This is a genomic window from Streptomyces sp. NPDC058000 (assembly GCF_042886435.1).
In the GTDB taxonomy this organism is placed as follows: Bacteria; Actinomycetota; Actinomycetes; order Streptomycetales; family Streptomycetaceae; genus Streptomyces.
Genome location: NZ_JBHVQS010000021.1, coordinates 1 through 57,671, shown reverse-complemented (window position 1 = coordinate 57,671; position 57,671 = coordinate 1). Strand labels below are relative to the sequence as shown.

The following is a 57,671-nucleotide window of genomic DNA, read 5'->3' as shown; positions in this document are numbered from 1 at the left end:
GGGGTGCACCGGAACGGTGACCGCCTCGCCCGGCCGAAGCAGCAGCGGAGGCGGGTGGCCACAGCTGGTCATCCGGGTGATGGAGTCCTCGTCGGGGACCTCCAGCAGCAGCGTGGTGGCAAAGCGTTCTCCGGCCTCCTCGGCCGGCTCGAAGTCGGCCAGGTAGCGGCCCACGCTCGTCTCCAGGCCGGCGGCCAGCGCCGGAAGAGTGGTGTGCTGATGGGCGGCCTCACGGAAGGCGCCGAGCAACAGAGCGGCCTCACCGATGGCGGACAAGCCCTTGCCTCGCACGTCCCCGATCATCACCCGGGTCCCGTGCTCGGTGCGGGTGGCCGCGTAGAGGTCACCGCCGATCTGGGCCTCGTCCTCGGCGGCCAGGTACAGACAGGCGACCTGCAGCGGGCCGATCCGGTCCGGCAGCGGCCACAGCAGGACGTGCTGTGCTGCCTCGGCGACCGAACGCACCTGGGCCAGCTCCCGCCGGTGCCGCTCGCGTATCACGCAGAAGATCGCGATGAGGGTCGACAGGACCGCCAGGGCGATGATCTGCACGATTATGTTCCGGGAGAGCAGTGCGCCGCGGTGCCAGCCGATGTATACCTGGGCTCCCACCGCGAGGACCCCGGCCGCCGCGGTGAGCCGGGGACCGGTGAAGTATGCGGTGATCGCGGGAGCGATGACCAGCAGCGGACCGAGATGGACGTCGGCCGGCACCAGCAGGTCGACAACCGTGATCACTGCGATGATCCCGACCGGGATCACCAGCAGCGCATGGCGCAAGGTCCATGGCTGCCGCAGGCCGGCGAAGCGCTGTCGGACGGCCATGTCTCCACCCTGCACCATTCCGGCGTAGCTGACGAGCGCGGATCAAGGCCGCAGGCCGGCACCGCACCGATCGTGCTCAGCACCGATGCGGGCGAAGCCCTGGACGCCGGGCCCGTGACTCCTTCCGGCAGATCACTGACACCTGCGTGGCAGACGACAGCATCTGGCTGGGGTTCAGGGTTGGTTCCCTGTCACCGCGGCATACCCACGGCACCACGGCGATACCAACCTGACCAAGCCCTACGAGCCCTGTTACGCGCAGAAACCCCGCCGGAACACCTTGAGTTCTAGTGGTCGTCGCACGCGCTCTCACCCAGGTCTCACCGACTGGATGGACTCCCCCGTCGCCAGGTTCCTCACCCACCGCCCGGGCGAGAAAGCCAGGGGCCGTACCTGGTACGAGACGAAGCCGATCCCCCGCATCGGCCCGTTCGCCCTGTACGGACTGCTGTTCATGATCGTGGTGCTGTTCGCCCTCCAGGGCGAGGCCATCACTTCCAAGCCCTGGGACGTCGCCCGGATCGCGCTGCCGCTGCTGGTGTACTTCGCCGTAACGTGGGCCGGGTCCATGGCCGCTGGCCGCGCGGTGGGGCTCAACTACCCGAAGACCACCACGCTGGCGTTCACCGCCGCGGGCAACAACTTCGAGCTGGCCATCTCGGTCGCCACCGCCACCTTCGGTGCCACCTCCGGCCAGGCCCTCGCGGGAGTCGTCGGCCCGCTCATCGAGGTCCCCGTCCTCATCGGCCTGGTCTACGTCGCCCTGGCCGCCCGCCGCTTCTTCCCTCAGCCTGCTGGTGGGTGGGGACATCCGTGCGCGGGGTGAGGGTGAAATGGTGGGGGAGCCGCGCGGCGCAGAGCGTACGGGCCGCCCACGACATGCTGCCCAACCCAGCCAACAGCATCGAGACGATCGCCAGGCTCCTTGGCGTCTCCATCGGTACCCTCTGCAACCACATCCCCGGGCTGAAGGAGCTGCGCGGTTCCCGCGTCCCCGCCCTGCTCGAAGCCGCCCCGTAAGGCGACCTCATCCGGGCGGACAACGTCAGGCGTGGGCGTGGTGGTGGGCCAGGGGCGCGTGCGGGTCCACGTCGCCGTGGCCGGTGGCCGGGTCGGCGTGGACCAAGGCAGCGGTCAGCCGGGGAACGGCATGCAAGAGGGCGTGCTCGGCGTCGACGGCGACCCGGTGCGCGTCGCGCACACTCAGGTCGTCGGCCACCACAATGGCGACCTCGGCGCGCAACTGGTGCCCGATCCACCGCATCCGCAGTTCTCCGACCCCGACCACGCCTTCGACATGGCGCAGTGTGTGCTCGGCGGTGTCGACGAGGGCGGGGTCGACGGCGTCCATCAGGCGGCGGAAGACTTCCCGCACGGCACCCTTGAGGACGGCCAGGATCGCGATGGTGATGAGCAGGCCGACAATCGGGTCGGCCAGCGGCCAGCCGAGCGCGGCACCGCCGGCGCCCAGCAGGACGGCGAGGGAGGTGAAGCCGTCGGTGCGGGCGTGCAGGCCGTCGGCGACCAGGGCCGCCGAGCCGATCCGCTTGCCGGTGGTGATGCGGTAGCGGGCCACCCACTCGTTGCCGATGAAGCCGATCAGCGCGGCGGCGGCGACCGCGGGCAGGTAGCTGATCTCCTGCGGGTTCAGCAGACGGTCGATCGCGGTCCAGGCGGCCAGTGCGGAGGAGGCGGCGATCGTGAGCACGATGAAGATGCCGGCCAGGTCTTCGGCGCGGCCGAAGCCGTAGGTGAACCGGCGGGTCGCCGCCCGGCGCCCCAGGATGAAGGCGACTCCGAGAGGGAGCGCTGTCAGTGCGTCGGCGGCGTTATGGATGGTGTCGCCCAGCAGGGCGACCGAGCCGGACAGCACCACCACGGCGGCCTGCAAGGCGGCGGTGAGCCCCAAGACGCCGAGGGATATCCACAGCGTCCGCATGCCCTCGGCGGAGGTTTCCATCGCCGAGTCGACCTTGTCCGCGGCCTCATGGCTGTGCGGCTTGACCAGGTGCATGACCTGGTGCGTGACTTGCGACCACCGGCCCGAGCCATGACCGTGCTCGTGACCGTCGTGTTCGTGGTCGTGCCGGTGGCCATGCTCTGCATGCCCGTGGTCACCGTGGTCGTGGCGGTGCGGCTCGTGGGGGGTGCTCTGGTCGCTCACGACAGCTCACGCCTTCCGGATCAGGGGTCGACAGGGCAGGCCGGCTGGACACCGGCCGCCCACCCCTCCATTATGTGCGTATGAGTGCACGCATGCACCTATCAGGTGCGCAAGGACCGCAACAGCGAGCTGAAGGCGGGCAGGCAGAACGGTATGCCGTGGCCGCGGAGTTCCTGGGACTGCTGGCCGACCGCACCCGTCTGGCACTCCTGGAACATCTCGCCGAGGGCGAGGCGGATGTGACGACCCTCACCGAAGCGTGCGGAGTCGCCCGGCCCTCGGTCAGCCAGCACCTGGCCCGCCTCCGCCTGGCTGGCCTGGTCGCGACCCGCAAAGAAGGCCGCCGGGTGATCTACGCCCTGCGGCACGGACACATCAAGCGCCTGGTCGACGAGGCCCTCCGGTCCGCCGACCACCAACTCGGCGACCTCCCGCCCCACGACTGACCCTCCTCGTGGCAGAACGGCTGCCCCCGCGCCTGCTTCCCGTCACCCGCCACCGCGGTCGGGGTCTGTACAGCGGGACGCGCGATCCTGGAGACATGGATATCGAGATCCTGGTCGTGCCGGAGTGCCCCAACGAGACGCCCACCGCCGAGCAGCTGCGGCGCGCGCTCGACGACACCGGACTGAACGATGCCGCGTTCACCACCCGGACCGTCGCCGACCAGGCCGAAGCCGAACGAATCGGCTTCGCCGGCTCCCCGACCATCCTCATCAACGGCCACGACCCCTTCGCCGAACCCGGACGCCCCGCCGGCCTGACCTGCCGGGTTTACGCAACCCCGAACGGCCTCTCCGGTGTACCCGGGCTCGACCGGCTCCGAGAAGCCCTCACCGACGCGGCGAACGCGGAGTCGGGCCACTGACACTTCTCATGTCGGAACGACTGACACTGCCGTGTCGGACAACATCGGCTTCTCCGGGGTGGAGCGGGGCGCCCATGAGAGGCGGCACGGCGCTGCCGGCGATCGCGCTGATCCGCCGGTGGCAGGTCCGGCCCTTGCGGCGGCCACGTCCATCCGGAACTGGTCCGAGTGCAGGATCAGGTCCGGATAGGTGTAGCGACGCGGTTCAACAGCGGACGGTGGCCTGCTTTTCGGCAGTCGGCTTCCTCGGGATGGAGGCGGACGCGTACCTTCGCCGCCATCACGACGTGGAAGCCGATGCCCGCGCGCCTGCTGGCCAGACGGGCATCGAAGCGGACGAGGCCCTTACGGAGCTCCTTGCGCATCCGGCGGTGCACTCTCTTGTCCGCGACCACCGTCACGGCTCCAAGGGCTGGTGGTTACCGGTACGGGCGGTCAGCTGAGTGGCATAGCGCAGGGACTTGCGCAGGTCGATGACGGCTTCGCCTTAGCTAAGGTGATCTGAGCCGACTGAGCCCTTCGACAGCCGGCAGACAGACGCCGGCCCCGGGGCATCGTCCGTCTGTGCAACCGCGCACTCACCGGAGGCGGCCCCCTTCGTCAGGGCGCGTCAGTTGCCCGGTGCGATACCCAATGACCGCAGGAGCGCGGAGAGTTCCTCTTGGAAGAGCTTGTCCGGGCTGGTGGTCTGGGTGTGCAGGTGCCCGTAGATCTCCAGTGACACCAGGCCGTGCAGGCGGCCCCAGATGCGCAGGGCGAGCGCCACTGCGGCTGGGGGCAGGTCGGGGAAGGTCGGGCGGACCTTGTCGACGAGGCCGGGGGCGAAGTCGGGCCAGTCGAAGTCGCTGTCTGCGTAGAGGTGTTCGGCGTGCGGCCAGGCGGCGTTCGCGAGTCCGGCGAGGCCGGTGCAGACCCGGCGTGCGGCATCCGGGGCGGCGCCGCCTTCGGGCGCGCGGTAGCCGGGGACGGGGTCGCCGTAGATCAGTCGGAAGCCCTCTGGGTGAGCAAGGGCCCAGTTGCGGAAGGCGTGCGCCCACGCCTGGATCCGCTCGGTTGGATTGTTGGCCGGGGCGGTGTCCCAGGAGGCGTCCACGGCGTCGGCCAGCGCGGTGTACACGTCGTTGATGAGCGTGGTGACCAGGTCATCGCGGGTGGCGAAGTAGCCGTAGATGGCGTTGGCGGTCATGCCCATCTCGCGAGCGATGGCCCGCAGGGTGATGGCGTCGGGCCCGCCCGACGCCATCAACTCCAGCGCCACGCGCTTGATTTCGGCTGTCGTCTCGGCCCGCAGCCGCTCCCGGCGTCCTGTCGTGTTGCTCCTAGCCGCGCTCTCCACGGTGGCCACTGTACAGCGCCCCGGAATTGATTGCCGTATCTAAACTTCACGCCGTATAGTTTCTGTACGTTGTCACGACGAAGGGGAGAGTCATGCACATCGGAATCATCGGAGCCACCGGCACCATCGGCAGCCGCGTAGTCGCCGAAGCTCTCGGGCGAGGGCACCACGTCACGGCGTTCACCCGCGACATCACGCAGATCCACGAGGACCGGGACCACATCACCTGGAAGAGCCTCGACGTCGTCAATGCCGCCGACATCGCCACCGCCCTTCCCGGACTGGACGTGTTGATCAGCGGATTCCAGCCCGGTAACGCGGCCAACGACTTCGCTGACACCGTGGAGCGATCGGTCGCCGACCCCACGGTCTTCGCCACCGCCGCCCGGGCGCTGCTGAAGGCGCTGGAGAGTCACCCTCGTACCCGCCTGATCGTGATCGGCGGCGCAGGCAGTCTGGAGGTCGAGCCCGGCCTGGTTCACGCCGACTCCGACGAGCATCTGCACGCCAGCCTCGACCAACTCGGGCTGCCTCGAACGTACGCCGCGGCAGTACGCGGTCATCGGGACGCCCTGAACGTCCTGCGCACGTCCAACCGCTCGTGGACCTACTTCAGCCCGGCGGAGGAGATCACCCCCGGGGAGCGCACGGGGCGGTTCCGGATCGGCGGCGACCAGCCGGTCCTGGACGCCCACGGACGCAGTCGCATCTCAGTGGAGGACGCTGCCGTCGCACTCGTCGACGAGGCGGAACTGCCCCGCTTCGTGCAGCGGCGTTTCACGATCGGCTACTGAACACAAGCCATGGAAGTCAACGGTGGGTCAGCCCTACAGCACACGCCTATCGCGGTAGGGCTGGCCCATCCCAACGCGACCAACCCCAGGATGCCCGGAAGCGCGACACCGCTCTGCCCGCCGTCCGATTACCCGGCGATTGGTACGCCACCGAGGTATCCGGGTAAGGAGGCGTACCAGTTCCGGGTGGAGGAATAGTCAAATCCCGTGAATCATGAGGCAGTTCATGCTGCGTGAGATTCCGGGCGTTCGACGAGTTCGCCGTGTTCGAAGCGGGCTCCGGCGCGGACGAGGGCGACGAGGTGGGGTGCGTTCACGGCTCGCCAGCGGGCTTGGGCGGGCTCGACGAGCTTGAAGACCATCGCCAGGGCGGCGGCCCGGGATCCGGCACCTTTGGTGGCCTTGGTCCACAGGCGGACGGTCGCGAAGGTCGATTCAATGGGGTTCGTGGTCCGCAGGTGGATCCAGCGCTCGGCGGGGAAGTCGTAGAACGCCAGCAGCTCGTGCTCGCCATAGACGATCTTCTTGACGCCCTTGGGGAACTTCGCGCCGTACGGCTTGGTGAACGCCTTGACCGCGGCGGCCGCGTGCTCCTTGTCCTCGGAGTTGTAGATGTCCTGGATCGCCTTCTTCGCCGCGGGCTGGGCTGACTTCGGGAGACTGTCGAGGCAGTTGGGTATGTTGCGAATTCGCCTGCTGCCGGAGTGGTTTGGGAGAATCGACGGGTGGCCATGGGATTCCGCGTCGTTGACCGCGATCAGCAGTTTCTGCTCCCTCCCGACGTGCGGGAGTGGCTGCCGCAGGAGCATCTTGCCTGGTTCGTTGTGGATGCTGTGGCCGCGCTCTCGGATGGTTGCGGGGAGAGGTTGCGCTCGTCGTACAGGTTGGGCGGTTCTGGACGGCAGGCGTACGACCCGGAGATGTTGCTGGCCTTGCTGAATCTACGCCTATGCAAACGGAGTGCGCTCGTCGCGAAAGATGGAGCGGTTGTGCGCCACCGATGTCGCCTTCAAGGTGATCTGTGGGCTGCACGGGCCGGATCACACCACCATCGCCCGGATCCGCGCCGATCGGCTTGGACTGGTGGAAGAGCTGTTCGGTGAAGTACTGCAGCTGTGCGCACGGGCCGGGCTCGGACGGCTGGGCGAAGTGGCGCTGGACGGCACGAAGATCGCGGCGAACGCTTCACTGCAGGCCACCCACGGGCGCGAGTGGTTCGCCAAGCAGGCACGGGAGTTGCTGGAGGAGGCCGAACGGGCCGATGCCGAGGAAGACGCGCAGTTCGGGTCGGCCAGGGGCGATGAACTGCCCGCCGGGCTGGGACGGCGGGTCGAACGGCTGGCCCGGCTGCGACGTGGGATCGCGGAGATCGAGGCGGAGGAAGCCACTCGCGCCGAGGCTACGCGGCAGGTCGGCGAACGCACCGAGGAACTTTTGCGTGGCGGCCGGTTGGCGGGGCGGGCGGCGCTTCGGGAACGCCGGAACATGGACCGCCGGATCTGGCTTGAGGTGCGGCTGGAGGCGATCGGAGCACAGATCGACGATCGCGAAGCCGGACAAGTTCGTCACGCAATGCGCGTCGGGCATGACCAACTCCTGCTCCGCGCTGGCACTGTGGGTTTCGGTGATGCTGATGGACGCCGGCTACCTCAGCTCGGAGAACCTCACTCTGCCCGGGCCGAACCGGCTTATCGCCACAGGCAAACTCCGCTCACTCCAGCAACGCGCCGCCGCCGAGCCAGCCCAAGGTCCGCCCCCGCCCGACGCCGACCCAATCCGCGCCATGGACCACCGGCTGCGTACCGCAGCAGGGCAGCCCAGGACGCCGACGATTCGCGGTAGCCGTCCGCCATCGCGATCAGCTCCTTGGTGCCAGCCGCGCGCACACTCATGACGACCAGTTCAGTGCCGTTTTGACACTCGGAGCCCCCGGCCGCTGCGCACGCCGCACCTGCGGATGGCCTTCTCAGACGCTACGTCCTCGAATGGAACTCATTGGTTTTCTGATCAATAGTTGGTGGAGAAGGGCACACTGGGTCGCGACCGGACCACGGTCACGGAACCCGGGGAGGGACCCATGGACGCTGACTGGGCGCATGAACTCGGCGACCAACTGGACTGGCACTGGCGGGAACGACTGCGTCCCCGGCTGGTGGGGCTGACCGACGAGGAGTACTTCTGGGAGCCGGTTTCCGGCTGCTGGACCGTGCGCCCGCGCCGTACCGAAAACGAGATGGGCGGCGGACAGTTCACCGTCGACTACGCCTTCCCCGCCCCCGCCGCTGCACCGGTCACCACTATCGCCTGGCGTTTGGCACACCTCACCGTCCACGTCCTGGCCAAGCGCGCCGAAATGTATTTCGGCGGGCCGTCGATCGATTACGACAGCTATGTCTACGCCGGCACTGCCGCGGCCGCACTGGATCAACTCGACCGGGCCTACGACGACTGGTCGGCTGGTATGCGTGCGGCCACGGCGGCAGAACTCGGGCGTCCGCTCGGACCGAACGCGGGCCCGTTCACCGGCCGCCCGCTGGCGGCGATCGTCCTTCACGTCAATCGCGAGGTGATTCACCACGGAGCCGAGATCGCGGTGCTGCGCGACCTGTACTCAGGTTGAACTCGTGGAGTCCGGCGATGTGGACGCGTTGTAGCCCGTGATCAGGCCAGTCGGCGGGAGGCAGCCGTCGAGCAGGTGCGGCCGGTACGGGATCTTCTTTAACGTGTGCTTGATGGCTCGGGTCAGGTGCCGACCGTGGAGAACTGCTGGCGTTTCGGACCAATACGAGGGTCCACACGCAGTCGACCGCCGAGGCGTAATCGATGTCGTCACTCCACTCGTGTTCCGTCATCGTGCCGCTTCAGGCCGCACGCTACCGAGTTGGTGGCGTGGAGGGAGTTTGCGGTCTGACCCTCGGGGTGAGTGAAGGGGGCCCATGCGCCGGTTCGCGGATCGAGCTGGTTCCTGGCCTGCCCGCAACAGCCAGATCTGAGTCCCCGCCCCGAACTCATTCCACCACCGGCACGTTCGCGTCCCGCGGCGCCTACATGGTCATGCGCCGCCAGTACTCCGACCGCCGCTATCGCAGAAGCAGCGCGGCGAGATCCATGTCTGCGCGGATCCCCGCGTCTTTCAATGGACGCTCATCGCCATCCGAACCAAGATTATTCTTCGCCCACAGAGTGCCGATGTCATTCAGTACGCGGCCCGCCTTACGATCAATCAAGACCCAGTGCGTACCGTAAGTGTACGGCTCCACAAAATCCCGGAGCGTAGTCCAAAGCCTGTCGAGGAAATCAGAGACCGTTGCCCCCTCAGGCAGAGGGAACTGTGCCTGCAGAATGGACTCGTCCACCGCGCTGAGGTCGACAGTCAACACGCGGCTCGCAATACCATCATGGGCACTCGCAATGGCTTCACTCACCAGCTGCACCGTCTCTGCCGGAGTCGCCTTATCGGAGAGAAACGAAGGCAATACAGACTCCAACGTTTCACGAACCACCTCTTCGAGTACCTCGACCTGCCTCTCCGACCCACGTCGCATGCCATCAACATAGGTCCGGACGGACACATGCTCGGGGAAGTCGCCAGGCGCATATAACACCTCAGGCTTCCGCCAAAGAATGGTGAAGAACGCCCCAGAAACCAGGATGGGAAAGACGATCGCGAACAGCGCCAGCGCCCCTTGAACCCAGCCACTCGCCAACGCGGCAACAACACCCGCCGTCGTCTCGGACAACCCGAGGAAAAGCGAAATTATCCACAGAGGGTTGACCACCCTCGGTAAAGCACCTACGACAGAACCAGCATCACTCGGCATCGCCCAAGCATGGCAGAGCGCACACTCACAGGTCGCAGGACCCATGTCCCAATACCGCTACAACCATGACGACGCCAGCGAGAACTCGGCACCCGCATCGTGCCATGTAGTACCGCGGGAAGCTCCCCCGCTGGCATCACGTACCAAGATCCGGACCAGGTGCGGACCAACCCGGCTTCGCATCGGGCGATTCCGCCCTTTGCCGCGGGTCAGAAGCAGGTGACGCCGTGTACCGCCAGCAGACCAAGAACCTGCTGAAGTGTCCCCGTCGTGCACTGCACTGATCATTGGGTCGGAGCAGACCTGCTTCGCCGGGTCTCCCCCGAAGCGCACAGCGATTCCATGTGCAGGCACGGCACGGCGACTTGCCGGCGCCCGGTTGTGGTTTCGCCCTCGGTGGTGAGTGGGGTGGAGCGGTTCTCCTGGTCTCCGAACACGGCGATGCCGAACGGCGCGGCTTCTGGGCCTCGTGGCCCCAAGGCGGCGCCCCGGCGGGCAATCTGCTCGCCGTCGGTGTCCTGTCGTTGATGACGACCCTGCAGAGCGATGCGACGTTCGCCGCGTGGGGTTGGCGCGTTCCCTTCCTGTTGTCGGCGGTGCTGGTCGGCGTCGGTCTGTGGGTCCGCCTCTCCGTCGACGAGTCGCCGATCTTCCAGGAGGCGCTGGCCAAGGCGGATCGGCGCAAGGCCGCGCAGGCCGCCGAACAGCCGCCGCTGCTGGCGGTGTTGCGGAACCACTGGCGTGACGTGCTGGTTGCCATGGGGGCGCGGATGGCCGAGAACATCTCGTACTACGTGATCACGACGTTCGTGCTCGCCTACTGCGTCGAGCACCTGAAGGTCGAGAAGCAGGCCGCGTTGAATGCCGTGTTGATCGGCTCCGCGATCCAGTTCTGCCTCATTCCGCTGTTCGGGGCGCTGTCGGACCGGATCGGGCGCAAGCCCGTCTACCTGGCGGGGGCGGTCGGCGTCGGCGGGTGGGCGTGGGCCTTCTTCGCGCTGCTGGACACCAGGTCCTTTCCGGCCCTCGTCCTGGCGGTGACGGTCGGGTTGGTGTTCCACAGTGCGATGTACGCGCCGCAGGCCGCGTTCTTCTCCGAGATGTTCGCCACCCGCATGCGGTACTCGGGAGCGTCCATCGGTGCCCAGTTCGCTTCGGTGGCGGCGGGAGCGCCGGCGCCACTGATCGCGACCGCGCTGCTGTCGTCGTACGGCAACGCGACACCGATCGCGCTGTACGTGACGCTGGCTGCGCTGCTGACCGTGGGCGCGCTGTTGGCCGCGCGGGAGACCCGCGGGCGCGACCTGGCCGACGTCGACGCGACCACTGACGGTTCGTCAGCTCCGCCTGCGGGGGAGACAGCTGCTTCGTCCGCCTGAGATCCTGCGACGGGAGGGGGCGAGAAGTCCGGCCCCTCCCGTCGCCCGTCGCCCTCCTTCCCACCATGGCTCGCCACATGACCCCAGACACCACCTCCGCCGCTCCGTACCTGCGCCGCCTGCTCGATCTCCTCAGCGAGGGTGCCCCCGCCGAGGAGATCGGCGTGGTCGCCGCCGAAGCGCGCGTCGAGGGGGTCGGCGGGCAGGACCTGGCAGAGGTGGAGAGCGCCACCCGCACCGCCCTGCGGATGCGGAGCGTGCTGCGCCAGCACCGACGGCGCGAGGCGGAGCTCGCCGCGCTGTTCGACACGGCCGGCGACCTGGCCGGACTGCGCGACCTCGACGCCGTCCTCCAGTCGATCGTCCGCCGCGCCAGGACGCTGCTCGGGACCGACACCGCGTACCTCACGCTCCCCGACGCGGCGGCCAACGACACCTACATGCGGGTCACCGACGGTTCGGTGTCCGCGCTCTTCCAGGGGCTGCGACTGGGACTGGGCGACGGGCTCGGCGGCCTGGTCGCGCAGAACGCCAAACCGTACGTCACACCCGACTACCGCACCGACAACCGCTTCCGCCACACCCGCACCATCGACGCCGGGGTCCTGGACGAGGGTCTGGTGGCGATCCTCGGCGTACCGCTGCTCCTGGGGTCCGGCAGCGGCGGCGAGGTCATCGGTGTGCTCTTCGCCGCCGACCGCACACCACGGGCCTTCTCCCCCGACGAGGTCGCCCTGCTGTGCTCGCTGGCCGCGCACGCCGCCATCGCCATCGACACCGCCGAGGCGCTCACCCACACCCGGGCCGCCCTCGCCGACCTGGCCGCGGCCAACAAGGTCATTCAGGAACACGCCGCCGCCATGCAGCGCGCCGAGGAGGCGCACGACCGGCTGACCGATCTGGTGCTGCGCGGCGGCGATGTCCCGGAGGTGGCCGCCGCGGTCGCCGGGCTCCTGGACGGGGCCATCACGATCCACGACCCCGAGGGACGTGCCCTCACCGCCGTGGGTCCCGGCGGCACCACGTTCACCGGCGGCAGCACGGTGGCCGAGGTGGTCGCGGACGCCCGGACCGCCGGCCGGACGGTGTTCCACGACGGCCGTTGGACGTGTGCCGTGCTGGCCGGGCAGGAGTTGTTGGGAAGCCTGGTCCTGTACGGCCGGCCCGACCTCGACGACGCCGACAAGCGGCTCTTCGAGCGGGCCGGCGTCGTCACCGCGCTGCTCCTCCTGCAACGGCGCTCCGTCGCCGAGGCGGAGAACCGGATCCGCGGCGAACTGATCACCGATCTCCTCAACGCCCCGGACCGCGATCCCGCCGGCCTTGCGGAGCGCGGCCGCCGACTGGGCTTCGACCTCGATCGCCCCCATCTGCTGCTGGTCGTGGGGGCGGATGCCGCATCCCGCCAGCAGCTCACCGCGGCCGCGCTGCGCTACCGCTCCGCCGGCGACAGCATCAGCGCCGAACACGCCGGAGCCGTGGTCGTGCTGCTCACGGACGACGGCACCCCGCCGGGCGAGGCCGCCAGGGCCGCCGCCACGCACCTCACCCAACTCACCGGTGCGCCCGTGACGGTGGCCGCGGCCGGACCCGCAGCCGGACCCCAGGCACTGGCCGCCGCCCACGCCGAGGCGGCACGCTGCCTGCGGGCGTTGCGCGTGCTGGGGCGGGTGGGCGGTGCCTGCGCCGCCGACCTGGGCTTCCTGGGGGTGCTGCTCGGTGACGAGAAGGATGCGGACGGGTTCATCACCAGCGTCCTCGGACCGCTCCTGCGGTACGACGACCAGCGCGGCACCGCACTCGTGCGCACCCTTGAGGCGTACTTCGGCTGCGGCGGGAGCCTGACCCGGGCCAAGGACGAACTCCACGTCCACGTCAACACCGTCGTACAACGCCTCGACCGCATCCAGACCCTGCTCGGCCACGAGTGGAACAGTCCCGAGCGTGCGCTGGAGCTACAGATCGCGCTCAGACTCCACCGCCTGGCCGGGAGCTGAGGCATCGTCAGTTCAAGCCGAGTCACGGCGTGGGCCGGATCAGGGCCCTTGGGGCGGTTCGGTCGGCCGCGGTAGGCGGGCCGCCGTGGCCTCCAACAGCAGTTCCAACGCGTACGGGTAGCCGCTGCGGCGCATGTCGGCGGCCAACAGGGACGCGGTGGCCGCGATGTTGGGATGGGTACTGGCCGCCAGGCGACCGTAACTGGCCTGCCAGACCTGGTGATCGGCGGTCCGCGCGGCGGCGGGCAGGGCCAGGGCGGCCGCGTCCAGGGCGGCGAACCCCAGGCTCTGGTCGACGAAGGCGTGGTAGATCCGGACCGCGTCCGGGTCCGGGAAACCGGCCCCGCGGAGCACGCCGAGGATCGCCTCGACGGCGCGGGTCTCGTGGGTGCGCCCGGTGGTCCGGTGGGCGGCCAGCAGTGCCGCCTGGGGGTGTGCCTGGTACGCGCGGTGGATGCGCAGGCCGATCTCGCGCAGGTCGGCGCGCCAGTCACCGGTGGGTTGCCAGCCGTGCTGGGCGCGTCCGATGAGTTCGTCGGCGACGGCGAGGAGCAGGTCGTCGGTGTTGCGGAAGTACCGGTAGACGGCGCTGGGGTCGGCGCCGAGCGCGGCGCCCAACCGACGGACCGTCAGCGCCTCGGAGCCGTGCTGGCCGACCAGGCGGAGCGCGGTCTCGACGATCAGTTGCCGGGAGAGCACGACGCCCTGTTTGGTCGGTCTTCTGCGCCGCCGCTGCGGCTCGGGAACCACTCGTTCGGCCATGGACCCGCACCTTACGACAACGTCATTGACCTGAGAAGTGTGCGAGGGCTTTCATGTCGAGCCAACCGGCCATCCGGTCGGATTCCTCACGAGTACGGCGGTGATCCATTGCCAGCCAAGGTCAAGGACACGAGCGCACATCCGGGTACGACCGACGGGCACCCACCGACCGGCATGCCCAGGTCGGTAGGGGTCGGCGGCGCGGTGGTGATCGCCGCGTCGAGCACCGCGGCCACCTCCAGCATCGGCATCGGACTCGGGCTGATGGCCGGGGTCGTCGGCCTGCACCTCCCGGCGATCATGCTGGTGGCCTTCCTGCCGGTGCTCGCCATCGCCGGCGCGTACGGGCGCCTCAACCGCGTCGAACCCGACGCCGGCAGCAGCTACCGGTGGGTGGGCCGCACCCTCAACCCCTGGCTGGGCTTCCTGACCGGCTGGGTCAGCGTCGTCGGCACCGTCGTCTTCATGGCCTACACCACCGCGGTGACCGGCTCGGCCGTTCTCCAACTGCTCGGCGAGGCCACCGTCCACCGCATCGGCGGGCTGACGCTCGACCCGGACTCCACCCTCCAGTCGACCCTCGTCGGTCTGACCGTCCTGATCGCCGCCTCCCTGGTCGCGGTCCGCGGGCTCGACCTGGCGGCCCGGCTCCAGCAGTACCTGCTGGTCTTCGAGTACGCCGTGCTGCTCGGCTTCTGCGGCTACGGCCTGTTCGCCGGTGACCAGCCGTGGTCCCTGGCGTGGTTCAACCCGTTCGCCATCCCCTCGTTGTCGGCCCTCGCCCAGGGCATGGTGCTGGCGGTGTTCTGCTACTGGGGCTTCGAATCGGTCTTCAGTGTCGGGGAGGAGGTCCGCGACGCACGCGACGCCTCCCGCGGCGGCTTCATCGCCCTCACGCTGATGATGCTGCTCTTCCTCTTCGCCGGAACGGCCTTCCAGCGGGTGCTCCCGTTGGGCGAACTGGCCGACAACGGCGCGCACGGGCTGACGTACTTCGGCGCCAAACTGGCCCACCAGCCGCTCGCCGCCCTGCCGTTGACCGCCCTGACCTTCTCGGCGGCGGCATCCCTACAGGCCGCGGTCATCCCCACCGCACGCGGCATGTACGCGATGGGGCGTGACGGCACACTGGGGCCGGTGTGGACCCGGCTCCATCCCCGCCACCGGACCCCCGCCGCCGGCACCCTGCTCATCACGGCGATCGCCATCCTCCTGGCCCTGCTGTCGCTGGTCATCCCCACCGTCGGCGCGTTGATCTCCGCCGCGGTCAACGCCATCGGCATCGTCGTCGCCCTGTACTACGCCCTCACCGCGATCGCGGCCGCGGTGCGCTTCCGCTCGCTGCTGCGTACCGCGCCCGGCGAGGCGCTGCGGGTGGTCGTCGCGCCGCTGCTCGGCGCGCTCGTTCTGCTCGCCGTCGGCGGATACCTCACCTGGGACTTCTACCGGTCGACGGACCACTTCGCACTCGCCGCGGACAACGGCTGGTTCGAGCTGGCGGTGGTCGCGTTGATGCTCGTCTCCGGTCTACTGGCCGCCGCGTGGGCCCGCTGGCACCGGCGGGCACCATACTTCCTGCCGCGCTCCGACGAGGACGCGGCGATACCCAGCGCCTGACCGACCACCACGCCCCTGCCCCCTGCCCCCGCGGATCGTTCGCGGACCCCGACCTGATGGGAGTGCCCCTATGACCAAGGCCGACCTCCTCTTCACCCACGGCCCCATTCACACCGGAGACCCGGCCCGCACCCGTGCGAGCAGCCTCGCCGTGACAGGCGAACGGATCACGGCCGTGGGCCACGACGACGTCCGGGAGCTGATCGGGCCCGGCACCGAAGTGGTCGACCTGACCGGCAAGTTGCTACTGCCCGGCTTCCAGGACGCGCACATCCACGCCGTCTTCGGCGGTCTGGAGCTCGCCGAGTGCGACCTCACCGGAACCGTCGGCGTCGACGAATACCTGCGGCGCATCCGAGAGTTCGCGGACGCACACCCCGAGCGTTCCTGGATCACCGGTGGCGGCTGGTCACTGGAGAGCTTCGCCGGCGGACTGCCCACCCGCCAGCTGCTCGACTCCGTGGTGCCGGACCGCCCGGTCTACCTCCCCAACCGCGACCACCACGGTGCCTGGGTCAACACCCGCGCCCTCGAACTGGCCGGCCTCACCAAGGACTCCCCCGACCCGGCCGACGGGCGGATCGAGCGCGAGGACGACGGTACGCCGAGCGGCGTCCTCCAAGAGGGCGCCACCGGCCTGATCACCCGGCTGGTGCCGCAGCGCACCGCCGCCGACCGCCTGGCCGCCCTGCTGCGCGCCCAGGAACTGCTGCATTCCCTCGGCATCACCGGCTGGCAGGACGCCCTGCTCGGCTCCTTCCACGGCCAGGCCGACCCCTCGGACGCCTATGTGGCCGCCGCCCGCAACGGAAGCCTGACCGCCCGGGTCACCGGCGCGCTCTGGTGGGACCGCGAGCGCGACGCCCGGCAGATCCCCGAACTCACCGCCCGCCGTGGCGAGTTGACCCACGGTCGGTTCCGGGCCGGCTCGATCAAGATCATGCAGGACGGCATCGCGGAGAACTTCACCGCCGCCATGACCAGCCCCTACCTGGACGCCTGCGGCTGTGCGACCGCCAACACCGGACTGAGCTTCGTCGATCCGGCGGCGCTGCGCGAGTACGTCACCGCACTCGACGCGTTGGACTTCCAGGTGCACTTCCACGCCCTCGGGGACCGTGCGGTCCGCGAGGCGCTGGACGCCATCGAGGCGGCCCGCACCACCAACGGCCGCCGCACCGCCCGGCACCACCTCGCCCACCTCCAGGTCGTCCACCCCGACGACCTGCCGCGCTTCGCCCGGCTCGGCGCCATCGCCAACATCCAGCCGCTCTGGGCCGCCCACGAACCCCAGATGGACGAGCTGACCATCCCCTTCCTCGGCCCCGAACGCGCCGGCTGGCAGTACCCGTTCGGCTCCCTGCTGCGGGCCGGCGCCACCCTCGCGGCCGGCAGCGACTGGCCCGTCAGCAGCCCCGATCCGCTCGCCGGCCTGCACGTCGCCGTCAACCGCAGGGAACCGGACACCACCGACGACCGGATCTTCCTCCCCGAACAGCGCCTCGACCTCACCACCGCCGTCGCCGCCTACACAGCCGGTTCGGCGCACGTCAACGGCCTCGACGACGCCGGCACGCTCCAGGTCGGCCACCTCGCCGACCTGGTGGTCCTGGACCGTGACATCTTCACCGCCCCGGTGGAGGAGATCGCCCAGGCCGGCGTCCTCCAGACCTACGTCGGCGGCGAGCGCGTCCACTCGGTCGGCTGATCCCACGACGCACGAGCCGGACCGGGCGAAACCGGGCCGGGGCCACCGCCGTCGCGCGGTGGCCCCGGTCCGGTTCGGTGCTCCGATGACCGGGGCGACGTTCCACGCGTACCGGGTGGTTGGCGGGCGGCGCTGCCCGGGCTCAGCGTGGGGCGTCGAGGGGCGCCCGTGGCCGGTCTGCGGCACTGTCCGGGAGACACACACCAGCGGTTTTCGACCACGGTGCTCCACCCTGCTCCCCGGAAGCCCCAACGCCCCCTCCCGGCTCCCCCTGAACAGGCCCTGAGCAGCACATTCGGCCGAGTGCGGCCACGGCGTGCTGCGCGATCCTCCGCGGGTAGCCATAAGGGCAGGGTGCCCGCGCGCCTCCCAGGACCCCGTCGTCGCGGACTCGGACTCCGCCCCGCCGCACCGCACCGACGCGTTGCCCGCCTTCCCCACCCGCCGCCGGATCACCCCCCTTCCACGCCGCGTTCCCTCCGCACTTCCCGTCGCCCGTACTCCGCGTCCGCGACACCCGTCCCGAAGGAGAGCCGGTCATGCCCCAGCAGTCACCCCACGTCCTCGATCCGTCCGGACAGGACCGCCAGGCCGAGGACGTCGCCTTACGGGCCCGCGGCCCCGTGATCCGGGTCGATGTGCTCGGCGAGGAGGCGTGGGCCGTCACCGACCCCGAGTTGTTGAAGCGGCTGCTCCTGGACCCGCGGGTGTCCAAGGACGCCCACCGGCACTGGGACCGCTTCCCCGACCGGACCACCGACTGGCCCCTGAACCTGTGGGTGGCGGTCGAGAACATGTTCACCGCGTACGGCGCCGAACACCGGCGCCTGCGGCGGCTGATCGCCCCCGCGTTCGCGCCGCGGACCATCACCGCGCTGGGGCCCGACATCGAGCGCTTCACCAGTCAGCTGCTGGACGACCTCGCCACCGCGGAGGCAGGTGAAGTGGTCGACCTGCGCGAGCGGTTCGCCGCCCCCCTGCCGATCCGCGTCATCAGCCACCTGATGGGATTGCCCGACCACCTGCTGCCCGACTTCCGCTGGGCCGTCAACGGCGTCTTCGCCACCAACGTCACCGCCGAAGCGGCCGCCGCCAACACGCAGCACCTCTACGCCGCGCTGGACGAGTTGCTCTCCCTCAAACGCGACCGGCCCGGCGACGACCTCACCACCCGCCTCATCGAGGCCCGTGACCCCGAGGGCCAGGGGCACGGCCTCACCCACCAGGAGGTGCGGGACACCCTGCTGTTGGTGGTCAGCGCCGGGTACGAGACCACCGTCAACCTCATAGACCAGGCGCTGGTCGCCCTGCTCAGTCATCCCGAACACCTCGCCGCCGCCCGGTCCGGCGCACTGTCCTGGGGCGACGTCGTCGAGGAGACCTTGCGCTGGCAGGCACCCGTACCCCTCCTCCCGATGCGGTTCGCCACCACCGACATCCCGGTGTCGAACGGAACCGTCATCCGCAAGGGGCAGGCGATCCTCGCCGCCTATTCCGCCGCCAACCGGCACCCCGCGCCGCACGGGCCGAGCGCGGACCGGTTCGACCCGACCCGCACCGACAAGACCCACCTCTCCTTCGGCCACGGCGTCCACCTCTGCCTCGGTGCCACGCTCGCCCGACTCGAAGCCACCACCGCCCTGCGGATGCTCACCGCCCGCTTCCCCGACCTCTCGCTCGCGGTGCCCGTCGGCCGTCTCGTCCCCCTCCCGTCCTTCCTCACCAACGGCCACCAGGCTCTTCCCGTCCTCGTCCGCCGCGACCGGGCGGTGTGACCCGACGTTCCCGATCGCCGGGCCGGGTCGGGTCGGGTTGTGCATGCGTTCGGCGCGCCCGGCCGGCGTGGTCCGAGCGGCGATCCAGGTGCCGTCATGCGCGGGTGGGTGGTCCAGCGCGGCGAGCGGGTGCTGGACAGGGCCGTGGCGATTCCCGACTCCTATTGGTCTAGTCCTCCCTTGGTCCAGTCCATTGACATGCCCCTGACTCCAGGGTTATCCCAGAGGCAACACCGCTGCTTACAAGGGGAGTTGGCGGTCAACCTCCTCACACCCGGGACAGTCATGAGACGCAGGCGCACCCTCCGAGCGGTCCTCACCGCTACCGTCACCGCTGTGGCCACGGCCGGCCTGACCGCCCTGGGCGGCGGCGCCGCCCACGCGGCGACCCCGCTCCCGGCCCACGTGTTCGCTCCCTACTTCGAGTCGTGGACGGGCGAGAGCCCCGCCGCGCTCTCCGCCCAGTCCGGTGCCAAGCACCTGACGATGGCGTTCGTCCAGGCAGCCACCAAGGGCTCCTGCACCGCCTACTGGAACGGCAGCACCGACACCCCCATCTCCACGGCCTCCTTCGGCAACGACATCAAGACCATCCAGGCGAACGGGGGTGACGTCATCCCCTCCTTCGGCGGGTACACCGCGGACACCACCGGCACCGAAATCGCCGACAGCTGTACCGACGTCGACCAGATCGCCGCCACCTACGAGAAGGTGATCACGACTTACGACGTCACCCGGCTCGACATGGACATCGAGGCCGATTCACTGGACAACACCGCCGCCGTCGACCGCCGGAACAAGGCCATCAAGCTCGTCCAGGACTGGGCGGCGGCCAACGGGCGCACGGTCCAGATCTCCTACACCCTGCCGACGACCACCCACGGGCTCACCGACAGCGGACTCGCCGTACTCCAGAGCGCGGTCCGCAACGGCGCACGCGTGGACGTCGCCAACATCATGACGTTCGACTACTACGACAACGCCACCCACGACATGGCCAAGGACACCCAGACCGCGACCCAGGGACTGTACGACCAACTCGCACCGCTCTACCCGAACAAGACCCCGGCCCAGCTGTGGGCCATGGTCGGCATCATCGAGATGCCCGGCGTCGACGACTTCGGCCCGGCCGAGACCTTCACCCCGGCCAACGCCACCGAGGTCTACAACTGGGCGGTGGCCAAGGGCATCAACACCCTGTCGTTCTGGGCACTCCAGCGGGACAACGGCAGCTGCCCCGGCGCCCCGTCCGGCGACACCTGCTCCAGCATCCCGCAGAACACCTGGGACTTCAGCCACGTCTTCGAACCGTTCACCGGCGGCAGCACGGCACCGGCCAACGACTTCTCGCTGACGGCCAGTCCCGCCACCGGCTCGGTGGCCGCGGGCGACCGAGCCACCGCAACGGTGCGGACCGCGGTGACGACCGGCGCGGCGCAGCCGGTGGACCTCGCGGTCAGCGGGGCCCCCGCGGGTGTCACCGCCTCGCTGAGCCCCACCTCGGTGACGGCGGGCGGCTCCTCGACGCTCACCGTGACCACCACCGCGGCCGCCGCCTCCGGCACCTATCACCTCACCGTCACCGGTACCGGTCCGTCCGGCAACCACAGCACGGCGTACGCGCTGACCATCACCGGCGGGAGCGGCAACCAGTGCACCGCCGGCCCGTGGACCAGCGGCACGGTCTACACCGGCGGCCAGCAGGTCTCGTACCGGGGACACAACTGGAAGGCCAAGTGGTGGACGACGGGCGAGGAGCCCGGCACCACCGGTGACTGGGGTGCCTGGCAGGACCTCGGCGGCTGCTGAACCGCCCTACGGCCCGGCCGCGTCCGGGCCCGTGGACAGCCGCGGTCGCGCCCCCGGCGAGGTGCGACCGCGGCCGCGGTGGAGCGGATCAGGCAGGTTCTCCGGAAGCCGCGGGAGCCGGCGTCGTCCGGGACGGCCAGCGGATCCGCGTAGCGCACAGCGTCACGACGACCGCCGAGGCGGCGACGGCGCCCATCCCCCACACCAGGCCGACGGCGTTGGCGACGAAGCCGATGAACGGCGGTCCGGCCAGCAGGCCGAGCGTGCCCATCGCGGCGACCAGCGTCAGTGCCTGGGCACCCTGCCCGGCCGCGGCCACGTAGACGCACGGGGTGACGGCCGCGATCCCCAGACCGACGCAGGCGAAGCCGATCAGGGCCGGCACCGCGCCACCGCTCAACAGGGCGAGCGCCAGGCCGACGCCGGCCAGTGCGCTGCCGGCGCGGACGAGGGGCCCGTCGCCCCAGCGGCCCCGCCAGCCGTCGGCGAACAGCCGGGCCAGGACCATCACACCCGAGACGACGGCGATGCCCATGGGTGCCAGTTCCGCCGATGCCCTGGCGACGTCCTTCAGGTAGAGCGCCGACCAGTCGTTCATGGCACCTTCGGTCACCGTGCCGAACGCCATGGCGCAACACATCCACAGCGTCAGGCGGGACGGCGACGCCCATCGGCCGCGGCGCTTCGGCTCCTTGTGCGCCGCGGGCCGCTCATCGGCCAGCAGGCCCGGCCCGGCGTATCCCACCAACAGCAGCAGGACGGCCGCGGCCACCGCGAAGTGCGCGGCCACGGCCGAGGTCACCGCGGTCATCCCCGAAGCGAGGACGGCCGCGGCCAACGACCCACCGCTGAAGGTCGCATGCAGTTTGGCCATCGCATGGCGCTGGTGCCTGGCTTCGAGCGCGGCGCCCTGCGCGTTCATGGCGACGTTCAGGCATCCCACGAGAACGCCGTCCACGCCCATGACCGCCAGGGCGGTCGGGTAGTTGGGCGCCGCCGCCAACGCGAACAGCAACAGGGTCAGGCCGAGCGCGGACAGCAACGCCAGGCGCCTCGCCCCCAGCCGGCTCATCAACAGCGTGACCAGGGGGAACGACACCGCTGCGCCCACCCCAGTGGCCATCAGCAGCACCCCCACTTCCGCGGCGGTCAGACCGAGATGTGCCTTGATCGCAGGGATCCGTGCCGCCCAGGTGGCGTACTGGAATCCCAGCGAGCAGAACAGCGCGGCAATCGCCAACTGCGCCCGCAGGAAGGGATCGTGCACGCGGAACACCGGAATCATTCCCCTTCGTCGTCGTGTGGTGCCGGACCGCGCAACGCCGCGCCGGCCGGCTTCGGCCCCTCGGCGCGGTCCGCCCGCACCGGCCTGGACATGTAGACGGCCTGCCCGCCGTAGGCGCCCGGGGGGACCACGCCGTGGTGCGGGGCGAATCCGTTCGCCCTCCAGAAGGTCTCGCTGCCGGCGACGGCGACCAAGGAGATCTGCTCGTACCCGCCCGCCCTGGCCGTCGCCGTCAGCTGGCGCAGGAGCCGCTTGGCGAGCCCCCGGCCGCGGAGTGGCGCGGCGATGACGAGGTCGTGCAGGTGGAGGTTGCGCGACGGGACGGCGATCCCTTCCGCGGTCCGATCCGCGATCCAACATGCGGTCCGATCTACGGTCCGATCTGCCGCCCCTTCCGTGGTCCCTTCCGTGGCCCCCTCCGTAGTCCCCTCCGTAGTCCCTTCCGCGCGGCTCAGATCCGGGTACTGGAACATCGGGTAGGGCAGCGCCAACAGGTAGCCCGCGAGCCGCTGTGGGAGGGCGAGCGCGAAGCACGTCGCCGGCGAGGCGTGGGCGCGGGACCGCAGTACGGCCGGCTCCTCCGAGAGGCCGAGGGCGGCATAGGCCCGGGACTCCAGCGCGGTGATGCCGTCCCAGTCACCGTCCGCTATATGCCGTATGCGGGCGTCGTAGCTCATCTACCACCCACCTCCCGCGGCCGCCCGGGCGCGCGCCGGCCGCCCGGGTCGCCGTGCCCGGTCGAGTCCGCTGCCCGCACCGTAGATCCAGGTGTACGGGAGCGGGCGGAAGCCGTTGAAGCCCTGGGTCAGGTAGCTGATGGCGTAGGCCCCACAGGACAGCACCCAGACCGGGTCGCCGGACACAAGGTCCGTGGGCACCTGGACCAGGCCGTGCTCCGACCCGAAAGCGTCGTCGCTGTCGCAGGTGGGGCCCGCGACGACGGCCGGCAGACACGCGCTACCGGCGTGCGCGGGGAAGACCAGCCGGTACTGCAACTGGTCCATCTCGTACAGGCCGTTGAACTTTCCCACGCTCAGGTACAACCAGTGCGCCCGGGTGCCGTTCGGTTGCTCCCGACTGGTCAGCCGGGTCACCTGCGCGCGGATGGCGCCGTGGTCCGCCACGAGGTAGCGGCCCGGTTCCACCAGGAAGTCCAGGTGGTGGCCGCAGACCTCCGTGAGGTGCGCCATGCCCTCCCGGATCACGGCGAAGATCTTGTCCACCGGCGGGTCGAGCGGTCTGCCGTGCCGGTCGGTGTAGCCGAGGGCCGGCAGGCCGCCGCCGAGGTTGACGTGATCCACGGATATCGCCCGTCGGCGCAGGGCCGCCAGGGTTGCGGCCGTGCGGTCGAAGGCCCTGCGCCAGGCATCGGCCGTCATCTGCTGCGAGCCGACGTGGAAGGACAGCCCGGACGGGGTCAGCCCGGCGTCCCGCGCCGCGGCCAGCACCCGTACCGCATCGGCGGGCGAACAGCCGTACTTGTTGCTGAGCCCCCACAGCGCCCCGTCCCCGTCGGTGGCCAGCCGGCAGAACACCCGGGCGCCGGGGGCACAGGTGGCGATCGCCGCCGCGTCTTCCAGGCTGTCCGTCGCGTAGTCCCGGACGCCGAGCCGGTGGGCCTCGGCGAGGTCCCGGTCGGACTTGACGGTGTTGCCGTAGTGGATCCGTTCGACCGGTACGCCGGATCGGAGTGCCTGGGCGATCTCGCGGGGTCCGGCCGCGTCGACGCCCGCCCCCCGCTCGGCCAGACAGGCGAGTACGGCGTCCATGGGGCAGGCTTTCATGGCGAAGCGGACGGCGACCCCGGGCAACTCCCGTTGCAGTGCTGCGTAGTTGCCCGCGATGCCCGCCAGGTCGAAGACGATCTGGTCCTCGGTCGCGGCGGCCAGGGCGGCGCGCAGGAAGGCATTGTCGTTGATCATCGGCGTGCTCGGTCCGGCTGCCACCGGCGCCCTTGCGGGCCGGCGGCCCGGCTCGCCCCGGTCAGTGGCGCCCAGGCTTCGATGAGGAGGGCGAAGTCCGCCATGTCCTGCCGGGCTTCGTGGAGCAGGCGCTCGCGGCGGGACACCAGGACGTCGGCGAACGCGGCGTACTTTCCGCCGAGTTTGCGGTAGGAGGCGTCGAGGATGTCCAGTCGCTCGATGTTCTCCGCCGGGTCCAGTCCGGTGCTCTCCCGGACGATCTCGGCAATCGCGGCGGCCCGGACCCGCTGGTGGTCGTCGAGCAGTGCCTGGTTGGCGCGGGCCATCCGGTCGTAGACGAAGGAGAAGTAGAGCATCGAGAGGAAGAACTTCGCGAACCGTGTCTGGTACGCCAGGAATCCCGGACCGGTCCGGCGCTCGCCGGTGTAGTAGTTGACGATGTTGCGGTTGTGGAGGACGCCGGGCAACGTGGCGTCGTGCACCAGGTGGATGAGGAAGTAGTCGCTGCCGATGGTGTTGGTGGCGGGCGGTAGCGGTACTCGCTGGTGCACCTGGTGGAAACTGATGTTGCACATGTCCACCCGCATGGGGTCGACCAGGGTCAGGACGGAGTGGTCGTGGGTGAACGCTTCCGTGCCGGCGCCTCGGAAGGACTCGTCGACGAGCTGCTGTTTGGCCTGGGCCGACCACTGACCGGGCGCCCACAGGCCGACTACGTCGGTGTAGACGTCGGGGTCGGTCCGGTGGATCTCGGCGATGTCCACGGACAGCTCGCCGACGAATGAACTGCCCACCATCGTAACGGACTTGTGGGCGTGCCGCGGATCGAGCGTGGTCGTGGAGACGCCGTGCGCGGCGTCGCTCGCGCGCTTCCCGAGCGAGCGGAGTTCGTGGTGAATCGGGAAGACCGGCGTCCCGTTCAGGGTCTGGTAGCGGCTGTCGGAATCCCGGCGGTGGACGGACTCGCACCCGAGGGCGGCGGCGATCAGGAACGCACGGTTGGTGCAGGCCCCGTAGGAGGGCTCCGCCGGGAGCATCAGGTCCAGCATCAGTTCGGGCTTCGCGATGCCCGCGTCGCGGATCACCTGCCGCAGGAAGTCCCGCTGTGCGGCCTCGCCGAGATGGTGCACGATGACGTTCGGCACCGGGCGTGCTTCGCGTACGGCCTGCGCGTGCTCGGCGAACACCGGGGCGGCGCAGGAATCCAGGATCACCAGGTGGACCTCGACGTCGAAGTGTTCGGCCGCGTGGGCGGCCTCCGCTCCGATGGCCGTGATCATCGCGGTGCAGGCCCGGTTGGTGGGCAGGGTCAGACAGATTCTGCGCATGCGCCAGCTCCTATGGGCTCCGCGAGTTCCCGCCCGTGCCACGACTCCAGGCCCAGGAGTCTGGCGCCCAGGGCGGTCAGGTCAGGCGTGCCGTATCTGAGGGACTCGTGCCGGGTGGCGTCGCCGAGCAGCGTCGCGTTCCAGTCCGGGGTCCGCAGGTGCCGCCAGGAATCGACCCGGGAGTCCTTGAGTTCCCGGTGCGATTCGAGCGCCGGCATCATGGAGAGGTACTGGACCGCGCGGACTCCGTCCTGCGACGTGTTGGCCGCGACCCCGTGTGCCAGCAGGCCGTTCCAGATCAGCAGATCGCCGGCCGCCAACTCCGGCCGTATGACGGGGAGTTCCGCCCGGTCGAAGGTGGGACGGATCGGGTCCCGGTCCGCCGGCTGGAGGGCCCGCCACCCCTCGAATTGGCGGAACAGCTCGGGCGCGCACTGGAATCCACCGCACTCGGGCTCGGTGTCGTTCAGGGCGATGATGCCCTGGACCCGTTGCGGCAGCGTCCCGAGGGAGGTGTCGACGTCCCAGTGGAGCGCGATGTCGAAGCCGCGCTCCGTCGGCGCGATGAGCGCCCGGTCACGGTTCTTGATGTTGGGCGGGTTCAGGTTGAGCCGGTCCAGGGTCACCCACAGCTCTTCGCAGTCCCACACGTCGACGAACGCGTCGTAGACCCGCTGTGTCTGGCGACTGTCCCAGAGGAACTGGTGGTGGTACGCCTCGACGAATCCGTAGACGTGCAGGTCCCGGTCGAGGTCCGAGCGGAACTCCCGGTCCTGGTACCAGGTGTCCGGCCGGTCCGGGTCGAGTCCCTGGAATTCCCAGGCGAAGTCCAACAGGCGCCGGGCCGCGGACGCCGGGATCGCCTGTTTGACGATGACGTAGCCGTAGGTCTGCCAGCAGGCGAATTCCTCCTCGGACAGCACCCGGAGCTTCCGTGTCTTGGCTAGCTCGCGCAAGGGTGTCCGGGCCAGGTAGGTCTCGCCGTCCGTGCTGAAGTACGGCACGTCCGAGGCGGCTCGGTGCAGATATCCGTCAGTCGCTGGCATGCAGCGCTCCAAAGGTCGAATCGATGGGTGCCTGCGCGGAGCGCTCCTGGTCGGGTCCGCTGTCGCGGGACGCCTCGGTGGCGCCCGGTACGGTGCGGCCGGCACCGCGAACGGCGTCCGCGCATCGCGGTGCCCGTACCGCGGCGGGGGCACGGCGCCGTCGTGGTGCGCTGTCGGTGGGAGCGTGGATCCGCGCTGCGGCGGATGTCGTTGCCGGAGGTGAACAAGAACAAGGGTCGGGGCGACCAGAAGTGCGGGGAGCGCGTCCGTGCGCCCACCAGTCACCCGCGGAGGAGTGGTGGTCCTGGCGAGTTCGACATCGGCCCGCGCATCCGCCGAGGACGGTCACATCCGCCTCTCAGGCAACTCAGGTCACTTGCTTAACTCGCGCCCCAACAAAGTGGACTAGACCAACTGACCGTGTCAAGGGCGGAGTTGACGGGAGTCACAGATCGGACCGGACCGGACCGACCGGATCGGACCGGATCGGATCGGATCGACGGAAGCCCCTCGACCGGGGGCGGGCGGGCCATCCCTTGACATCCCGGATTGGCCTAGGCCAATATCCGCTGGTCCGTACCAACACTCCGATCGATGCGTCGCCCCGACCCGGAAGGCCCCGTCGATGTCCTCCAGCAAGCACAGCAAGGAGTTGCGCCGACTCGCACTCTCCGTCCTCCAGCCGGGATTCGTGGGCACCGAGGCACCGGACTGGGTACTGCGCGACATCAACGACGGCCTGTCCTCCGTCGTGCTCTTCGCCCGCAACATCGTCTCGACCGAGCAGATCGCCCGGCTGACCGAGCAACTCCGCGCCGAAAACGCTGAGTTGATCGTCGCCATCGACGAGGAAGCCGGCGACGTCACCCGCATCGAGTCCGCGACCGGCGCCACCCGACCCGGCAACTTCGCCCTCGGCACCGTGGACGACCCCGAACTCACCGCATCCGTCGCTCACGACCTGGGACGCCAACTGCGGGCCGCCGGCGTCAGCCTGGACTACGCGCCGAGCGTGGACGTCAACTCCAACCCCGACAACCCCATCATCGGCGTCCGCTCGTTCGGCGCCGAGGCCGCCCTCGTCTCCCGCCACGCCGCCGCGTGGATCCGGGGGCTCCAGTCGGCCGGCGTCGCCGCCTGCGCCAAGCACTTCCCCGGCCACGGAGACGTCGCCGTCGACTCCCACCACGGCCTGCCCAGCTACGACGCCGGCCTCGACGAGATCGCCGCGCAGGCACTGCCCCCGTTCCGGGCCGCCGTGGAAGCGGGCGTGGGCGCGATCATGAGCGGCCACCTCCTGGTGCCCGCCCACGACCCGCACCTGCCGGCCACCCTCAGCCCCCGCATCCTCCACGACCTCCTGCGCAAGGAGCTCGGCTTCGACGGCCTCATCGTCACCGACGCCATCGAGATGGGCGCCGTCGCGGACCGCTACGGCATCGGCGGCGCCGCGGTCAAGGCCGTCGCCGCCGGCGCCGACGCGGTCTGCGTCGGCGGCGAGAACGCCGAGGAGTCCACCGTCGCCCTCCTCACCGACGCGCTCACCGACGCCACCTCCCGCGGAGAGCTCACCGAAGAGCGTCTCGCCGAAGCCGCCGACCACGTCCGGGCGTTCGCCTCGTGGTCGCGCCAACTGGGCGAGAACGTCACGGTCGATCCGGTCCACGGCGACATCGGCTTCGTCGCCGCCCGCCGCGCCCTGCGGACCCACGGCCCGGTCGACGACACCCTCCCCCTGACCGCCCCGCCGCACGTGGTGGAGCTGGTGCCCTCGACCAACCTCGCGATCGGCAAGGAGACGCCCTGGGGTGTCGCCGCACCGCTGCGCGAACGGCTGCCCGGCACCACGTTCGTCCGCGTCCCGCACCACCAACTCGCCACCCGCCCCACGGCCCTGGCGCACCACGCTCTCGCACCCGCCGCCGGGCGCCCGCTGGTCGTCGTCGTCCGGGACGCCGCCCGGCACGCGTGGATGGGCCGCGCCCTCGCCGACCTCACCGCCGCCCGCCCGGATGCCGTCGTGGTCGAGATGGGCCTGCCGAGCGACTCCCTCCCGGGAGCGGTCCGGATCTTCACGCACGGCGCCACCGCGGCCTCCGGCGTCGCCGCCGCGGAAGTCCTGGCCCACGGCCGCCCGGGCCGTACGGCGTAGGTCGCCGACCCGTCACCGGTGCCGCCCGCCAAAAGTCCGCGGATGCGGGGTATCGCGTCCAGCAGTGGCATCAGCTGGGTGACGTCGTGCCCCTTGCCGCCGGTCAGTGAGACGGCGAGCGGGGTGCCGTGCCGGTCGACGATCAGGTGGTGCTTGCCGCCCGGCCTGCTCCGGTCGACTGGCGGAGGCCCGGTGTGAGCCCCCCTTTGAGGGCTCTGACGTGCGAGCCGTCCACTGCCGCGTCGTCCATCTCCAACAGACCGGACCTGCGGAGTTCGACGAGGAGCGTGTGGTGCAGGCGGGGCCATACGCCGGCCTCGGTCCAGTCCCGCAAACGACGCCAGCAGGTCACCCCGCCGCAGCCGATCCGCTCGGCCGGGACATCTCGCCAGCTCACCTCTTTACGCAGCACGCAGACGATGCCCGCCAAGGCAACGCGGTCGTCCACCAGCAGCCTTCCGGGGAATCGGCGCCGCCGCGGCGCACGGGCCGGGAACAGCGAGGCCATCCGCTCCCACAGATCATCAAAACAAGATCGTCTAACACCCCGCAGACCCCGCCCGACACCGCCCTCAACCACCAACCGCCACACCGAACCCATTCTGAAGCGATCAGTTACGTATGCGCTGGAAACCGAGGAGGGCGGTGTGCTTGACCGCCGGGCAAGCACGAGCAAACCACTCTCTTCTGAGCAGGTCAGCAAGTGTCCCGCCCGCGGGCGCACGGAGTGATCGCAGCGTGAGGTCGACCTCCGCGCCAAGCTCCTGCCCAGCCCACGCGCGCAGGGCTAATCGCACGGATCAGTCTGGGCGCTGACCGTGTACGCGCGGGTATCCGATGTTGGTCTCTGGTCCCACAGCAGCTCCCCGCTGGAACCGGGTTCTACCGAGCCTCAGTGGTTGCCGGCTCTGTGGCCGCCGTGGATGGGGAAGTCGTGGAGGAGGTGGCTGAGGGGAGCGTCCCCGCTGTCCACACACGAGTTCTCAACGCATGTGAACCGGTGGTAATCCGGGTCGGGCTGCCACCGGCCGGAGCCGTGTGCGGGTCCATGCCGGGACCCGTTCCAGTGGCCGCTGCCGCCAGAGCCAGAGCCTGCGCCGGGGCCGTTGTTGTTCGGCGTCAGGGAGGCTGACGATGCTGACGACGTGAGCGGCGTCAATGGGGCCGCCGTGGTCGCGCTGGCCGCACCGACAGCTGTCATGGCGAGTATGGGTGCTGCACACGCCGCGGCAGCCACTCGGCTCATCCTGGCCTTCCGTGTGCGCATGATGACACCCCTTTTCCGGGGCGAAATATGATCTTGGGTCGTGGTAGCGGGGTCCGATGGCCGTGCCCGCTCTGCAACAAGACATTCGACGTCAGCGTCACTCTCCTCCCTCATGGCCGATTCGCCAGGGCCGAACGGCCCAGGGTGCGAGAGCCGGTCGGTCCTGATTCGCCGTGTGCCAGCTCCCGCCCCGGGGCGGGAAGACTGCGAGGAACGGGAGGGAAGCCTTGATTGAAGGCAGGCTTCAGCGGAGCGGGATGATGTCGAGTACGACGATGGTCTTCTGGGGGTAGCTGACGAGGATGGCGGCGATGGCGTCGTCGGTGTGGACGGCGCGGTTCCATTCTTCGGCGATGCCGCGGGGTGCTGTGTTGCCGAGGGGGTCGTGGCAGGCGGCTTGGCGGGTGAGGGGTGCTACGTAGCTGGCGCGCAGGATGTAGTCGGGCGGCGCGCACGCCCGCCTGTGCACCGGTTCCAACGGCGCGGGCTGCAACTACGACATGGGCGCGCAGAACGGCGTCTGGGCCGACCTGACACCCATCAACTCGATCACCCTCGACCAGCCCTGAGGCCGGGCGCGGCAACCGCGTTCCCCGTCGCGCCGGGCCGGCAGCGGCCCGCCACCCGCTGCCGGCCCGGCCGCGACCCCGACCGCATCCGCTGCCCACCCCGGTGTTCGGGCATCCGCAGCCCACCCCTGCCCGACCGGTTCCCGCGCCGCGTACCGAGTGGGGAGCGGAGGGCACGAAATCAGGGGGGCGGCATATGCACACCTGGATCCTGGCGGTACTCATCCCGGCCGGTCTGATCGCCGTGGGCGCAGCGGTGTTCCCGATCTGGACGTGGTTGGGCATGGACCGGCCGGTGAAACACCACAGGCGGCCACGTCGGCAGCGGCGACTTCCCGTTCGGCGGCTGGCAGACCATCGCCCCCGGTCAGGGGCAGACCGCCAGATGGGTCAGCCGACTGGAACCCTGCGGGCGCACCGCGGCGTTCGAACTCATCGACCTGGGCGGGAAGCCGTGGGGCGCCCAACTCTTCCTGGAACCCCGGACCCGTGTCCCCGTCCTCCGCCACCGCAACGGCACGGTGCTGGTGGCGAACGTACGGCCCCGTCCGGAAAGCACCAGGTGACGGGCGCCGGCACACGGTCGTCCCCCGGGCGGGCCCGTGCCGACGTCGGCAGTGGTCCACCGGCCCCGGTGCGGTCACGGTGGGTGACGGGCCGTTCCGGACCGGCACGGGGCGGGGCCGCCGAGCGGCGCCGACGGCGGACATGATGGGTGGCAGGGCAGCGGTCCCGCCCGGGGAGTGTTAGAAATAGCAGCATGGCCGCAGGGTCCGGCCGATACCGGCGCGCAACAGTACGGTCACTGACCGAACGACGCCCGCAGAGTCTCGCGGGGCAGGTCTTCCTGCTGCAACTCACCGTCGGCCTGCTGCTCGTCCTGGGCGCGCTGGCGGCGCTGCTGCTGACCTCGCGGCACGACGCCGAGGAGGAGGCCCGCAACCGCTCGGTGGCCGTCGCGGAGACGTTCGCCCACTCCCCCGGCGTCCAGACCGCGCTGAAGGCCCCGGATCCGTCGAAGATCTTGCAGCCCCTCACCGAGACGGCCCGCAAACGGGCCGGCGTCGACTTCATCGTGGTGATGAACACCCACGGCATCCGCTACACCCACCCGAAGCCCCAGGAGATCGGCCACCGGTTCGTCGGCAACATCGGCCCGTCGCTGGCCGGCCGGGTCCGCGTCGAGAGCGTGCACGGGCCGCTCGGCCACGAGGTGCAGGCCATCGTGCCGATCACCGATCCGCGGGGCTCGGTCGTGGGCCTGGTCTCCGCGGGCATGAAGGTGGCGAGCGTGAGCCGGGCGATCGCCGGGCACCTCCCGGCGATCTTCGTCATCAGCGGCGCGGCTCTGGCGCTCGCCACGGCCGCAACGGCGGTGATCACCACCAGACTGCGGCGCCAGACCCGCGGGCTGGGGACCGTCGAGATGAGCCGCATGTACGAACACCACGAGGCGGTGCTGCACGCCGTGCGGGAGGGCGTGGTCATCGTCAGCGCCACAGGCCGCGTGCTGCTGGCCAACGACGAGGCCAGACGGCTGCTCACACTGCCCGAGGACGCCGAGGGACAGGAGGTGTCGCAGCTGCCTGGCCTCGCCCCCGGGCTGGCCGGTCTCCTGGCGTCGGGCCGGGCCGCCACCGACGAGATCCACCAGGCGGGTGGCCGGCTCCTCGCGGTGAACCAGCGGCCCACCGACCGGCACGCCGCCGGCATGGGGACGGTCACCACCATCCGCGACTCCACGGAACTGCGGCTGCTCTCCGGCCGCGCCGAGGTCGCCCACGAGCGCCTGCGGCTGCTCTACGAGGCCGGGGTGAGCGTCGGCACCACCCTCGACGTCGCCCGGACCGCCGAGGAGCTCGCGGAGGTCGCGGTCCCGCGGTTCGCGGACTTCGTCACCGTCGATCTCGCGGCCCCCGTCCTGCACGGCGACGAACCGGCCGGGAGCGGCACCCAGCAGATGCGCCGCACCGCCGCACACGGCATCCGCGCCGACCACCCCTTCCTCCCCGCCGGCACGTCGATCACGTTCGTGGACGACACGCCCCAGGCCCGCGGGATGGCCAACGGCCACTCCCAGGTCGTCCCGGACCTGTCGACGACCCCCGCGTGGCAGTTGCAGGACCCGGAACGGGCCCGGAACGTCCTGGCGTGCGGCATCCACTCGCTGATCACCACGCCGCTCAAGGCCCGCGGCAACATCCTGGGCGTGGCCAACTTCTGGCGCGGGCAGGAGTCGGAGCCCTTCGACGACGAGGACCGGTCGCTGGCCGAGGAGCTGGTGGCGCGTGCCGCGCTGAGCATCGACAACGCCCGGCGGTACACGCGGGAACACGCGCTGGCAGTGACCCTGCAACGCAGTCTGCTGCCGCGCACCCTGCCCGAGCAGAGCGCCATGGAGGTGGCCCACCGCTACCTGCCCGCCCAGTCGGGGGTGAGCGGCGACTGGTTCGACGTCATCCCGCTATCCGGCAGCCGGGTCGCGCTGGTCGTCGGGGACGTCGTCGGCCACGGACTGCACGCCGCGGCGACCATGGGGCGGCTGCGCACCGCGGTGCACACGTTCTCCACCCTCGACCTCACGCCGGACGAGCTGCTGGGCCACCTGAACGACCTCGTCGACCAGATCGACCAGGAGGAGGCGGAGGCCGGCAGCGACACCGGCATCACCGGCGCCACCTGCCTGTACGCGATCTACGATCCGGTCTCCCGGCGCTGCGACATGGCCCGGGCCGGCCATCCGCCGCCGGCACTGGTCCACCCCGACGGCACCGTCGAGTTCCCGGACCTGCCGGCCTGTCCGCCCCTGGGGCTGGGCGGCGTGCCCTTCGAGACCACGGAGCTGCGCCTGCCCGAGGGCACCCAGATCGTCCTGTACACCGACGGGCTGGTCGAGGAACGCACCCGGGACTTCGACGTGGGCATGGAGCTGCTGCGCGGGGCGCTGTCCCATCCGGGCCGGTCCCCGGAGGAGAACTGCCGGGCGGTGCTCGACCGCCTGCTCCCGGACCGTCCGCGGGACGACGTGGCGCTGCTGATCGCCCGCACCCGCGTACTCGGCCCGGACCGCGTCGCCGCGTGGGACGTGCCGTTCGACCCCGCGGCCGTCGCGAGGATGCGCTCCAGCCTCTCCGACAAGCTCGCCGAGTGGGGTCTAGACGAGCTCGCCTTCGCGACGGAGCTGGTGATCAGCGAACTGATCACCAATGCGATCCGCTACGGCTCACCGCCGGTGAAGGCCCGGCTGCTGCGGGACCGCAGCCTCGTCTGCGAGGTGGCCGACGGCAGCAACACCTCGCCCCACCTGCGGTACGCGGCGACGACGGACGAGGGCGGGCGCGGTCTGTTCCTGGTGGCCCAGCTCACCGAGCGCTGGGGCACCCGCTACACCCCGCAGGGCAAGGTCATCTGGGCGGAGCAACCCCTGCCCCCGAACGGCCCCGACGGCTCCCACGAGTCCGCCGCCCCGTAGCCGCCCACCGATCCGCCCTCCCGCGACCACTCAACACCCCTACTTCTCAAGGGAGTTGAGCGTGCGCGGTGCCCCAAAGCCCCCCGGCGGCCCTGCGTGCCCCGTGCGCGCCCGCCGCGACGGCTCGCGACTCACCCCGACGGCCGGGTGGGCGTGCGCCGCGCCGAAGAGCTACCCATGCTGGACCGGGGCCGGCCCACGATCCGGTGGTGCACCCGCGCGCACGGCGACCGGGCCCCCGATCACGTCGCGGAGGAGCGGAGAGTTCATGAGGCTTGTCGTTGATCTCAACCGGTGTCAGGGATACGCCCAGTGCGCCTTCCTCGCACCGGACGTGTTCACCATGCACGGAGACGAGGCGCTGATGTACGACCCGCAGGCCGATGACGCGCAGCAGGAACACGTACGGAGGGCGGCGGACGCCTGCCCCGTGAAGGCCATCACCCTCGACTACGCGGACCTGGACGGGGCCGAGGGGAAGGCGGGTGCGTCCCGTGTCGATTAACGGGTATCTGGAGGCGTTCCGGCGCGAGGGGCGCATCGTCATCGTCGGTGCGTCGCTGGCCGGCCTACGGGCCGCCGAGACGCTGCGCGCGGAGGGTTTCGCGGGCACGCTCGTCATGGTCGGCGACGAGCCCCACGAGCCGTACGACCGGCCGCCGCTGTCCAAGCAGGTCCTGTTGGGCAAGGTGCCGGCCGATCACACCCGGTTGCCGAGGCGGCGCCCGATCGACGCGCAGTGGCGGCTCGGGGCGGCGGCCACCGGACTGGATCTGGCGGGCAAGCGGGTGCGGCTCGCCGATGGCGACGCGCTCGACTACGACCGGCTGCTGATCACGACCGGGGTCCGGGCCCGTCCGTGGCCGCACGAGCTGGAGGCCGACCTGGACGGGGTGTTCGTGCTGCGCACCCAGGACGACGCCGTGCAACTGCACCGCCGGCTGACGGCCGGTCCGCACCGGGTGCTGGTGATCGGGGCCGGCTTCACCGGCTCGGAGATCGCGTCCGCCTGCCGTGAGCGGGGCGTACCGGTCACCGTGGCGGAACGCGGGGCGGCCCCGCTGGTGGGCGCGCTCGGCGGGGTGGTCGGCGAGGTGGCCGCGGAACTCCAGCGCGCGCACGGCGTCGACCTGCGGTGCGGGGTCCAGGTCACCGGGCTGGAAGGGGACTCCGCCGGCCGGGTGCGCAAGGCGCACTTCTCGGACGGCAGCGCGGTCGAGGCGGAGATCGTGGTCATCGCGCTGGGCGCCACCCGCAACACCGAATGGCTCGCGGACTCCGGGCTGGGCGCCGGCCCGCGCGGTATCGCCTGCGACGCCGGGTGCCGCGCCTTCGACGTACGGGGCATCGTCACGGACGACGTCTTCGTCGCCGGTGACGTGGCCCGCTCACCGCATCCGCTCTTCGGGTACCAGTTCCTGTCGCTGGAGCACTGGGGCAACGCGGTCGCACAGGCGGAGGTCGCGGCCCACAACATGGTCAGTGCCAGTGCCGAGCGGCGACCGCATCTGTGGATGCCGTCCTTCTGGTCCGCGCAGTTCGGGGTGAACATCAAGTCCGTAGGCGTGCCGCCGATGGCCGACCAGATCCTCGTCACCCAGGGGTCGCTCGCGGAGCAGCGCTTCACCGCGGCCTACGGCCACCAGGGGCGGGTCATCGCCGCGGTCACCTTCGACCAGGCGAAGTGGCTGGACTTCTACGAACGGCAGATCGAGCAGGCCGCGCCGTTCCCGCCCGAGTTCGCCACCGTCGACCGGCGCCCGGAGGGACTCCAGCCGGTCTCGGCCGGCTTCCCGGACCCCTCGCAGCCCAGCCACGGGCCCACCGTCACCCTCAGCGGGTATTCCCCGACCGACCGGCGCGTCTCGTTCACCCCGCGACGCGCCTGACCCGGGTACGCCGACAGGTCGCCTCCGGCCGCAGCACCTTGGAAGGAATCCCATGACGTCGGTCGCACTCCTGCACCGGATCCTCGACTACGCCAACCGTCCCGACCCGTACCCGCTCTACGCCGAGCTCCGCAGGACTCCGGTGGTACGCGATGAGGCGGGTCCCTATCTGGTCAGCACCTATTGGGAGATCAAGGGTCTGCTCCATGACCCTCGGATCAGTTCCGACTCCCGCAATCTGACGCCCGAGGCGGCCGAGGCCACCGGGCAGGACCAGGATCCCAACCTGCCACCGTCGTTCCTCCGGCTCGATCCGCCGGAACACGACCGGCTGCGCCGGCTGGCCATGCGCCCGTTCGGCCCGCCGCACACCCCGCGCCGGGTGTTCGACATGCACGGCGAGCTGGCCGGGATCGTCTCCGGGCTCATCGACGGCCTGCGCGGACGCGACACGATCGATCTCGTCGACGACGTGTCCTACCCGTTCCCCGTCACCGTGATCTGCCGGATCCTGGGCGTCCCGCGCGAGGACGAGTCGCACTTCCACGAGTGGGCCGACACCATCGCCGCCGGCCTGGACCCGGTCGGTACGGCCGAGGAGCGCGCGGCCAGGGCGCAGGCCGTCCGGCAGGCCCGGGGTGACCTCGCGGCCTATCTCGCCGGGCTGATCGAGGAGCGTCGGCGGGCTCCCCGGGACGACATGTTGTCCGCCATGGCCGCCGACCACGGCCCGGACGGACAGATGTCGCCGGTGGAGATGATCACCACCTCGGTGCTGCTGCTGATCGCCGGCCACGAGACCACGGTCAACCTCATCACCAACGGGATGCTCACCCTGATGCGGAACCCGGACGTGCTCCAGCGGCTGCGCGCCGAGCCCGATCTGGTGGTGCCGCTGGTCGAGGAGTTGCTGCGGTTCGAGCCGCCCGTGCAGATGCTGCCGCAGCGCACGACGCTGGCCGACATCGACGTCGCCGGGACCGTCATCCCCAAGGGCGCGTCGCTCTACCTCATGGTGGCCTCCGGCAGCCGGGACCCGCAGCGCTTCACCGATCCCGACCGGTTCGTCCCCGACCGCGCCGACAACCAGCACCTGGGCTTCGGCCACGGTCTGCACAACTGCTTCGGTGCTCCCCTCGCCCGGCTGGAGGCGCAGCTCGCGCTGACCGAACTCGTCCGCCGGCTCGACGACCCGCGACTGGTCGAGGATCCGCCCCCGTACCGGCAGAACGCGGTCCTACGCGGTCCCCGGCACCTGCCGCTCACCCTCGCCGGGGTCAGGGACTGAGCCGTCCGTGCGGGCCGTCCCACCCGGACGTGTCGTCGCGTTGCCGGTCCAGGGCGTCGTCCAAGGTGGTGGCCGCCATGATGAGGGACAGGTGGGTGAACGCCTGCGGGAAGTTGCCCAACTGCTCGCCGCTGGGGCCGATTTCCTCCGCGAACAGGCCGACGTGGTTGGCGTAGGTCTGCATCTTCTCGAAGGCGTAGCGCGCCTGGCGGAGCCTGCCGGCCCGGGCGAGGGCGTCGACGTAGAGGAAGGTGCACAGGCTGAAGGTGCCTTCGGAGCCGCGCAGGCCGTCGGGGGAGGCGAGCGGGTCGTAGCGGTAGACGAGGCTGTCCGACACCAGGGTGCGTTCGATCGCGTCCAGCGTGGACAACCAGCTCTCCGTCCGGGGTGCCAGGAAGCCCACGCGCGGGAGCAGCAGCAGTGAGGCGTCGAGCACCGTACCGCCGTAGTGCTGGACGAGTGCCTGCTGCTGTGCGTCCCAGCCGCGCTGCATGACCTGTTCGAGGATCGCGTCGCGGGCGGCGGTCCATTGGGGGGTGTTGGCGGGCCGGCTGTACGCGGCCGCCAGGCGCAGTCCCCGGTCGAAGGCCACCCACGACATCATCCGGCTGAAGGTGAAGTCCTGGCGTCCGCCGCGGGTCTCCCAGATGCCTTCGTCGGGGCGGTCCCAGGAGTCGGCGAGCCAGTCCAGGGTCCGGGCGAGGTTCTTCCAGCCGTGGTAGCCGGCCCGCATGGCGATCTCGCGCCCCTCCGACAGGGCGTAGAGCGCCTCGCCGTAGATGTCCAGTTGCAGTTGGTCGGTGGCGGCGTTGCCGACGCGCACCGGAGCCGAACCGCGGTAGCCCTCCAGGTGGGACAGGACCTCCTCGGGGAGGTCGGGGTCCCCGTCCACCCGGTACATGATCTGGAGCGGTTCGCTCCGGTCGTCCTCCGGGGGCTGCAGGCGGTCCCCCAGCCAGCGGGTGAACTGTGCCGCCTCCTCGGCGAATCCCAGGTCGAGGAGGGCCCGTACGGACAGCGACCCGTCCCGGACCCAGGTGTACCGGTAGTCCCAGTTGCGTTCGCCGCCCACCTGCTCGGGCAGCCCCATGGTGGCCGCGGCGACCGGTGCCCCGGTGGGGGCGTAGGTGAGCAGTTTGAGGGTGATCGCCGAGCGGTGCACGACGCCCGGCCACCGGCCCCGGTACCGGGAGGTGCGCACCCAGCGCTGCCAGAACTCCACGACCTCCCAGAACCGCTCCGCCACCGCGTCCGGGGTCAGGGGCGGCGGGGCCGGCGCGTCCGGTGACGCGTCGACGGTGAGGACGGCCGCGGCCAGTTGACCGGAGTGCAGGGTGACGGTGCCCCGCACGTCGGCGCCGTCGCGGTGCAGCGGGAAGGTGCTCTGGAGGTGTGCGGTGCTGCCCGGCGCCCGGAAGGTGGCGGTGCCGTCCCGCAGGTCGCAGGTGTGGGCGGCCCGGGCGTAGTCGAAGCGCGGTCGGCACTCCAGGCCGAAGCGGACCGTACCGCGGACCGCTCGGGCGCCGCGGATCAGCACGTGCCGGTCGGACGGCGTGCCGGTGCGGTCCGGCGGCATGCAGTCGAAGACCTCGCCGACGCCGTCGGGGGACATGAACCGGGTCACGAGTACCGCGGTGTCCGGGTAGTAGAGCTGTTTGCAGGTACCGCCCCGGTCTTCCGGCGCGAAGCGGAAGTGGCCCCCGCGGTCGTGGTCGAGCAGCGCGGCGAAGACGCTGGGCGAGTCGAACCGGGGCGCCGCGAACCAGTCGACGACCCCCTCGGACGAGATGAGCGCGGCGGTCTGTAGGTCCCCGACGACGCCGTGATCCGCGATGGCTGGGTACCGTTCCATGATCATCCCGCTTCCGTGGGGCGCGTACCTCCACTGTCCGCCCCCGCCGAAGGGCGCGCGAAGGCAGCGGACCCGGGCCGGTTCGCCCCGTGTCGGCTCGCCCCGAGCGGGGCTCAGGGCCCTGCTGCCGCGGCCGGCCCCGGTGGGCCGCCGTTCCGGTCGCTGCGCAGGGTGACCACGAAGACGTGGCAGCTGACGGCCAGCATCCACAGCGGGAAGACGAGTTCGAGGTGGCCGGCGCCGCCGACGGCGAAGAGCAGCACCAGCGCGACCAGATAGCCCAGCCACACCAGCCAGCGGGGAAAGATGCCGAGCCGGTGCCCGATGGTCGTGGTCGACACCACGAACACGGCGGCCATCCGCGTGGCGTAGCTGGTCAGCAGCTCCAGGACGAGGTGGCGTCCGTACTGCCAGAGCGCCCGCTCCGCCGCCGAAGCCGAGGTCGACACGTCCGTCACGGCCAGCAGGCTGCCGGTGGTCGCCGCGAGGACGAACAGCATGGCCACGAAGAGCAGTCCGCTGCCGAGGAACAAGGTCGCGAAGAACCGGTCCTCGGCCGCGCCGACGAAGTCCCGGACCGCGCCCATGAACCACAGGAAGAAGATCCCGGCGAACGGCAGCAGAGCCAGTGCGGTGTGCAGGAATTCCCGCTGGGAGGTGTTGCGGATCCAGTCGACGGCGTCCTCGGGGTGCTCGGGCACCGCCAGGCGCACGAGGAGGATGGCCGCGCCCAGCAGCACCGCGGAGACGATCCCGGCCACCCCCGCGACCCGCGGTGTCCGCAACCCCCGGGCCGGTGCCGTTTCCCCGTCGGTCGTTCGCATCACGTTCTCCCGCTGCTCGTCACTGGCTGCGCCCGGCACGGCCGCACGGCATGCGCGGACCGACCGGCTCAGCGGACCGACCGGCACACCGGACCGACCCGCTCACCGGCAGTTTCCGAAAACGCCTGACTGCCAGTTGTACGACCCGGCGACGCACCGCACCGATTCACCCGGGCCACTCGGGTGAGCACCCCGACCGCGCTCCGGCACGGCGGCGTCGCGCACGGTCCGGAACCGCCGCATCGCACGCGGTGCGGGCCCGCCCGGCGCCGTACGGGAGGGCCGGAGACCTCGTGTGGCAGTGCCGGGCCGGCCTTGCCACGCTGGGAGGTGCCGGCCGTCCCGACGGACGCCGGTCCGGTACGAGCCCCGCACCGCGGACCGCCTCGCGGTGCGGCGGGATGACCGTCCTGGTAGTGAGCGTGATGCCTCCGGCGGATGCCTTCGGGACCTCGACGGACCGTGGCGGACCGCCACGGTCCGGGCCGCCGACCGCCGGTGAGTCACCGCCCGCCGATGCCCCCGCGCCCCCGGTGGCGTACGCCGGGGAACCGCTCCTCACCGCGAAGTTCGTGCCCCCGGAGCGTCCGCACGCCTACGTCCACCGGCAGCGGTTGACCGACCGGCTCGCGACGGCCGCGACCGGTCCCCTCACCCTGATCACCGGTCCCGCGGGGGCCGGCAAGACCACCCTCGCCGCCTCCTGGGCCCGCACCGGCCCGCTCCCCGGCCCGCTCGTCTGGCTCACCCTCGACTCCTGCGAAAGCGCTCACGCTGACTTCTGGGCGTACGTGCTGGAGGGGTTCCGGCGGACGCTGCGGACGACGCCACGGGAGACCGCCGGCCATCGGGGGCCCGGCGGCCTCCCGGTGACCGGCCGCGTCGAGCACTCCCGCCTCATCCACCTCGCGGCGCTGCTGGAACGGCTGCCCCGGCCCCCGGTGCTGGTCCTCGACGGCTTCGACCGGGTGCGCGCCCGGGAGGTGGCGGCGGACCTGGAATTTCTGCTGGCGCACGCCGGGCCGGGGCTGCGCCTGGTGCTGACCAGCCGGGTGGATCCCCTACTGCCTCTCCACCGCTACCGGGCCGAGGACCGGCTCGCCGAGATCCGCGCCGCCGACCTGGCCTTCACCCCGTACGAGACCGCGGCGCTGCTGGACCGGCACCGGCTGAGCCCGACGCCCGCCACGGTCGGCCTGCTCACCCGCCGCACGGAGGGCTGGGCCGCCGGGCTGCGGCTGTGCGCCCTGGCGATGCGGCAGTCCGGCGATCCGGATGCGGTCGCCCGGACGTTCGCCGCCTCGCCGCACGCCGTCGCCGACTACCTCCTCACCGAAGTCCTCGACGCCCAACCCGCCGCCCTCCGCGACCTGTTGCTGCACCTGAGCATCCTCGACCACGTCCACCCCGACCTCGCCCGGGCCCTGACCGGTCGTCCGGACACCGCCGAGCTGCTGGACCGGCTCGTCCGCCGCAACGTCTTCGTGACGCGGCTGCCGGGCACTGTGTGGTGCCGCCTCCACCCCCTGTTCGCCCAGGTCCTCCAGGCACAGCTGCACCACCGGCGCCCGGGTCTGGCCCCGCGGCTCCACCACCGCGCCGCCCGCTGGTTCGCCGCCGCCGGCGATGCCGACCGGGCCGTCAGTCACGCGGCCGCGGCCGGCGACTGGCGTTACGCGGCCGACGAGGCCGTACGGACCCTGCTGCTCGGGCGGCTGCTCACGGCCCCGGGGAGCGAGGGGCTGCACCGGCTCCTCTCCCGTATGCCCGCGGACGTGCCGGGCGCCGGCCCGGCCCTCGTCGCGGGCGCCTGCGCCCTGTACCGGCACGATGCCGCCGGCTGCCGCGAACGGCTCACCGCGGCCGCACGCCAACTGGGCGAAGGCGGCAGCGGCCGCACCCCGGAGACCGCACTCGTCCACGCCCTGCTCAGCCTGGTCTGCGCGCCGCTCGCGCCCGGGCAGGACGACCGCGGGCTGCGCCAGCGCGCGGACCAGGCGGCCCGGCGGATCGGCGCGCTGATGGAGCGGGTGCCCCGGCCGCTGGTCGAGCGGCATCCGGAACTGGCGGCGCTGCGGTGCGCAGGACTGGCCCACGTCCTGCTGCGCACCGGTGAACTCGACGCTGCACGGCGCTACTTCACCCGGGCCACGGGCCCCGACGACGGCCCGCACGACGACCGCGCGACCGGCCGGTTGCGGCACGCCGCACTGGGCCTCCTCGCCGTCACCGAGAGCCTCCGCGGGGAGCTCACGGCGGCGACCGACCACGCCACCGCGGCGCTGGCGCTCGCGGACCGTACGGGCCTCACACCGCACCGCCGCTCCGGCGCCGGTCACCTGGCGCTGGCCATCGTGGCGCACGGGCGCGGCGCCCACCAGGACGCGCAACGGCACCTCACGCGCGCCGAGCAGTGCCCCGACACCCGCCACGACCCGACGCTGCACGTCGAGTGCGCCCTGCTGCGGGCCCGCCTCCACCTTGCCCGCGGCCGGTGGGAGGCCGCCCGGAGCACGCTGGACGACTGCGGTCCGGCGCCCTCGGCCTGGTCCGCGGAGCGGCTGGCCGTGGCCCGGTCCGCCGCCGCGCTGGCACGCGGGGACACCGTGGCGGCCCTCGCCGCCGCACCCGCCGCACCCGCCGCACCCGCCGCACCCGCCGGAACCAACGACACCGCCCCCGCCGCCCTCGCCCGGGCCCGCGCGCACCTGGCCGCCGGTCACCCCGACCGGGCCCTGCGGCACCTCGCCCCCCTCGACGGTGCGGCACTGTCCCGGCCCGACCTGATCGGATCCCTGCTGGTCAGGGCGCATGCCGCGGTCCTGACCGGGGTACCGGCCACGGCCCGCGAGCTGCTCGCCCGGGCACTGGACGCGGCACGGCCCGAGCAGCTGCGCGCCCCGTTCACCGAGGCCGGGCCCTGGCTGCGCGTACTCCTGGACGGCACCGGTGACCGGACCGGGCCGGCCACCGGGCACATCTGGTTCGGCGTGCGATGGGGCGACGGCCGGTCCGCCGCGGGCACGCCCTACCTCGTCGAACCGCTGAGCCGCCGCGAGCGGCAGGTCCTCGCCGGTGCCGCGCGACTGCTCTCCGCGGACGAGATCGCCGAGGAGCTGTGCCTCTCCCCCAACACCGTCAAGACCCACCTGAAGACCATCTACCGCAAGCTCGGCGTCTCCCGCCGCCGCGAGGCGGTCGACCGCGGCCGGGAACTCCATCTGCTGTGAGGCCCGGACCCGCTGCCGGCCAGCCCCGGTCCGGTCGCGCCGGACGCCCGCGTCACCTCGCACGGGTGATGTCCGCCCGCCCCACGGACCTCAGCATGAAAGGGCTACGGACCACGGAGGAGGGTGATCCGGCATGCGCTACGAGTTCCGGGTCACCGGCCGCGTCTCGCCCTCCCTGGCCGGGGAGTTCCCCGAACTGGACACGGTGCGCGTCCCGGAGCAGACGGTGCTCGTCGGCTCGGTCACCGACGAGGCGCACCTGTACGGACTGCTGCTCAGGTTCCAGGACCTCGGCCTGCACGTCGAGGAGGTGCGGCGACTGCCGGAATGACCCCCGACTGCGCACGCTCATCGGCGATCAACAACCGGCTGCCGGCAACCGGCTGCCGGTGCTCGACTCGGACGTCATTGTCCCCGTCCTCATCCCCGTCCCTGTCCCCGTCCCCGTCCTGGTGCGGCTCGCCGTCCCGGCCGCGGCGGCCGGGATGGCGAATCACCCGTATCAGGTGGTGCCCCCTGAGGCACCCGGCGGTGTGCTGGAGGACGGAGGGCGGCGCCCCTCCGCGCAACGGTACCGAGAAGAGGAGAGAGCAATGGTCGGTCACCTGAACCTGGCCTACGACTACCCGGTGCTCGGCGCCTTCTGGACCGCGATGTGGGTCTTCCTCTGGATCATGTGGGTCATCCTGCTCTTCCGGGTCGTGCTGGACATCTTCCGCGACGACACGATGAGCGGCTGGGCCAAGACCGGCTGGCTCGTCTTCGTCCTGGTGCTGCCCTTCCTCGGCGTCTTCGTCTACGTCATCGCCCGGGGCCGGGAGATGGGCGGCCGCGAACAGCAGCACGCCCGGGCCCAGCAGGAGCAGGTCGAGCGGTACATCCGGGAAACCGCGGGCGCCGGGGCCGGCACCAGCGAAGTGGAACAGCTGGCCAAGCTCTCCGAAATCCGCGCCCGGGGCGACATCACCGACGAGGAGTTCGCCCGCGCCAAGGAGAAGATCCTGCACTGAGAGCAGATCCTGCACCGACCGCCCCGGAGCCCGCCCCTGATCGCGTCGGCCCTCGGTCGCATCGGTCCCCGATCTCCCCGGTCCCCGGTCCCGTCGCCCGGGGTCACGTCAGGCCGCGGTCACGTCGGCCGCTCAGCCGCGTCGGCCGCTCAGCGGCGGAGCAGCCGGGCGAAGTACCCGGTGCGCTCCGGGCCGGCGTACCGCAGCAGCGCGCCCAGCCCATCGTCCAACACCAGGTGCCCGTGCGGCACCACGACCAGCCCCGCGCCCGTCCGCACCGCCGCCCGGATCACCGCGGCCCGAGCGGGCCCGCCGCGGAAGCCGAGCGCACCGTACGGCTCCAGATCCATGTCCGACGGGTCGACCGGCGTCGCCCCTGCGCTCACGGGGAGTTGCCCCGGGAAGCGCAGCGGAACGTTGAGCAGCAGGGTGCCGACCTGCGAACGCCGCAGCGCGGCCACGACGTCGGGCAGGCCCTCGACGGCGCCGTGCCGGCTGGTCCGGCGGGCCCGGAACAGGTCGAGGCGGCCCCGGTCGGTCATCCGCAGCTGCCCCCGGAACGCCGCGGAGAGGTCGTGCTCCATCAGCGCCCGGCCCTCCGGGGCCGGATATCCGTCGCCACCGCTGGTGACCATGCGCTTGCGCCACCGTACGGACAGGTGGTCGGCCAGCGCGTTGCGGGCCCAGGTGATCCCGCTGAGCACGATCGTCTCGGCGCCGGTCCTGCGGGCCAGTTCGGCGATGCTGTCGGCGACTTGCCCGGCCCCGTCGAGCCAGCCCACGGCGGTCCCGCTCATCCGGTGGCAGACACCCGGCGCGACGACGCTGCTCGGCCACGTCCCGGCCTGGTACGCCACCTCCAGTTCGTCCGGGGGCGCCGCCGGCGGGCCCGGGCGGCTGTGCACGGTGGCGGCGACGTAGCGGATGTCCGGCGCGTGCTGCACCGCCAGTGGCATCAGGTCGGGCAGCGCGGTGAACGTGGCCTCGTCGCGCGCCGGAGGCTCGGGCAGTTCCTCGGTCAGGACCACCCGCCCGTGGCTGGCGACGATCGCCTGTCCGTGCCGGCCGGCGATGTCCCGGTCACACCCCGCGACGGCGGCCACGGCCTCCACCGTGGCGGCGTCGGCGCCCTGCTCCGCGAGCGTCTCGCAGACCCGCCGTCGACGGCGCGCCATCGCCCGGTCCGGCTCCACGGTGTTCCGTGACGTGTCGAGATAGGCGCAGACGTACGGTCCCCCGCTCGCGTACACCGCATTCAGGAAGGCCAGTTCCACGATGCCTCCACCCTCAGCGACGTTCCCACTCGCTCCTGGTCCTGCTACTTCCCCCCAGTACAGCCCTAAGGGATCCGCCCCGCGCGCCGAGAGCGGTCCTCGGCGCGCACGATCGGGCCGGAGCTGGTCTGCTGGAGGGCGGGGGCCGCCGCGCGCTCCGAGCTCGCCGGGCGTGCCGAGGAAAGCGCCCCCGTCGACCCTCCCGATCGAGGCGAACCTGAGCCATGACCACATCACGGGACCTGATGATCACCGCCCTGGACGTGGCGCCCGACCGCCCCGTCGAACAAGGTGACCTGTCGCTCGCGCTCGCCGGGGCCGAGGTGATCGACCTCCTCGCGGCCGAGGCCATCGCGCTGGACGACGATCGCATCGTGCCGGGCTACCGCCCCACCACGGCCGACCCCCTGCTGGACCAGGCCGCGGCGTCGCTGGTCCGCGAGACGCCGTACGAGTCGGTCGGCGACTGGCTGTGGCGCCGGGGCCGCGGCCTGTCCGCGACCTATCTGGCGACCCTGGAAGCGGACGGGCTACTCAGTCGGCAACCGCGTCGCGGAGTGCGTTTCCGGGCCGGTCACATCGTGCTGGCGGATTCCCCGGACCGACGCGCCGCGGCGTACCGCTGGGCCTCGGACGAGCCCGTCCTGGCCTTCCTGGGGACGGCCGTGGGGATCCGCGGGGCGGACGGGGAGAGCCCCGCGCACTCCCCGAGCGTGGACGACGACGGCGTGGACACCGTGCTCGCCGCGGTCCACGACGCGCTGATGCAGCTGGAGGCCCTGCGGCAACGCCGAGCCATCGAACAGGCGGCCTTCGACAACATCTGGCGCGGCGATTAACGCGCCGACCCACGCGGTCCGGCCCCCGGCCGGACCCACGCAGCCAGCTCACCGATCCGCTTCGGCTTCGGCTTCGGCTTCGGCTTCGGCTTCGGCTTCGGCTTCGGCTTCGGCTTCGACCCAGCGTGCGAGGTTGGTCAACGCCATGCGCGTGCCGGCCTCGTTCGTCGCCGCGGGGACGGCGTCCGGGACCCCCTCGTGGACCATCACGACGGTGGTGCCCGTACCGGCGGGGACGAGCGTGGTGGTGAGCGTCATCGTGCCGGCGAAGCGCGCGTCGTCCGTCTCGAACCGGAGCACCTCGACGACCTTCTCGAAGGGCACCAGCTCCGCGAAGCGCCCGTGGTACGTGTCGGTGCGGTCCGCCGACTTCCCCGCGCCGGGCCGTCCGTCGTCGTAGGTGAGCGAGACCCGGAAGGCACCGCCGACGCGGACGTCGAACTCGTGGACCCGGCAGGTCATTCCGTCCGGGACCCGCCAGTTGGCGACGGCCCGGGCGTCGAGCAGTGCCCGGTAGACGGCGGCGGGCGGGGCGCTGATGTAGCGGGACACCTCTGTCGCGTACATGAGCCAAGCCTAGGGCGGCGTTGCCGTCGGGGGCCTCAGCATCCCTCACTCCTGTCGCCTGACGCCTGTCGCAGGAGGACCAGTGACGGCCCGGCGGCGCACAACCGCGGGCGTCCGTGATGCCGCGCGCCCTGCCGCACGCGACGTCCGGCGCGGTACGTTCGTCGTTCGACCGACGCACTGTGTGTGCAGTGCTCAGGCCCATACGACGAGCGCCGCGTCAGGACCGAGTCTCGTGCGTGGGGAGATCACCCGTGGCCGACCGACCCTATCCCTACCGAACCGCGCTGATCACCGGCGCCTCCAGCGGCATCGGAACGGCCATGGCACGGCAATTGGCGGCCCGGGGCGTCTCCCTGGTGCTCGTCGCCCGCCGGGAACGACTATTGCGGGACCTCGCCGAGGAACTGCGCGACCACCACACCATCGAGGTGGAAGCGCTGCCGGCCGACCTCACCGACACCGGCCAGACGGCACAGGTGGAGGCCAGGCTCGCCGATCCGGCCCGGCCGATCGAGCTCCTGGTCAACAACGCCGGTTCCGGGGCGTCCGGCGTCTTCGCCAACCTCCCGGTGGAAGGCGAGGAGGCCACGCTCCAGCTGAACAACCAGGCAGTGGTGCGGCTCTCCCGGTCCGTGCTGTCACGGATGCGCACCGAGGGGCGCGGCGGGATCCTCAACGTGTCTTCTCTGACGGGCGAGTTGCCGTCTCCCTCGCTCGCCACTTATGCCGCGACCAAGGCGTTCCTCACCCATTTCTCGGAAGACCTGGCCATCGAGAACCGCGGCTCCGGTATCCACGTCACCGTACTGCTGCCGGGCCTGACCAAGACCGACTACTTCGCATCGAACGGCCTCACCCCCGCCTCGATGCCGGGGTTCTTCTGGCTGGAGGCGGACCAGGTCGCCGCCGCCGGACTCAAGGCCGTCGCGGCCGGCACCCGGCGCTGTGTGCCCGGGGTGCCCTACAAGGCCGCGACCGCACTGCTCCCCTTCACGCCCCGACCGCTCAGGCGGGCCCTCGGACGCTATCTGTGGCATCGGTGAGCTGACTCCCCCCACCAAGGGGCTGCTCATCGATGTTGGCGTCGGCACCGCTGTTGGCATTGGTACCGCTGTTGGTGTCGGCACCGTTGTCGATATTTGCACCGCTGTCGGTATCGGTACGGCTGTTGGTGTCGGTACCGCTGTCGGTATCGGTACCGCTGTTGGTGTCGGCCAGGCGCTTGTCGATGGCCGCGGTGATCGCGGGGATCACCGCGGTCATGCGGGGCCGCCAGCCGGGCACCGCGTTGACTTCGCAGAGGGTGTGGCCACCGTCGGCGGTGAAGAGCAGATCGACTCCGGCGATGGTCAGACCGAGCGCCTCGGCGGCCCGGACCGCCAGGGCTTCGCCGTCCGGAAAGCGGCCCAGGCACAGTTCGGCGGAGGCTCCCCGGGCGAGGTTGGAAGCCAGCGACCCGTCACGGGACGTGCGGATCTGGGCGGCCACCGGCTCGCCGTCCACGACGACCACCCGCAGGTCCCGGCCGTGGGAGGCGGCGACGTACTCCTGGAGGATCAGCGGCACCTCTTGGGCGAGGCTGCCCGACACCGCCTGCAACAGCCCGGTGTCGGGGACGAGGAACACGGACGCGCCGTTGCGTCCGTTGACCGACTTCACCACGCACGGCGTCTCCACCTGCGGACTGCGCACCACACCGGCGAGGGGCGCGGTGGCGTACGACAGCGTGTCGGGCACCGGGAGTCCGGCCACGGCCAGTTCCTGTAGCTGCCAGACCTTGTTGCCGCACAGGTGGTGGGAAGCTGCCGAGTTGATGAGGACCGCACCCAGACGTTCCAGGTGTCGGAGCAGTGTCAGTTCGCGGTTCTGCACCATGGAGCCGGGTGTCTGCCGCACCAGGACGACTTTGGGCGGCGGCACGTCCTGGCCGCCGAGGGTCTGCAACACCAACCGGCCGTCCCGGACGCCGAAGAGGATTTCGTCGGAATGCCAGACGGCGAACCGCGGACCGTAGGCCCGCTCCAGTGCTTGGCTCAGTGCGCGGGTTGCCCTCATCAACGGTGCGGGGTGTTCCCGCGCCAGCAACCAGACCTCGGCAGGATTGACGATCGCCGACGGCATCCACGCTCCTTTTCCGTAACTGACCCGCCCCCGAGGGTAGCGGTGAGGCGCAACGCCATGCATGTCGTGGCCTGCCTGCGGCTCGTCGAAGAGGGCGTCGTCGAGGGCGGTGGACCGGACGACCGCCTCACCCCGTGGCGCCGTCCGCGAGGCCGCAGGGCAGCACCTGGCGGATCAGGGTGGTGGTCAAGCCGGCCGCCGGCAGGGCACATATCTGACGGATCGTTTGCTCGGCGGCGACGTCGCAGTCGCGGTACCCGTTGCGGTACAGCGCTACAACCGTCAACACGCCTGCCCGCGCAGGCATTCCGCGCCCGTGCGGCCACTCGGCGGCGGGGCGGATGGGACCTCAAGCGTCCCGGACGCCTCAGGTTGACTCTGACACCTCAGGTGCCCGCGTCGAGGCTGAGCACGGTGTGCAGCAGACCGGGGAAGCGCTCGTCGAATTCGGGGCGCAGCGAGACCCAGCAGCGGGTGCCCTCCGGTCGGCTGCGGGTGATACCGCCCTGCCGGAGTTTCTTCATGTGGTGGCTGAGCGTGGACTGTGCGACACCGAGGTCGAAGTCGCCGGCCAGGTGTTCCCGACTGTCGGTCAGCACGCTCACGATGGCGCGGCGGGTCGGATCGGCCAGCGCGGCGAGGGCGTCGGAGAGCGACACCGAGGAGAGCTGCGGATGGTCGAGTGCGCGCATGGCGCCAGTGTACGCACTCCATCGATTATCGACGAACATCGATGTATGGTGGGCGGCAGGGAGCCCGGAGGCTTCGACGAAGACCGAGCGCGACGACAGGGGAACGTCATGATCGTCGACCATCGCGTGTACACCATCCAGCCCACCCGCGTCGCGGACTGGGTGGCGCTCTACCGGGAGAAGGGATACCCGCTCCAGGAACGGCACCTCGGCCGGTGCGTGGGCTGGTACGTCCCGGTCGAGGGCCGGCTCGACCAGGTCGTTCACCTGTGGGCCTACGAGGACCAGGCAGACCGGGAACAACGCAGGGCCGCGCTCTACGCCGACCCGGAGTGGCAGGCGTACCTCGCCGAGATGAAGCGGGCGGGCCTGCTGCTGAGCGCGGAGAACCGGATGCTCACGCCGACCGACTTCTCCCCGGTTCAGTGATGCCGGCGGCCGACTGACGGTACGCCGGGGGTGCTCCGGGGGTGCTCCGGGGGTGCTCCGGGCGCCGAAGCGGCGACCGGAGGACCAGCCGACGATCAGCACCGCCACCGCGGCCACGATCAGACAGCCGCTGAGCAGCAGAAACACCTGACTGGGCGTGCGTTCAGACTCTCAGGCTCTCGGCCTGGGCGAGCAGGACCGGGCCCACCGGACCGACGCTCCGGAACGCACTCACCGACAGGGCCTAACCGACGAGGGACTGGGTGCCGAGGGACTGGGTGCCGAGAACGGTCAGTAGGGCCAGGCGTTCGGCGTCCTCGGTGCCGGGCTCGGCCGTGTAGACCATGATGCGCAGATCGCTGCCCGCCACCGTGAGCACGTCGCAGTCCAGCGTCACGGCACCCACGTGCGGATGGTCGATGGTCTTGCGCGCGGCGTCGTGGCGGCCGACCGCACCGGAATCCCACAGTGCGGCGAACGGGTCGCTGTGCGCGCGGAGTTCCGCGATCAGCCGCTGTAGTCGCTGGTCGGTCGGATACCGGGCGGTCGCCGCGCGCAGGTCGGCGACGAGTGCGGTCTCGAACGCGCGCAGGGACTCCGGCGTGTGCCGCGCCCGGGTGCCCGGGCCGAGGAAGTGTCGCCACACGCCGTTGCGTTGGTGTCCGCGCCATCCGGAAGGATCGCCCATCAGGGCCGCGTAGGGCGGGTTGGCCACCAGCAGCGTCCAGGCCGCGTCATAGACCGCGACGGGTGTCCCGGTCAGCCTGTCCAACAACCGCTGGACACCCGGGGTGAGGTGGGTGGGTACCGCCTCCGGTCCCGGCGGCGCCAGTCCGGCCAGCCGGAACAGATGCGCACGTTCGGTTGCTGACAACCGCAGGGCCCTGGCGAGGGCCTCGACGACCTGGGGGGACGGATGGGAGGCCCGGCCCTGTTCGAGTCGAGTGACGTAGTCGACGGAGATACCCGCCAGCAGGGCCAACTCCTCGCGGCGCAGCCCGGCCGCGCGACGCTGTCCGCCGGCGGGCAGTCCGGCCGTCTCGGGTGAGAGGCGGTCGCGCCAGCGGCGCACCGCCTGCCCGAACTCCGCCGTCGCCATGCACCCGGGGGTCGCCTATCCGGCGTCGAAGACCGCCGTCAACATGATCACCGTGCAGTACGCGAAGGCGTTCCCGCGCCTCCGGATCAACGCGGTGGAGCCCGGGTACACCGCGACCGACCTCAACGGTCACACGGGCACCCAGACCGTCGAGGAGGGCGCCGAGATCATCGTCCGCATGGCGCAGGTGGCCCCCGACGGTCCCACCGGCGGCTACTTCGACGTCAGGGGCCGCATCCCGTGGTGAGCGGAGCGCGCGGCGGGGCGGGCACGATCGCCCCGGTCCGGTGCCTGGACCGGGGCGATCCCGGGTCCCCGGGTGAGGGGCGGCCGCGGCCCTGTCGGCCTCACCCGGTAGGGGCCATCGCGCCGCCCGCGGCCGGCGACGGCACGGCATCCGGCTTCGCCACGACCGGGGCGGTGCGGTCCGCTGCGGAGCCGGAACCGTGTTGCACGGTCCAGCCGGTGGAGCCGGTCAGGCGGGTGCGGAGGGCGGGGTCGCGGACCGCGGTGGTGCCGTCCGTGACGTTCGCGGTCAGCCGGTGGGCGCCTCGTCCCAGCGCCAACCCGCGCATCGGCACCCGGTCGCGGTCGCGGTAACGGCGGAGTTCGCGCCCGTCGAGGAACCAACGGACGGTCACCTCGCCGTGGGCGGCGTCGTTCGTCCGGGGCAGGGCGAGGCGGGCCGTGGTGTGCCATGCCTGGGCGCGGTCGGCCGGGGCGGCGGGGGTGGCATGCCGGTAGAAGCCGGCGATCATGGCCTCCGCACCGGGCAGGTTGAAGGGCTTGCCGAGGGTGCGCATCAGGGAGTCATCGGTGGGGCGGTACAGCCCTTTGACGTAGTAGTTGCCGCCCTCGTACGCCCCGACGGTCCCGCCGTCGGGCGAGGTCTCGCCCAGCCAGCGGTACCACTTGGCGCGGGCGCCGGCCATACCGTCCGCGGTCAGCACCGACGAGTTGGCCTCGGGCTTCTCGGGTCCGGTGTACTGCTCGTATTCGGGGACGCCGGGGTAGAAGTACTCGTCGGCGAGCTTGCCGAGGGAGTGGCCGGTCTCGTGGACGGCGACCTGACTGGAATCCTGGTTGTGGGCGGCGGCGGTGGCGATGCCGTCGTAACCGAGGGTCGGACTGGCCTCGTTGTAGCCGGCCCCGCCGTACTTGCTGCTGTTGGCCAGCACCAGCACCAGATCGGCTTGTGGAGCCTTGGCCACGTAGGCGTCGACTTTCTGCTGGTCGATGCAGAGCAGCCGCTCCAGGCCATCGCACCAGAAGTGCGCGCCGAGGGCGGTGTTGCGGGTGACGTCCTTGCCGGGGTCGCCGCTGACCCCGCTCTCCGCGGAGACGGCGTCGACGGTCCAGACGTTGAAGAGCTTCTGGTACGTGCGGTAGGGCTCCACACCGAGGAAGTCGTTCCACTTCTCCTTGGCGTCCGTGTGGAACTGGTCCAGTTGATCGGCGGTGTAGCCGTCACCGATGACGACGACGTCGAGGCGGTCCTTGGTGTCGCCGTTGTCGATCACCTTGGTGACCTGACCGTCGGCCGCGTGGGCGGGCGCCGTCGCAACGGCTCCCGGGGCGTGCGGGAAGCTGCGGGGGACGTCCCGGTAGCCGGATCCCGCCCGGCCGCCGGCGGGGCCGGGGACTTCCACGCGGACCTGAGGGTTGGGCGCGGCCTCGGCGGGGCCGGAAAGGCTCGCGAGCGCGAGCACACAGGCCCCCACCACGGCACCCATCTGTCTGATACGAAGCCTGGGTATGTGCACGAAGTACTCCTCACAGTAAGTGAACTGACGGATGGTCAGACACCGACCCGGTACCGGGCTATAGAGATGGGCCAAGGGCGGGCCACGTGCGATCCGGGTGCGAGCCGGATGACACGAATCGGATGATGCGAACCGGATGCGAACCGGCCGGAACGCCAGGCAACGATGGCACGGGACGCCCCCACCCGTGCCGTGGCCGTCGCCCGGCAGCGGGAAATTGTGAATCCGGGGTCGGGGTGTGAATACGGAGCGGCGCGCGGGAACGGCCTGGGGACGCCGAACTGGCGCACGGACGCCGCAAGTTGGAAATTTCACAGGGGGTGCCCGCCGACGGCCCGGCTTGCCCTTGTCACGGTTCCCGCCTTCGATCTCCGACCGCAGCGGCGCCTTCGGCCGTGCCGTACGCGACGCTGCCGGGCCGCGGGGCAAAACCGCTGGCCCGGCCGGTCCGCCCCCTGGCAGGGTGCCCAGCCGTGACAGACATCGACAGCATCCGGATCACCACGCTCGCCGAACGGCCGTCACTGATCCCGCGGATCTACGAGATCACCGAGACCTGGCCGGCCTTCATACCGCACGATCCGGTCGCGACCGCCTTCTTGGGCCGGGTCCCCGAGGACTTCCCTCAGTACTGCGTCGCGGCGACCGACGGCGACCGCGTCGTGGCCCGCGGGCTGAGCGTGCCGTTCGATGCCGCGCCCGACGGGCGCGAGGAGATGCCGGACCGGGGGTGGGACCAGGTCCTGACGTGGGCGTACCGCGATCGGCGCGACGAGTGCGACGAGTCCAACGGCGAGCACCGGCAAGGCCCCCACCGGGGTCATTCCCCCACACCCCGCACCGCCAGCGCGTTGGAGATCACGGTGGACACCGGATACCTCGGGCGCGGGCTCTCCTCCCGCCTGCTGGCCGCGCTGCGGCACACCGCCGGCCAACAGGGGCACGACGTACTGCTGGCCCCCGTACGTCCCACCGCCAAACACCGTGAACCGCGCGTCCCCATGGCCGACTACGTCCGTCGGCAGCGCGACGACGGGCTGCCGGCCGACCCGTGGCTCCGCGTGCACGTGAAGGCCGGCGGCACCATCGAGAAGATCGCCCCGGCATCGATGACGGTCAGCGGTTCCCTGGCACAGTGGCGGCAGTGGACCGGCCTGCCCTTCGACCGCGACGGACACATCGAAGTCCCGGGCGCCCTCGTCCCGGTGCACTGCGACACCGCACACGACCACGCCGTCTACGTCGAACCGAACGTATGGATCCAGCACCGCGCGGCGCGGCCGGATACCCCTCGCGCCTAAGGTGCATCGCCCCGGAGATGGGGTCGGGGCGGCCCTGCGCTCTCCGGTCGGACAGCGCTGAACGGCGAGCAGGGTTACCCCTGTTCGGCCAGCCCACACGTCCCGTTCGCGGTGACATCGATCATGGGCAAGCCCTGCCCGGCCTCGTAGCATGGCCCGCCGCTCCGGACGGGGCGGCGGGCAGCTCTCAAAGGAACGGAAACCATGGCAGTACGGGCAAAAAGCAGGCTTGCGCTCTTCGGCACCGTGGGAGCACTGGCCGCCGCGGTCTTCGCGAGCAGTGCGCTGTGGCCGGGCGGCAGCGAGGCCGAGGCCGTCGGATCGTCGTCGCGGGTCGCCTCGGTGGAGCTGAAGCACTGGCCCGCGCCGGTGGCCGAGAAGCTCGGCAAGGTCATCACGGACCACGACCACAAGGGCGCGTACGCGGTCTTCGACGCGGACAACACCACGTACCGCAATGACTTGGAAGAGGCCCTGCTCCCCTTCTTGGAGATGAAGGGCGTCCTGACCCGCCAGACCATGGCACCGTCCTTGAAGGTCATCCCCTTCAAGGACACGGCAACGCACAAGGAAAGCCTCTACAGCTACTACAACCGCCTGTGCGAGGTCAACGACCAGGTCTGCTACCCCTGGGCGGCGCAGATCTTCTCGGGCTTCACCCTGAAGCAGCTCAAGGGGTACGTGGACGAGCTCCTGGCGTACCGCAAGCCGATCCCCGCCGAGTACTACGTGAACGGGAAGCTGACCAAGACGGAGGTGCAGGCGCCCCACTTCTCCCGGGGCATGCAGGAGCTCTACAAGGCACTGCGCAGGCACGGGGTGGAGGTGTACGTGGTGAGTGCGGCCTCCGAGGACCTGGTGCGCATGGTGCTGAGCGATCCCAAGTACGGGTACGACGTGAAGCCGGAGAACGTCATCGGCGTCTCCATGCTCCTCAAGGACCGCAAGACGGGCGATGTCACCAGTGCCCGCAAGGAGATCGCGTCCGGCCGCTTCGACCCCGAGAAGCTCGCCGACCATGAGTTGACCCCGACGCTGTGGGCCCCGCTGACCTGGTACGAGGGCAAGCCGGCGGCGATCAACACGTATATCGACGAGTGGAAGAAGCCCATCCTCGCGGCGGGCGACACCCCCAAGAGCGACGGCCCGATGCTCTTCCATTCCACGGACGTGCAGAACGGCGGCGTCCGGGTCTGGGTGAACCGCAAGGAGAGCTCCATGAAGGAGCTCGACGAGATGAAGCGCTCCAACGCCGCACGTCAGAAGGAACTGGGGCAGAAGGTCACGGCCGACAAGCACTGGCTGACGGTGACGCCCGAACAGATCGACTGAGCCGCCACCCCGGTCCACCCCGCAGCGGGGCCACGGCCGGCCGCGCCTCCGCCGTGTCGGCGTTCCCCCGCCCGGTCATGACGACCGGTCAGGCACACTGCCGCGGCGGAGGTCGCACCGGTCGGCCCGCCGGCCGCCCCCTATGCTGGAGGCCGCCCGGCCGAATCTGACCGGGGCGACGACGCGGGAGGGTTTGTGGCAGCGCTGGATCCGGACGACCCACGTGCCATCGGCGGATACCAGTTGCTGGGGCGGCTGGGCGTGGGCGGCATGGGGCGGGTCTTCCTCGGGCGCTCGCCGGGCGGCCGGCAGGTTGCGGTCAAGGTGGTGCACGCCGCGCTGGTCGACCAGCCGGACTTCCGCTCCCGGTTCCGCCGGGAAGTACAGGCCGCCCGCGCGGTCAGCGGGGCGTTCACCGCTCCGGTGATCGACGCCGACCCGGACGCGGCCGCGCCCTGGCTGGTCACCAGTTACATCGCCGGTCCGTCGCTGGAGAAGGCGGTCGCCGACCGGGGACCGATGCCCGCACCGCAGGTGTTCGCCCTGGCCGCCGGGCTCGCCGAGGCCCTGGTGTCGATCCACAGCGCGCACCTCGTCCACCGCGACCTCAAGCCCTCCAACGTGCTGCTCGCCGAAGACGGCCCGCGGGTCATCGACTTCGGGATCGCCCGGGTCGTCGAGGGCAGTTCCCTCACCGTGACCGGGTACGCGCTCGGCTCCCCGGGCTTCATGTCGCCGGAGCAGGTGAACGGCGAGGAGATCGGCCCGGCGAGCGACATCTTCTCCCTGGGGACGGTCCTGACGTACGCGGCCACCGGCGGCAACCCGTTCGGCAACGGCCACCTGGCCTCCCTCCTCTACCGGGTCGTCCACGACACCCCCGACCTCGACACGGTCACCGACCCCGCGCTGCGCGCCCTGGTCGCCGACTGTCTGGCCAAGGACCCCGCCCGGCGCCCCATGCCGCGGGAGCTCCTGGCCCGGTGCGCTGCGGGTGCCGCGGCAGCCGCTCCGGTCTGGGGCTATGACGTACCGCCCGCGGCCGACCGCAGCAGCGAGACGCCGCACCGCACCACACCAGCCGGTCAGCGGTCCGGACCCACATTCGACCGGGCCACCGGCGTTGGCACCGGCGGCGCGGGCTCCGGCAGTTCCGCGCTCTCCCCGGGCGGGGGTGGCTCCCGGAACGCCGGGGCCGCCCCCGGCGGCACCGTGGACCCCGGTGCGCGAACCGAAACGGCCGGCCTCGGGCACCGGCCGGCCGCCGGGGCGACTCCGGCGCCGGCCGACTCCCGGGCTTCGATGCCGGCCGACCCTCGGACGGTGCCGGGCACCCCCGGGGTGGGGCCGACGGCCGTCGCCCGCCACGAGGCGTCCGCCACTCCCCCGCCGGGGCCGGCAGCGCCCCATCCGGGTCCGGCCGCCACGGCGGTCCGGCGCGGCACCACCCGCCGTACGCTCCTGATCTCGGCGGCCGCCGCGGTGGCCGTCGCCGCGGTGGGTGTCCCCCTGGCCCTCACACTCAGCCACGACGCCGCCCGGAGCTCCGCACCGACCCGGCCCACCAGCCCGCAACCGGTCGGGGCATGGCGACTCGACGAGCGGTCCGGCACCTACGCGGCGGACTCGACCGGCACCCACAACGGCACCGCGTCCGATGTCCGCTGGGGCACGGGCAACAGCGGCGCCGCCCTCTTCAACGGCGTCAGCAGCCAGATCACCACGCGCGGCCCGGTGCTCAACACCGCCCCGGGGCACAGCTTCACGGTCTCCGCCTGGGTCTACCTCACCAGCGCGAGCGGCTTCGCCACCGTCGTCAGCCAAAGCTCCGCCGACAGCAGCGCCTTCTACCTCCAGTACTCGGGCGACGACCATCGATGGGCGTTCTCCCGGCCGGGTGTCCGCACACTCGCGGCGGAGCCACCCGCCATGAGCACCTGGACCCACCTGGTCGGGGTCTGCGACGCCGCCGCCCAGCGGCTCCACCTCTACGTCAACGGCACCCAGCAGGGCACCGCCAGCGACACCCGCCCCGCCACCACCGCCGGCTCCCTCATGATCGGCCGCGCCACCTTCGACAGCCGGCCCGCCGACTTCTTCACCGGCGGCATCAAGAACGTCCAGGTCTTCGATCACGCCCTGTCCGCGGACCAGGTCGCGGCGCTGGACTAGTGTGATGCGCCAGAAATCCTGAGGGTTAGTAAGTACCCTGTTGGTATGTCGCATCCGGGTCCTTCCGCTGTGGAGATCACACTGTCCGAG

Annotated in this window: 45 protein-coding genes and 5 pseudogenes (1 of these 50 running past the window's edge); 28 read left to right on the top strand and 22 right to left on the bottom strand. The window is 71.2% G+C overall.

What is annotated here, in order from left to right:
- On the bottom strand, positions 1–825 hold the 5' portion of the coding sequence (locus tag ACFVT2_RS21390) for a PP2C family protein-serine/threonine phosphatase (RefSeq protein WP_390020074.1). 363 nt of this gene lie to the left of the window's left edge; 825 of the gene's 1,188 nt are visible here — the first part of the coding sequence; its start codon is at positions 823–825; its stop codon lies beyond the left edge, outside the window.
- Between the two features lie 343 nt (positions 826–1,168).
- Between ACFVT2_RS21390 and ACFVT2_RS21385 the strand changes: the two are divergent.
- Together ACFVT2_RS21385 and ACFVT2_RS21380 are read left to right on the top strand one after the other, a co-directional pair.
- Positions 1,169–1,651 (top strand): annotated as a pseudogene (locus tag ACFVT2_RS21385) (arsenic resistance protein); the annotation flags it as partial.
- Positions 1,652–1,704: 53 nt separating this feature from the next.
- The gene (locus tag ACFVT2_RS21380; protein WP_390020071.1) at positions 1,705–1,845 is read left to right on the top strand and encodes a hypothetical protein; all 141 of its coding nucleotides are present in this window, start codon (positions 1,705–1,707) and stop codon (positions 1,843–1,845) included.
- A 25-nt stretch (positions 1,846–1,870) separates the two neighbouring features.
- Here ACFVT2_RS21380 and ACFVT2_RS21375 read toward each other — a convergent pair whose 3' ends face one another.
- Positions 1,871–2,989 (bottom strand): cation diffusion facilitator family transporter, encoded by a 1,119-nt coding sequence (locus tag ACFVT2_RS21375; RefSeq protein ID WP_390020069.1) that lies wholly within the window; start codon positions 2,987–2,989, stop codon positions 1,871–1,873.
- Between the two features lie 80 nt (positions 2,990–3,069).
- Between ACFVT2_RS21375 and ACFVT2_RS21370 the strand changes: the two genes are divergently transcribed.
- Both ACFVT2_RS21370 and ACFVT2_RS21365 read left to right on the top strand, forming a co-directional pair.
- Positions 3,070–3,435, top strand: coding sequence for an ArsR/SmtB family transcription factor (locus ACFVT2_RS21370; RefSeq protein ID WP_390020066.1), 366 nt, complete (start codon positions 3,070–3,072; stop codon positions 3,433–3,435).
- Between the two features lie 95 nt (positions 3,436–3,530).
- Positions 3,531–3,857 (top strand): hypothetical protein, encoded by a 327-nt coding sequence (locus ACFVT2_RS21365; RefSeq protein WP_390020063.1) that lies wholly within the window; start codon positions 3,531–3,533, stop codon positions 3,855–3,857.
- Between the two features lie 610 nt (positions 3,858–4,467).
- On the opposite strand, the gene ACFVT2_RS21360 is transcribed toward ACFVT2_RS21365, so the two are convergent.
- Positions 4,468–5,193 (bottom strand): TetR/AcrR family transcriptional regulator, encoded by a 726-nt coding sequence (locus ACFVT2_RS21360; protein WP_390020060.1) that lies wholly within the window; start codon positions 5,191–5,193, stop codon positions 4,468–4,470.
- A gap of 92 nt (positions 5,194–5,285) precedes the next feature.
- Between ACFVT2_RS21360 and ACFVT2_RS21355 the strand changes: the two genes are divergently transcribed.
- A complete protein-coding gene (locus tag ACFVT2_RS21355) occupies positions 5,286–5,987 on the top strand; it encodes an NAD(P)-dependent oxidoreductase (protein WP_390020058.1) in 702 nt (233 codons plus the stop codon).
- Positions 5,988–6,211: 224 nt separating this feature from the next.
- Here the strand turns inward: ACFVT2_RS21355 and ACFVT2_RS21350 are convergent.
- Positions 6,212–6,661, bottom strand: a pseudogene (locus ACFVT2_RS21350) (transposase); the annotation flags it as partial.
- 265 nt (positions 6,662–6,926) lie between these two features.
- Here ACFVT2_RS21350 and ACFVT2_RS21345 point away from each other — a divergent pair.
- Positions 6,927–7,829, top strand: a complete 903-nt coding sequence (locus tag ACFVT2_RS21345) for a transposase (protein ID WP_390020210.1) — start codon at positions 6,927–6,929, stop codon at positions 7,827–7,829.
- Between the two features lie 235 nt (positions 7,830–8,064).
- Entirely contained in the window at positions 8,065–8,607 is a 543-nt protein-coding gene (locus ACFVT2_RS21340) for a DinB family protein (protein ID WP_390020056.1), read from the top strand.
- 460 nt (positions 8,608–9,067) lie between these two features.
- Here ACFVT2_RS21340 and ACFVT2_RS21335 read toward each other — a convergent pair whose 3' ends face one another.
- A complete protein-coding gene (locus ACFVT2_RS21335; protein ID WP_390020053.1) occupies positions 9,068–9,766 on the bottom strand; it encodes a hypothetical protein in 699 nt (232 codons plus the stop codon).
- Between the two features lie 425 nt (positions 9,767–10,191).
- Here ACFVT2_RS21335 and ACFVT2_RS21330 point away from each other — a divergent pair.
- Together ACFVT2_RS21330 and ACFVT2_RS21325 are read left to right on the top strand one after the other, a co-directional pair.
- Positions 10,192–11,187 (top strand): annotated as a pseudogene (locus tag ACFVT2_RS21330) (MFS transporter); the annotation flags it as partial.
- Between the two features lie 77 nt (positions 11,188–11,264).
- Positions 11,265–13,184 carry a helix-turn-helix domain-containing protein gene (locus ACFVT2_RS21325; RefSeq protein ID WP_390020051.1) on the top strand — a complete coding sequence of 640 codons (1,920 nt, stop codon included), beginning with the start codon at positions 11,265–11,267 and terminating at the stop codon, positions 13,182–13,184.
- Positions 13,185–13,223: 39 nt separating this feature from the next.
- On the opposite strand, the gene ACFVT2_RS21320 is transcribed toward ACFVT2_RS21325, so the two are convergent.
- A complete protein-coding gene (locus ACFVT2_RS21320) occupies positions 13,224–13,946 on the bottom strand; it encodes a TetR/AcrR family transcriptional regulator (RefSeq protein WP_390020050.1) in 723 nt (240 codons plus the stop codon).
- 174 nt (positions 13,947–14,120) lie between these two features.
- Between ACFVT2_RS21320 and ACFVT2_RS21315 the strand changes: the two genes are divergently transcribed.
- From ACFVT2_RS21315 to ACFVT2_RS21300, 4 genes are all read left to right on the top strand, one after another.
- Positions 14,121–15,563 (top strand): APC family permease, encoded by a 1,443-nt coding sequence (locus tag ACFVT2_RS21315; RefSeq protein WP_390020048.1) that lies wholly within the window; start codon positions 14,121–14,123, stop codon positions 15,561–15,563.
- Positions 15,564–15,633: 70 nt separating this feature from the next.
- Positions 15,634–17,271: an amidohydrolase gene (locus tag ACFVT2_RS21310; RefSeq protein WP_390020045.1), complete on the top strand. Its 1,638-nt coding sequence runs from the start codon at positions 15,634–15,636 to the stop codon at positions 17,269–17,271.
- A gap of 539 nt (positions 17,272–17,810) precedes the next feature.
- On the top strand, positions 17,811–19,046 hold the full coding sequence (locus ACFVT2_RS21305; protein WP_390020043.1) for a cytochrome P450: 1,236 nt from the start codon (positions 17,811–17,813) through the stop codon (positions 19,044–19,046).
- 285 nt (positions 19,047–19,331) lie between these two features.
- The gene (locus tag ACFVT2_RS21300) at positions 19,332–20,855 is read left to right on the top strand and encodes a chitinase (RefSeq protein ID WP_390020041.1); all 1,524 of its coding nucleotides are present in this window, start codon (positions 19,332–19,334) and stop codon (positions 20,853–20,855) included.
- An 88-nt stretch (positions 20,856–20,943) separates the two neighbouring features.
- On the opposite strand, the gene ACFVT2_RS21295 is transcribed toward ACFVT2_RS21300, so the two are convergent.
- Genes ACFVT2_RS21295 through ACFVT2_RS21275 form a run of 5 tightly spaced genes read right to left on the bottom strand, consistent with a single transcriptional unit; the run spans position 20,944 to position 26,436 of the window.
- Entirely contained in the window at positions 20,944–22,131 is a 1,188-nt protein-coding gene (locus ACFVT2_RS21295; RefSeq protein WP_390020038.1) for an MFS transporter, read from the bottom strand.
- 5 nt (positions 22,132–22,136) lie between these two features.
- On the bottom strand, positions 22,137–22,817 hold the full coding sequence (locus tag ACFVT2_RS21290; protein ID WP_390020036.1) for a GNAT family N-acetyltransferase: 681 nt from the start codon (positions 22,815–22,817) through the stop codon (positions 22,137–22,139).
- Positions 22,818–24,062, bottom strand: a complete 1,245-nt coding sequence (locus ACFVT2_RS21285; RefSeq protein WP_390020033.1) for a type III PLP-dependent enzyme — start codon at positions 24,060–24,062, stop codon at positions 22,818–22,820.
- A complete protein-coding gene (locus tag ACFVT2_RS21280; protein ID WP_390020030.1) occupies positions 24,059–25,390 on the bottom strand; it encodes a DUF6271 family protein in 1,332 nt (443 codons plus the stop codon). Before ACFVT2_RS21280 ends, ACFVT2_RS21285 begins: the two co-directional genes overlap by 4 nt.
- Positions 25,372–26,436, bottom strand: a complete 1,065-nt coding sequence (locus ACFVT2_RS21275) for a phytanoyl-CoA dioxygenase family protein (RefSeq protein ID WP_390020027.1) — start codon at positions 26,434–26,436, stop codon at positions 25,372–25,374. Before ACFVT2_RS21275 ends, ACFVT2_RS21280 begins: the two co-directional genes overlap by 19 nt.
- 625 nt (positions 26,437–27,061) lie before the next feature.
- On the opposite strand from ACFVT2_RS21275, the gene ACFVT2_RS21270 reads away from it, so the two are divergent.
- Positions 27,062–28,588, top strand: coding sequence for a glycoside hydrolase family 3 N-terminal domain-containing protein (locus ACFVT2_RS21270; RefSeq protein WP_390020024.1), 1,527 nt, complete (start codon positions 27,062–27,064; stop codon positions 28,586–28,588).
- Between the two features lie 35 nt (positions 28,589–28,623).
- Here ACFVT2_RS21270 and ACFVT2_RS21265 read toward each other — a convergent pair.
- Positions 28,624–29,096: pseudogene (locus ACFVT2_RS21265) on the bottom strand (IS5 family transposase); the annotation flags it as partial.
- 1,003 nt (positions 29,097–30,099) lie between these two features.
- On the bottom strand, positions 30,100–30,324 hold the full coding sequence (locus tag ACFVT2_RS21260) for a hypothetical protein (RefSeq protein WP_390020022.1): 225 nt from the start codon (positions 30,322–30,324) through the stop codon (positions 30,100–30,102).
- 860 nt (positions 30,325–31,184) lie between these two features.
- On the opposite strand from ACFVT2_RS21260, the gene ACFVT2_RS21255 reads away from it, so the two are divergent.
- The 4 genes from ACFVT2_RS21255 (at position 31,185) to ACFVT2_RS21240 (ending at position 37,073) form a co-directional block, all read left to right on the top strand.
- The gene (locus tag ACFVT2_RS21255) at positions 31,185–33,896 is read left to right on the top strand and encodes a SpoIIE family protein phosphatase (RefSeq protein ID WP_390020020.1); all 2,712 of its coding nucleotides are present in this window, start codon (positions 31,185–31,187) and stop codon (positions 33,894–33,896) included.
- Between the two features lie 268 nt (positions 33,897–34,164).
- Positions 34,165–34,401 carry a ferredoxin gene (locus ACFVT2_RS21250; RefSeq protein ID WP_390020018.1) on the top strand — a complete coding sequence of 79 codons (237 nt, stop codon included), beginning with the start codon at positions 34,165–34,167 and terminating at the stop codon, positions 34,399–34,401.
- A complete protein-coding gene (locus ACFVT2_RS21245) occupies positions 34,391–35,785 on the top strand; it encodes an NAD(P)/FAD-dependent oxidoreductase (protein WP_390020016.1) in 1,395 nt (464 codons plus the stop codon). The genes ACFVT2_RS21250 and ACFVT2_RS21245 overlap by 11 nt, the downstream gene beginning before the upstream one ends.
- A 52-nt stretch (positions 35,786–35,837) precedes the next feature.
- Positions 35,838–37,073 (top strand): cytochrome P450, encoded by a 1,236-nt coding sequence (locus ACFVT2_RS21240; protein ID WP_390020013.1) that lies wholly within the window; start codon positions 35,838–35,840, stop codon positions 37,071–37,073.
- On the opposite strand, the gene ACFVT2_RS21235 is transcribed toward ACFVT2_RS21240, so the two are convergent.
- Together ACFVT2_RS21235 and ACFVT2_RS21230 are read right to left on the bottom strand one after the other, a co-directional pair.
- Entirely contained in the window at positions 37,063–38,925 is a 1,863-nt protein-coding gene (locus ACFVT2_RS21235; RefSeq protein WP_390020011.1) for a glycoside hydrolase family 15 protein, read from the bottom strand. The two genes, ACFVT2_RS21240 and ACFVT2_RS21235, sit on opposite strands and share 11 nt — an antisense overlap.
- A gap of 113 nt (positions 38,926–39,038) precedes the next feature.
- Positions 39,039–39,749, bottom strand: coding sequence for a hypothetical protein (locus tag ACFVT2_RS21230; RefSeq protein ID WP_390020009.1), 711 nt, complete (start codon positions 39,747–39,749; stop codon positions 39,039–39,041).
- A 401-nt stretch (positions 39,750–40,150) separates the two neighbouring features.
- Here ACFVT2_RS21230 and ACFVT2_RS21225 point away from each other — a divergent pair, with 401 nt between their 5' ends.
- From ACFVT2_RS21225 to ACFVT2_RS21215, 3 genes are all read left to right on the top strand, one after another.
- Positions 40,151–42,979 carry a LuxR C-terminal-related transcriptional regulator gene (locus ACFVT2_RS21225; RefSeq protein ID WP_390020006.1) on the top strand — a complete coding sequence of 943 codons (2,829 nt, stop codon included), beginning with the start codon at positions 40,151–40,153 and terminating at the stop codon, positions 42,977–42,979.
- A gap of 133 nt (positions 42,980–43,112) precedes the next feature.
- The gene (locus ACFVT2_RS21220; RefSeq protein ID WP_390020003.1) at positions 43,113–43,310 is read left to right on the top strand and encodes a hypothetical protein; all 198 of its coding nucleotides are present in this window, start codon (positions 43,113–43,115) and stop codon (positions 43,308–43,310) included.
- A 262-nt stretch (positions 43,311–43,572) separates the two neighbouring features.
- Entirely contained in the window at positions 43,573–43,989 is a 417-nt protein-coding gene (locus ACFVT2_RS21215) for an SHOCT domain-containing protein (RefSeq protein ID WP_390020000.1), read from the top strand.
- Between the two features lie 149 nt (positions 43,990–44,138).
- Here ACFVT2_RS21215 and ACFVT2_RS21210 read toward each other — a convergent pair whose 3' ends face one another.
- Entirely contained in the window at positions 44,139–45,263 is a 1,125-nt protein-coding gene (locus ACFVT2_RS21210) for a hypothetical protein (protein ID WP_390019998.1), read from the bottom strand.
- A 224-nt stretch (positions 45,264–45,487) separates the two neighbouring features.
- On the opposite strand from ACFVT2_RS21210, the gene ACFVT2_RS21205 reads away from it, so the two are divergent.
- On the top strand, positions 45,488–46,102 hold the full coding sequence (locus ACFVT2_RS21205) for a GPP34 family phosphoprotein (protein ID WP_390019995.1): 615 nt from the start codon (positions 45,488–45,490) through the stop codon (positions 46,100–46,102).
- Positions 46,103–46,150: 48 nt separating this feature from the next.
- On the opposite strand, the gene ACFVT2_RS21200 is transcribed toward ACFVT2_RS21205, so the two are convergent.
- A complete protein-coding gene (locus ACFVT2_RS21200; protein WP_390019992.1) occupies positions 46,151–46,669 on the bottom strand; it encodes an SRPBCC domain-containing protein in 519 nt (172 codons plus the stop codon).
- Positions 46,670–46,923: 254 nt separating this feature from the next.
- Between ACFVT2_RS21200 and ACFVT2_RS21195 the strand changes: the two genes are divergently transcribed.
- Positions 46,924–47,715, top strand: coding sequence for an SDR family NAD(P)-dependent oxidoreductase (locus ACFVT2_RS21195; protein ID WP_390019989.1), 792 nt, complete (start codon positions 46,924–46,926; stop codon positions 47,713–47,715).
- On the opposite strand, the gene ACFVT2_RS21190 is transcribed toward ACFVT2_RS21195, so the two are convergent.
- From ACFVT2_RS21190 to ACFVT2_RS21180, 3 genes are all read right to left on the bottom strand, one after another.
- A complete protein-coding gene (locus ACFVT2_RS21190; protein WP_390019987.1) occupies positions 47,678–48,793 on the bottom strand; it encodes a RimK family alpha-L-glutamate ligase in 1,116 nt (371 codons plus the stop codon). The genes ACFVT2_RS21195 and ACFVT2_RS21190 overlap by 38 nt on opposite strands.
- A gap of 127 nt (positions 48,794–48,920) precedes the next feature.
- A complete protein-coding gene (locus ACFVT2_RS21185) occupies positions 48,921–49,082 on the bottom strand; it encodes a hypothetical protein (protein WP_390019984.1) in 162 nt (53 codons plus the stop codon).
- A 97-nt stretch (positions 49,083–49,179) separates the two neighbouring features.
- Positions 49,180–49,485, bottom strand: coding sequence for an ArsR/SmtB family transcription factor (locus ACFVT2_RS21180; protein ID WP_390019982.1), 306 nt, complete (start codon positions 49,483–49,485; stop codon positions 49,180–49,182).
- A 108-nt stretch (positions 49,486–49,593) separates the two neighbouring features.
- On the opposite strand from ACFVT2_RS21180, the gene ACFVT2_RS21175 reads away from it, so the two are divergent.
- Positions 49,594–49,914 carry an NIPSNAP family protein gene (locus tag ACFVT2_RS21175; RefSeq protein ID WP_390019980.1) on the top strand — a complete coding sequence of 107 codons (321 nt, stop codon included), beginning with the start codon at positions 49,594–49,596 and terminating at the stop codon, positions 49,912–49,914.
- 244 nt (positions 49,915–50,158) lie between these two features.
- Here the strand turns inward: ACFVT2_RS21175 and ACFVT2_RS21170 are convergent, their stop codons facing one another.
- Positions 50,159–51,013, bottom strand: coding sequence for a helix-turn-helix transcriptional regulator (locus ACFVT2_RS21170; RefSeq protein WP_390019978.1), 855 nt, complete (start codon positions 51,011–51,013; stop codon positions 50,159–50,161).
- Position 51,014: 1 nt separating this feature from the next.
- On the opposite strand from ACFVT2_RS21170, the pseudogene ACFVT2_RS21165 reads away from it, so the two are divergent.
- Positions 51,015–51,260: pseudogene (locus ACFVT2_RS21165) on the top strand (SDR family NAD(P)-dependent oxidoreductase); the annotation flags it as partial.
- A gap of 100 nt (positions 51,261–51,360) precedes the next feature.
- Here the strand turns inward: ACFVT2_RS21165 and ACFVT2_RS21160 are convergent.
- Positions 51,361–52,746 (bottom strand): M64 family metallopeptidase, encoded by a 1,386-nt coding sequence (locus tag ACFVT2_RS21160; RefSeq protein ID WP_390020207.1) that lies wholly within the window; start codon positions 52,744–52,746, stop codon positions 51,361–51,363.
- Between the two features lie 503 nt (positions 52,747–53,249).
- Here ACFVT2_RS21160 and ACFVT2_RS21155 point away from each other — a divergent pair.
- From ACFVT2_RS21155 to ACFVT2_RS21145, 3 genes are all read left to right on the top strand, one after another.
- A complete protein-coding gene (locus tag ACFVT2_RS21155; protein ID WP_390019976.1) occupies positions 53,250–54,077 on the top strand; it encodes an N-acetyltransferase in 828 nt (275 codons plus the stop codon).
- Positions 54,078–54,281: 204 nt separating this feature from the next.
- The gene (locus tag ACFVT2_RS21150; RefSeq protein WP_390019973.1) at positions 54,282–55,409 is read left to right on the top strand and encodes a haloacid dehalogenase-like hydrolase; all 1,128 of its coding nucleotides are present in this window, start codon (positions 54,282–54,284) and stop codon (positions 55,407–55,409) included.
- Positions 55,410–55,604: 195 nt separating this feature from the next.
- Positions 55,605–57,581 (top strand): LamG-like jellyroll fold domain-containing protein, encoded by a 1,977-nt coding sequence (locus tag ACFVT2_RS21145; RefSeq protein WP_390019971.1) that lies wholly within the window; start codon positions 55,605–55,607, stop codon positions 57,579–57,581.
- Positions 57,582–57,671 lie beyond the last annotated feature (90 nt).

Coding starts and splice junctions, on each gene's coding strand:
- ACFVT2_RS21205 (WP_390019995.1), top strand. CDS start 45,488: ATGACCACATCACGGGACCTGATGATCACCGCCCTGGACGTGGCGCCC.
- ACFVT2_RS21175 (WP_390019980.1), top strand. CDS start 49,594: ATGATCGTCGACCATCGCGTGTACACCATCCAGCCCACCCGCGTCGCG.
- ACFVT2_RS21370 (WP_390020066.1), top strand. CDS start 3,070: ATGAGTGCACGCATGCACCTATCAGGTGCGCAAGGACCGCAACAGCGA.
- ACFVT2_RS21200 (WP_390019992.1), bottom strand. CDS start 46,669: ATGTACGCGACAGAGGTGTCCCGCTACATCAGCGCCCCGCCCGCCGCC.
- ACFVT2_RS21315 (WP_390020048.1), top strand. CDS start 14,121: ATGCCCAGGTCGGTAGGGGTCGGCGGCGCGGTGGTGATCGCCGCGTCG.
- ACFVT2_RS21250 (WP_390020018.1), top strand. CDS start 34,165: ATGAGGCTTGTCGTTGATCTCAACCGGTGTCAGGGATACGCCCAGTGC.
- ACFVT2_RS21355 (WP_390020058.1), top strand. CDS start 5,286: ATGCACATCGGAATCATCGGAGCCACCGGCACCATCGGCAGCCGCGTA.
- ACFVT2_RS21220 (WP_390020003.1), top strand. CDS start 43,113: ATGCGCTACGAGTTCCGGGTCACCGGCCGCGTCTCGCCCTCCCTGGCC.
- ACFVT2_RS21300 (WP_390020041.1), top strand. CDS start 19,332: ATGAGACGCAGGCGCACCCTCCGAGCGGTCCTCACCGCTACCGTCACC.
- ACFVT2_RS21325 (WP_390020051.1), top strand. CDS start 11,265: ATGACCCCAGACACCACCTCCGCCGCTCCGTACCTGCGCCGCCTGCTC.
- ACFVT2_RS21255 (WP_390020020.1), top strand. CDS start 31,185: ATGGCCGCAGGGTCCGGCCGATACCGGCGCGCAACAGTACGGTCACTG.
- ACFVT2_RS21305 (WP_390020043.1), top strand. CDS start 17,811: ATGCCCCAGCAGTCACCCCACGTCCTCGATCCGTCCGGACAGGACCGC.
- ACFVT2_RS21280 (WP_390020030.1), bottom strand. CDS start 25,390: ATGCGCAGAATCTGTCTGACCCTGCCCACCAACCGGGCCTGCACCGCG.
- ACFVT2_RS21275 (WP_390020027.1), bottom strand. CDS start 26,436: ATGCCAGCGACTGACGGATATCTGCACCGAGCCGCCTCGGACGTGCCG.
- ACFVT2_RS21170 (WP_390019978.1), bottom strand. CDS start 51,013: ATGGCGACGGCGGAGTTCGGGCAGGCGGTGCGCCGCTGGCGCGACCGC.
- ACFVT2_RS21225 (WP_390020006.1), top strand. CDS start 40,151: ATGACCGTCCTGGTAGTGAGCGTGATGCCTCCGGCGGATGCCTTCGGG.
- ACFVT2_RS21230 (WP_390020009.1), bottom strand. CDS start 39,749: ATGCGAACGACCGACGGGGAAACGGCACCGGCCCGGGGGTTGCGGACA.
- ACFVT2_RS21320 (WP_390020050.1), bottom strand. CDS start 13,946: ATGGCCGAACGAGTGGTTCCCGAGCCGCAGCGGCGGCGCAGAAGACCG.
- ACFVT2_RS21190 (WP_390019987.1), bottom strand. CDS start 48,793: ATGCCGTCGGCGATCGTCAATCCTGCCGAGGTCTGGTTGCTGGCGCGG.
- ACFVT2_RS21160 (WP_390020207.1), bottom strand. CDS start 52,746: ATGGGTGCCGTGGTGGGGGCCTGTGTGCTCGCGCTCGCGAGCCTTTCC.
- ACFVT2_RS21285 (WP_390020033.1), bottom strand. CDS start 24,062: ATGATCAACGACAATGCCTTCCTGCGCGCCGCCCTGGCCGCCGCGACC.
- ACFVT2_RS21290 (WP_390020036.1), bottom strand. CDS start 22,817: ATGAGCTACGACGCCCGCATACGGCATATAGCGGACGGTGACTGGGAC.
- ACFVT2_RS21310 (WP_390020045.1), top strand. CDS start 15,634: ATGACCAAGGCCGACCTCCTCTTCACCCACGGCCCCATTCACACCGGA.
- ACFVT2_RS21235 (WP_390020011.1), bottom strand. CDS start 38,925: ATGGAACGGTACCCAGCCATCGCGGATCACGGCGTCGTCGGGGACCTA.
- ACFVT2_RS21215 (WP_390020000.1), top strand. CDS start 43,573: ATGGTCGGTCACCTGAACCTGGCCTACGACTACCCGGTGCTCGGCGCC.
- ACFVT2_RS21180 (WP_390019982.1), bottom strand. CDS start 49,485: ATGCGCGCACTCGACCATCCGCAGCTCTCCTCGGTGTCGCTCTCCGAC.
- ACFVT2_RS21340 (WP_390020056.1), top strand. CDS start 8,065: ATGGACGCTGACTGGGCGCATGAACTCGGCGACCAACTGGACTGGCAC.
- ACFVT2_RS21365 (WP_390020063.1), top strand. CDS start 3,531: ATGGATATCGAGATCCTGGTCGTGCCGGAGTGCCCCAACGAGACGCCC.
- ACFVT2_RS21150 (WP_390019973.1), top strand. CDS start 54,282: ATGGCAGTACGGGCAAAAAGCAGGCTTGCGCTCTTCGGCACCGTGGGA.
- ACFVT2_RS21240 (WP_390020013.1), top strand. CDS start 35,838: ATGACGTCGGTCGCACTCCTGCACCGGATCCTCGACTACGCCAACCGT.
- ACFVT2_RS21270 (WP_390020024.1), top strand. CDS start 27,062: ATGTCCTCCAGCAAGCACAGCAAGGAGTTGCGCCGACTCGCACTCTCC.
- ACFVT2_RS21380 (WP_390020071.1), top strand. CDS start 1,705: ATGCTGCCCAACCCAGCCAACAGCATCGAGACGATCGCCAGGCTCCTT.